Below are 41,657 nucleotides of genomic sequence, written 5' to 3' on the forward strand. Positions count from 1 at the left end.
CGGACGCCCAGCAGGTGTGGGCCGCGAAGAACCCCAACGGCACCTACACCGTCGCCCTGTTCAACCTCGCCGACGCCCCCGCCGCCGTCTCCGCGAACTGGACGACCCTCGGCTTCACCGGCAAGGCCGCCGTCCGTGACCTCTGGAACCACGAGGACCTCGGCACCTACACCAACAAGGTCACCCAGGCCCTGCCCGCCCACGGCTCCCGCCTCTTCACCGTCACCCCGCGCGGCAGCGCCGTCACCACGACCGCCTACGAGGCCGAGGCCACCACCAACACCCTCAGCGGCAACGCCAACATCGCCGACTGCTCGGCCTGCTCCGGCGGCAAGAAGGTGGGCAACCTCTACGTCGGCGGCAAGCTCACCATCAACAACGTCGTCGCCGCCAAGGCCGGCACCTACCAGGTGAAGATCGCCTACGTCAGCGGCGACTCCCGCTCGGCGAGCGTCTCCTCGAACGGCAACGGCGCCACCAGCCACAAGTTCCCGTCCACCGGCGACTGGGGGACCGTCGGGACGGTCAGCGTGCCGGTGACCCTGAAGGCGGGCGCCAACACGATCACCTTCGACAGCGGTTCGGGCTACGCGCCGGACATCGACCGGATCGACGTGCCCAACTCCTCCTCCTGAGTCGACCTTTTCGGAGACCGCCATGTCCAGTGCACTGCCCGACCTGCCCAGACGCAATCTGCTCGCCCTCGCCGCGGCCACCGGCGCCCTCGCCGGCCTGCCCGCCTTCACCGCCTCGGCCGCACCCCAGCGACCCGCCAACACCTCGTACGACAGCGGTACTTCACTCAACACCCTGTGGTGGCAGGCCCCGGCCGGCGACACCTCGATGATCGAACAGGGCCTTCCCGTCGGCAACGGCCGGCTCGGCGCCCTCGCGAGCAACGACCCGGGCCACGAGGTCCTCCTGATCACCGACGCCACGATCTGGACCGGCGGCCTCAACGGCACCCTCGACTCCGACGGCCAATTCCCCTACGGCCGCGCGGACTTCGGGTCCCTGACCCTGCTCGCCCGGCTCACCGTCGACATCCCCGACCACGACCTGGGCGCCGTCTCCGGCTACCGCCGCACCCTGGACCTCGACCGGGGAGTGGTGGGTGCCTCCTACGTCCGCTCGGGGGTGACGTACCGGCGGGAGGTCTTCTCCAGCAGCCCCGACGACGCGATCGTTCTCCACTTCTCGCAGAGCGGCGGCGGACGCTACACCGGCACCGTCACGCTGGAGGGAACGCACGGCGAGGCCGCCGCGCTCTCCTTCGGCGCCCAGTTCGCCAACGGCCTGAAGTACGGGGCCGCCGTCACCGCGTACGGCACCGGCGGCAAGGTCACCGTGAACGGCGCGCACATCGAGTTCTCCGGGTGCAAGGACCTCACCGTCGTGGTGAGCGGCGGCAGCAACTACGCGCCGGACGCCGCCCGCGGCTTCCGCGACCCCAAGCTCGACCCGCTGAAGCTCGCCCGCACCAAGGTCCGCGCCGCCGCCCAGCACTCGGCCGCGACCTTGCTGAGCACCCATGTCGCCGACTACCGGGCCCTGTTCGGCACGTTCGAGCTCTCGCTCGGCACGTCGTCCGACGACCAGCGTGCGCTGGACACCTGGGAGCGGATCCAGGCACGTCACACCAGCGGCGACCCGGACCCCGAACTCGAGGCCGCCTACGTCCAGTTCGGCCGCTACCTCATGGTCTCCGGCTCGCGCGGCAGTCTGCCGATGGGCCTCCAGGGCCTGTGGCTGGACGGCAACGACCCGGACTGGATGGGCGATTACCACACCGACATCAACATCCAGATGAACTACTGGATGGCCGACCGGGTGGGTCTGTCCTCGTCCTTCGACGCCTTCACCGACTACTGCGTCGACCAGCTGTCGTCCTGGACCGACCTCACCCACCGGCTGTTCCAGGACTCCCGCAACCGTTTCCGCAACACCAGCGGAAAGGTCGCCGGCTGGACCGTCGCCTTCTCCACCAACCCCTATGGCGGACTGGGCTGGTGGTGGCACCCGGCGGGCAACGCATGGCTGAGCAACAGCCTCTGGGAGCACTACGAGTTCACGCACTCCCGCACCCACCTGGAGAAGATCTACCCCCTCCTCAAGGGCGCCTGCGAGTTCTGGGAGGCGCGGCTGATCACCACCACCCTCGACAACGGGAAGGAGGTACTGGTCGCGGACCACGACTGGTCGCCGGAGCACGGTCCGCAGGACGGCAGGGGCAACACCTACGCCCAGGAAGTGGTGTGGACCCTCTTCGGCAACTACGCGGCGGCTTCAGCGGAGTTGAAGCGGGACAGCGGGTTCGCGAACACGATCTCGGGACTGCGCAGGCGGCTGTATCTGCCCGAAGTGAGCCCTACGTCCGGCTGGCTGGAGGAGTGGATGTCGCCCGACAACCTCGGCGAGACCACCCACCGCCACCTGTCCCCGCTGATCAACCTGTTCCCCGGCGACCGCATCCGCCCCGACGGCTCCACCCCGAAGGACATCGTCGACGGCGCCACCGCCCTGCTCACCGCGCGCGGCATGAACAGCTTCGGCTGGGCCAACGCCTGGCGCAGCCTGTGCTGGGCCCGCCTCAAGGACGCCGACAAGGCCTACCAGCTGATCGTCAACAACCTCCGTCCGTCCGAGAACGGCACCAACGGCACCGCCTTCAACCTCTTCGACATCTACGAGGTGGAACAGGGCCGCGGCATCTTCCAGATCGAGGCCAACTTCGGCACCCCGGCGGCCGTGACCGAGATGCTCCTGTACTCCCGCCCCGGCCATGTGGAGCTGCTGCCCGCCCTCCCGGACGCCTGGGCCGAGTCCGGCTCGATCACCGGGGCCGGTGTCCGCGGCGGCTTCGTCGTCGACCTGCGCTGGAAGAACGGCAAGCCCACCGAGGCGAAGATCCGCAGCGTCGGCGGCCGCACCACGACCGTCGCCCACGGTGGGAAGACCCGCACCGTGACCGTCAAGCCCGGCGGATCCGTCACGTTGAAGGACTTCGCCCGGTGACCGCCGGACGGGCACGACTGCGCCGTACCGTCGCACTCCTCCTGCTCGCCGCCGCCATCCAGGCCGGACCCGCGCACGCACAGCCCCAAGCACAACCGCAAGCACAGGTGGAGGCCTCGAACTCCCCGAAACCCGTCATCACCTGGGGAGCGAGCGCCGATCACCTGGGCGACGGCGTCGCCGACCGCAGCTACCGCCTGATCGTGCACACCAGTGTCGCCGGCAGCGATCTGCGGATCCGGCTCTCCAACGCCTTCGGTGACCGGCCGCTGACCTTCGACAACGTCTACGCCGGTGTGCAGCGGGCGGGCGCCGCGCTGGTGCCCGGCTCCAACCGGCCGCTCACCTTCGGCGGCGAGCGGTCGGTCACGATCCCCGCGGGCGCGGTCGCCTACAGCGACCCGCTGTCCGGCCGGCTGCCCGCCGCGACCAACCTGGTGGTCAGCATCCACTCCCCGGACGCGGCGGGCCCGGCGACCGGCCACGGCATGGCCATGCAGACGTCGTACGCCACCCAGGGCGACCACACCGGCGAGGAGGGCGCCGCGGCCTGGACGGACAGCATCGGCTCCTGGTACTACCTCGACGCCGTCGACGTACGGCCGAGCGCCGGCATCGGTGCCGTGGTCACGCTCGGCGACTCCATCACCGACGGCTGGGCGTCCACCACGGACCTCAACCGGCGCTGGCCCGACTACCTGGCCCGGCGGCTCCAGAAGTCCGACACGACCGTCAAGGGCGTGGCCAACGAAGGGATCTCCGGCAACAAGGTCCTCGCCGACGGCGCCGGGCAGAGCGCCCTCAACCGGCTCCAGCGCGATGTGCTGTCCCAGCCCGGCGTCCGCACGGTGTTCCTCTTCGAGGGCGTCAACGACCTCAAGGCCCACTCCGGCGTCACCGCCCAGGACCTGATCGCCGGCTACCGCGAGATCATCGACCGGGCGCACGCGGCCGGGAAGTGTGTCGTCGGGTCCACGGTCGGCCCGTTCAAGGGCTGGCCCGAATGGGACCCGGCGGCCGAGGCGGTACGCCAGGAGGTCAACCAATTCATCAGGAGCAGCGGGGAGTTGGACGCCGTCACCGACTTCGACCGCATCCTCCGCAGCCCCTACGACCAGGAGAGGATGCTCCCCTTCCTCGACGGCGGTGACCACATCCACCCCAACGACAAGGGGATGGCGGCCATGGCCGACGCCGTCGACCTCAAGAGCCTCGACTGCGCGAAGTGAACCTCAGCCGGACGCCGTCGCCTCCGGGGTGATCAGCCCCTGGCGATAGGCGATCGCCACCGCTTCCGTACGGCTCGCGGCGCCCAGCTTCGCGAGGATGTTGGAGACGTGGACGCTCGCCGTCTTGCCGGTGATGAACAGCTCCTCGCCGATCTGACGGTTGCTGCGGCCCAGCGCGAGCAGCCGCAGCACCTCCCGCTCGCGGGCCGTCAGCGGCGAGGGGCGGTCCCCGGCGTCCGGCGCCGGGTCGCCCAGGCGGCCACGGCGGATCAGCGTGTCCAGCCGCGCGAGCAGGGGCGCGGCACCGAGCCGGGCGGCCGTCTCCCGTGCCGCACCGGCCTGGGCGGCCGCCTCCGCACGGCGGTCGGCCGCCAACAGGGCCTCCGCGAACCGGAACTGGCACCGCGCCCGTTCATAGACATCGCCGTAGTCGAACGCGGCCACCGCCTTCTCCCAGGCCGCCACGTCCGGTCCGGTGGCCGCCCGCACCCACTCCGCTTCGGCGCGGGCCAGCCACGCCTGTCCTTCCGGCCCCTGGGGTCGGGCGGCGCCACCCGCGCCGGCCACGGACCGGGCGAGCTCGACGAGTTCCGTCGCGGTGTCCGTCCAGCGGCGCACTCCCGCCTCGTCGCCGGTCAGCCGTAGCGCGGCGGCCCGGTCGGCGACCGCGGCCAGGGCGAGGGCGGCGAGCCGGACCGTGAGGGCGGGCCGGCACCCTGAGTCGTCGGTGAGCGCGGCGACCGCGGTGCGCACCTGCTTCACGGCCGCCTCCGGGTCGCCCTGGAAGGCGCCCGCGTCGATCAGCGCGATGCTCGACACCATCACGGCCATCCAGTCGAACGGCCCGTCCAGCAGAGCCCGGGCCCGCTCCGCCGCCCCCAAGTCACCGCGCGCCAGCGCCACATACAGCGCGGGCCCCATCGTGAACCTGCCCGCGTGCGGCAGCACTTCCGCGTCATTCGCGGCCATCTTCACGCACTCGTCCCAGCGGCCCAGCGTGTACAGCACCAGGAGCTGGAGATAGCGCATCTCCAGCGGATACGGCGAGGAGAGCAGCCCGGCGCGACGGGCCCGGTCCAGCCCCTCGGCGAGCCAGGGCAGTGACTCCTCCAGGTCCCCGGACTCGAAGCTGCCGATGGCGAGGTGGAACAGGGCGCGCATCTCCACGGGCGCGTGCCCCGCCTGCCGGGCCAGCTCGCGTGCCTGCGCGAGGCGCTCCCGGCCCTCCCGGGTGCGCCGGCCGCCCTTCTCGAGCGTCGCCAGCGAGATCAGCAAGTCGGCCCGGGCGTCGGTCAGTCGGAGTTCCTCGGCGGTGCGCAGGGCCTGGCGGGCGACCCGCAGGGCGGTCTCGTCGTCGCCGACCTGACGCGCCGCCAGCACATGCGTGGCCGCCGCCCACACCCAGGTCGGCGAGGGCGGTTCGGCGGGGATCATCGCCAACGCCTCGCTGCTGTACGCGAACGCGGCCGTGAGGCTGTCGACGTCCATGAGATTCCCGGCCAGCGTGTAGCGGACCCGGGCGGCCAGCTCGGAGTCCGTGTCCTGGCCGATCCCGGCGAGCGCGGACCGGGTGAGGGCGACCGCGCGATGCGAGTCCCCGGCGTGGGCGGCCGCGGCCGAGGCGCGCAGGGTGAGGGTCACACTGCCGACGCCCTCGCCCGACGGCCGGGCCCCCGGGTCGACCGACGACCACAGATCGAGAACGGTTTCGAGATGCCGTAGCTCCTCGGCGGGCGCGCCCACCCGCTGGGCGTGGTCGGCGGCCTCCAGGGAGGCGGCCAGTGCCTCGGCCAGGTCGTGGCTCTCGCGGTAGTGGTGGGCGCGCTCCGCCGCGCTCTCGGCCGGGTGCCCGCGGCCGGCGAGGAGGCGGGCGAACGCGCCGTGCTGCCGGGAGCGCTCGCCGGGGAGCAGGTCGGCGTACACCGCCTCGCGGGCGAGGGCGTGCCGGAAGGAGTACGTGTCGCTGTGCCCGGGGACCAGGAGCTGTCGCTCGACGGCCTCGCGCAGCGCCGACTCCAGCTCGTCCTCGGGGAGTCGGACCGCGTCCCGCAGCAGGTCGTACTCGACGCGGCGCCCGGCGACGGCGGCGGTGCGCAGCACCTGCTGGGCGGTGTCGGAGAGCTGCTCGAAACGGATCAGCAGGACGTCGGCCAGACCGCTCGGCACCCCGCCCGCCTCCATGTCGCTCGCCGCGAGCAACTCCTCGGCGTAGAAGGCGTTTCCCTCGGCGCGCTCGACGATCCGGCGGACCGTGCCGTCCGGCACCGGACCCGTGCGCAGCGCGCGCACCAGCCGGGCGACCTCCGCGTCCCCCATGGGCCGCAGCTCCAGGCGCTCCACGGCGGGCAGCCGCACCAGCTCGGCCAGCAGGGGCCGTAGGGGATGGCGGCGGTGGAGGTCGTCCGCGCGGTACGACGCGAACACCGCGAGGCGGTGGGTGGGCGCGCCGCCCGCCGGGCGCTGGAGGATGCCGCGGCTGAGCAGGAAGCGGAGCAGGTCACGGGAGGACTGGTCGGCCCAGTGCAGGTCCTCCAGGACCAGGAGCAGGGGAGCGATGTCGGAGAGATCCGCCAGCAGTCCGGCGATGCCCTCGAAGAGCCGCAGCCGGCCGCCCGCGTCCCGCGCCGCGTCCGAACCGGCGCCCAGCAGCCGGTCGACCGCCGGATGCGAGGCCAGCGCGGCGGCGAAGCGCTCGTCGTCGGCGAGCACCCCGAGGATCTCGGTGAAGGGGAGATACGGCAGACCTACGTCACCGAGGTCGACACAGTGCCCGGTCAGGACGGTCATCCCTGCGCCCGCCGCCCGCGCGGCAACCTCGTCGAGCACCCGTGTCTTGCCGACGCCCGCGTCCCCGGCGATCAGCACGGCCCCCGCCGTACCCGCGCGGGCGCGCTCCAGCACACCGGCGAGGCGGGCGAGTTCCTCGTCCCGGCCGATGAGCGGCGCTGCTGCTACGGATTGCGACACGTCCCCATCCTGGCACGCGCCTCTGACAACGCACCTGGCCACCGGGCGGGAGACGGCCCCCGCCCGGCGGCGGGGCCGGGGTTCAGCGCAGGGTCTCGGCCCAGTTCGCCGGAACGCGGCCCGCGGGACCCGGCACAGGCTGGTCCTTCGGGTGGCTCACCGGGGCGGTGAGCTCGGGACCGGAGTCGTAGAGCTCGGAGGTGGTGAAGTTCCAGAACCAGTCCTCGCCCGGCTCGTAGCTCTGGATGAACGGGTGCCCCGTGGACTGGTGGTGGGCAGTGGCGTGCTTGGCGGGGGAGTCGTCGCAACAGCCGACGTGGCCGCACTGCGCGCACCGCCGGAGATGGAACCACCAGCCGTCCGCCGCGTCGCACTCCACGCAACCGGCGCCGCTCGGCGGGACGTTGGGGTCGATTCCGGCGATGTCGCTCATGCGGGCTCCTCGGGCGTCTCGTTGTCGGCGGCGGTGAGGGGGAGCAGGACCTGGAAACGGGTGTCGCCCGGCACCGACTCCACCTGGAGGGTGCCGTGGTGCTTGTTGACGACGATCCGCCAGGAGATGTCCAGCCCGAGCCCCGTGCCCTCGCCCACCGGCTTGGTGGTGAAGAACGGATCGAAGATACGGCCGCGGATCTCCTGCGGAACACCGGGCCCCGTGTCACGGAACTCCACCATGAGCTGATCGCGCACCAAAGCCGTCCGCACCGTCAACGTGCCTTCCCCGCCTGTGCTGTTGATGGCGGAGACCGCGTTGTCGATCAGGTTCGTCCACACCTGGTTGAGCTCGGCCGGGTAGGCCGGGATCTTCGGGAGCGTCCGGTCGTAGTCCTGGACGACCTTGATCCGGGCGCCGGTCTTTGCGCCGAGCATCAGCAGGGTGCTGTCGAGGAGTTCGTGCACATCGGCGACCTGGTAGGGCGCGCGGTCCAGCTGCGAGTACTGCTTCGCGGCGCCGACCAGGTTCGAGATCCGGGTCGTGGAGTCCTCGATCTCCGTCATCAGCAGCTCGGTCTCGACCGTGTAGCTGAGCCAGCCGACCGCCGCCTGGAGGACGTCCTCGTCGACGGCCGCCGCGACCTGGTCCAGCCAGTCGATGTCGAGACCGGCCTGCACGAACGTGGGCGCGATCTGCCAGGCCTGCATGATGCCGTGGTCGTCGAGCCAGTCGGTGAGCGCGTCCTCGCGGTCCGAGGCCTCCAGGGGGCTCAACGTCGGTGCCTTGGCGACCCGTTCGGCCGTGCGCTCCTGGATGTCGATGAGGTTCGCGAGGGCCTCGCGCGAGTACGGTCCGGAGGAGATGACGCGCAGCTTGTGCCGCATCTTCGCCACCCGCTCGCGCAGCGTCGAGGTGGCCCGGACGGCAGCGGCGGCGGGGTTGTTGAGCTCGTGCGTCAGCCCGGCGGACAACGAGCCGAGCGCCAGTAGCCGTTCACGCTGGCTGATCGCCAACTGGCTGCTCTTCTGGCCGAAGAAGAGCCCCTCCAGCAGATGGACCGCCATCGGGAACCACTCGCTCATGATGGCCGCGAAGGTCTCGGCGGGCAGCACGAAGAACCGCGTCTGCTCCGTCACCCGCATCGAGTTCAGGTACACCTGCTGCACCCGGTCCCCGATGTAGGCCTGCATCGCGCCCGTGTACACGCCGCGTTGCGAGGTCCGGGCGACCTCCACGTCGTCGCCGCCGACCCGCCGCGACAGCACGACGGTGCCCTCGATCATGACGTAGAAGCAGGTCGCGGGGTCACCCTCGGTGTAGACGGGACCGGCCTCGAACTGCTCCACCTGCCCGTCGCAGCACAGCCGGCCGAGCTGCTCCGGCGTCAGCTTCTCGAACAGGAACAGTGTGCCGATCTCCTGTGGGCTGCACGGCAGCACCTGCCCGCTCATGACTGCTCCAGGTAGCGGTGGACGAGCATCACGGCCATGGCTCCCTCTCCGACGGCGGACGCGACGCGTTTCGCGGACTCGGCGCGGGCGTCGCCCGCCACGAACACGCCGGGGATGTTGGTCTCCAGGTGGTACGGCGCCCGGTCCAACTCCCAGCTCGCGGGCGGCTTTCCGTCCGCGCTGAGGTCCGGCCCGGACAGGATGAACCCGCGCTCGTCCCGCAGCACCGACCCGTCCAGCCAGTCGGTCAGCGGGGCCGCGCCGATGAACACGAACATCCACTGCGCGTCGACGAGTTCGGTGCTCCCGCTCTCGGTGTCGCGCAGGGTGAGCTGCTCCAGATGGTCGCTGCCGTGCGCGGCGTCGACCACCGTGCCGGTGCGCACCGAGATGTTCTCGGCCTCGTTGATCTGCTGGATCAGGTAGTACGACATCGACGCGGCCAGCGAGCCCCCGCGCACCAGCAGCGTCACCGACTTGGCGCCCCGGGCCAGGTACATCGCCGCCTGGCCCGCCGAGTTGGCGCCGCCGACGATGTACACGTCGTGCCCCTGGCAGGAGGCCGCCTCGGTCAGCGCCGAGCCGTAGTAGACCCCGCAGCCGGTCAGATCCGGCGTGCCGGGAGCCTCCAACTGCCGGTACGACACACCGGTCGCCAGGATCACGGCGTGCGCGGCGACCGCCGAGCCGTCCGCGAACCGTACGACGCGTGCGGAGCCGCTGACCTCAAGTCCCGTGACCTCGCGGGCGGTCAGGATCTCGGCGCCGAATTTTCCGGCCTGCCGCCGCGCCCTGTCGGTGAGTTGAGCCCCGGACACCCCGTCGGGGAACCCTAGATAGTTCTCGATCCGCGAACTCTGCCCGGCCTGCCCACCGGTCGCCGACCGCTCGACGAGAACCGTCCGCAGCCCCTCCGAGGCCCCGTAGACGGCCGCGCCGAGTCCGGCCGGGCCGCCGCCGATGACGACGAGGTCGTAGAAGTCGGCCGTCGGTGTGGTCGCGAGCCCGACCTCGGTGGCCAGTTCGGTCGCCTCCGGCTCGACCAGGACGTTCCCCTCGGCCGTGATGACGAGCGGCAGCCGCTGCCCGTCCTGCCCGGCGGCGGACAGCAGCCGCAGGCCCTCCGGGCTGTCGGCCGAGAACCAGCGGTACGGCACCTGGTTGCGGGCCAGGAACTCCCGCACGTCCGAGGAGCGCGCCGACCAGCGGTGACCGACCACCTTCGTGGCGGGCACGGGCCGGTAGTCACTGTTCCGCCAGGCCTCCAGGAGGTCGTCCAGGACCGGGTAGAGCTTCTCCTCCGGCGGGTCCCAGGGCTTCAGCAGATAGTGGTCGAGGTCCACGACGTTGATCGCGTCGATCGCCGCGTCCGTGTCCGCGTACGCGGTCAGCAGCACCCGGCGCGCGCCCGGATAGACATCCAGGGCCTGCTCCAGGAACTCGATGCCGTTCATCTGCGGCATGCGGTAGTCGGCCAGGATCACGGCCACGAGATCCCCGCGCAGCTTCAGCTCACGCAACGCGTCCAGCGCGGACTCGCCGGACTCCGCGCGGACGATCCGGTACGACTCGCCGTAGCGCCGCCGCAGGTCACGGGCGACGGCGCGGGATACTCCCGGATCGTCGTCCACGGTCATGATGACGGTCCGCGCGGCTTCGGCGGCCTGTGCCATACGTCTCCCACCCCGAGTGGTCGGCTTCACGGCACGGCGGCGCCGTTGTCACCGCGCCGGCTCCCCACCATCGTATGGTCGATCGCCGTGTCGCGCTCCGCTACACCCGAGACGGGGGCCTCAGGGGCGCCGGGAGCGCAACACGCAGAACTCGTTCCCCTCCGGGTCCGTCAGCACCACCCACGACTGCTCGCCCTGCCCGACGTCCGCGGTCCGCGCCCCCAGCGCGAGCAGCCGGATCACCTCGGCCTCCTGGTCGTCGGGCCGGAAGTCCAGATGCAGCCGGTTCTTGACCGTCCTGCCCTCGGGCACCGGCACGAACAGCAGCCCCGGGAGCCGTTCCGGCTCCGGCCGGATCTCGAACTCGTCCGGCGCCTCGCCCACCACCACCCACCCGAGGGCCTCGGCCCACCAGCGTCCCAGCGCGACGGGATCGGCCGAGTCCACCACTACCTGCTCCCACTCCAAGGTCATGCGGGCACCGTAGTGAAGACTGGGCCCGACGCACGTGACCGCACCACCGGGAGGCCACCGCATGACACGACCGATCACCGCAGGGGTCGACGGATCGGCGGAGAGCCTCGCCGCACTCGCCTGGGCGGGCCGGGAGGCCGTACGGCGGGGGCTGGCGCTGAGCGTCGTGCATGTCTGGCGGTACGAGGAGCACCAGGCCCTCGACGCGGGGGACCGGGACACCCAGGACCGCTGGGTGCGGGACGCGGCCGACGAGGCCGCCCGGGAGGTCGCCGAACGCCACCCCGGTCTGGACGTCACCACCGACGTCCTGGAGGGCGACCCCGTCGACACGCTGACCGCCGCCGCGGCCGGCGCCGAACTCCTGGTCCTCGGCTCACGCGGCCACGGGCCCGTCGTCGGCTTCCTGCTCGGTTCCGTCGGCCAGCAGGTGATCGCCGATTCCGTACGACCCGTCGTGCTGGTGCGTGCCGGGGACGAAGCCGCCGGGGAGGCCGCCGGGCGCGAGATCGTCGTGGGGCAGCACGGCGACCCCGAGGACAGCGCCGCCGCGCTGGGCTTCGCCTTCGAGACAGCGGCGGCGCGGGGCGCGACGGTCCGTGCCGTACGGGCGTGGACCCTGCCGCCGGTGTTCGCCTACAGCCCGGCCTCCATGAAGCTCCTCGACGACGCCGGGGGCCTGGAGCCGTACGAGAAGAAGGGCCTCGCCGAGGCGCTGGAGCCGTGGCGGGAGCGCTTCCCCGACGTGCCGGTGGTCGAGCACGTGGAGATCGGCAGCGCGGGGCAGGTGCTGCTGTCGGTCGCGGCACGGGCCCAGTTGATGGTCGTCGGGCGACGCGCCCACCGTACGGCGGTGGGCGCGCGGATCGGCTCGGTCGCACACGGGGTGCTGCACCACGCGGAGTGCCCGGTGGCCGTGGTGCCGTCGCCGGAGGCTTCCTGAGGGTCAGGCACCTCAGGCCGGGGTGAACGCGGTGCGGAAGCGGTCCAGGGCGCGTTCGCTGTCGCCGTCCGAGGCCCAGGCCTCCATCGAGACCGTGCCGTCGTAGCCGATGTCGGCGAGGGCGCGGGCGATCGCCGGGTAGTTGATCTCGCCGGTGCCGGGCTCCTGGCGGCCGGGTACGTCCGCCACCTGGATCTCGCCGATCAGGTCCAACTCGTGGGCCTTGCGGACGAGTTCGATGAGGTTTCCCTCGCCGATCTGCGCGTGGTAGAGGTCCAGGTTCATGCGCAGGCCCGGCCGGTCCACCGCCTCGACCAGGGCCAGGGTGTCGGCGGCCGTCGCGAACGGTACGCCCGGGTGGTCGACCGCGGCGTTGAGGTTCTCCAGCGTGAAGGTGACCCCGGCGCTCTCGCCCAGCTCGGCGAGGCGGGTCAGGGTGCGGTGGGCGGCCATCCACATCGCGCCCGTGGGCTCACCGGTCACCGGAACCACCGGCAGGCCCTCGGAGTCCAGGCCCGTGCCGTGCAAGTTGAGCCGGGGGCAGCCCAGTTGATCGGCGGCCTTCACCGACTCCTCGGCGGTGCGCAGGAGTTCGGCGGCGCCCGCCTCGTCGGTGAGGCTGCCCCGGATGTAGCCCGTCATCGACGAGAACTCGGCCGGGGTCCGGGTCAGCGCGTCCAGATCGTGCCGGGTCCAGTCCCAGATCTCGACCTGGAAACCGGCTTCGTGGATGACCCGCGCCCGCTCGTGGATCGGCAGGTCCCGGAAGACCATCTCGGCACAGACCGCCAACGTGTACATGACTGCTCGCCCTCTTCTAGAACGTTCTAGATGGCAGTAGTACGCCATTGCCGGATTCCCGTGTCAAGCCTTCGCCAGGCATGTTTCTAGAACGTTGCAGTACCTTCGGAGCAGCACTTTTGGAGGGCTACCATCCCGGAACGGAACGACACCTCGACCGGAAGGACAACCGTGCCGACCACTCCCGCGGTCCCCGACGGCAGGCGGCCCACCCTGGCCCATGTCGCGGCCCGGGCGGGCGTGTCCGTCGCGCTGGTCTCCATCGTGATGCGCGGGGCCTACGGCGCGAGCGCGACCACCCGCGAGCGGGTGCTCAAGGCCGCCGAGGAGATCGGTTACCGGCCCGACACCCGGGCCAGGGTGCTGCGCAGCAACCGCTCACGCCTGCTCGGCGTGCAGTTCGGGCTGCGCCATCCTTTCCACACCGACCTGGTGGAGGGCATCTACGCCGCCGCCGAGCCCGCCGGCTACCAGGTCGCCCTGAGCGCGGTCGCGCCGTCGCGCGGTGAGCGGCAGGCCGTGGAGGCGCTGCTCGCCGACCGGTGCGAGGCCCTGGTCCTGCTCGGTCCGGAGGTCCCGGCCGCCCGCCTCGCGCAGCTCGCGACCCAGGTCCCGGTGGTCTCGGTGGCCCGGCGGCTACGCCCCTCCCCGCCTGCCGTGGACGTCGTCCGCACCGCCGACGACGAGGGCGCCCGGCAGGCCGTGGACCACCTGGTCGCGCTCGGGCACCGGGCCGTCGCCCACATCGACGGCGGCCGCGCGCCCGGCGCCGCAGACCGCCGCCGCGGCTACCGCACGGCGATGCACCGCCACGGCCTCGACGACCACGTCCGTGTGCTGCCGGGTGGGCTCACCGAGGACGACGGCGCGCGGGCCGCCCGCACCCTGCTCGCCGAAGCCCCGGCCGCCCGGCCGAGCGCGGTCCTCGCCTTCAACGACCGCTGCGCCACGGGCGTCCTCGACACCTTCCTGCGAGCCGGTGTGTCCGTCCCCGGCGAGATCTCCGTGGTCGGCTTCGACGACACCAGCCTGTCCCGGCTCGCCCACATCGACCTCACCACCGTCGCGCAGGACGTCCCGCGCCTCGCGGAACTCGCCGTCGGCCGTGCCATCGCCCGCCTGGACGGCGAGGCCGTACCGGACGGAGAGCAGGTCGTCCCGCCGCACCTCGTCGTCCGCGGCACCACGGCCCCGCCCGCCACGGACTGAGCACGGACTGAGGCGGGTCACTCCGGTGTGGTCGGCTCCAGGGTCTCGCGGGCCTTCGGCAGGATGTTCCTGAGGTAGTCCTCGACCGCCGTGTCCAGGCCGATGTCGTGCTGGGCGTGCTCGGACATGTACCAGCGGTGTTCGAGCAGTTCGTGGTAGATCTCGGCCGGGTCCATCGAGCCGCGCAGTTCGAGCGGTACGGCGCGCACGGTCGGCCGGAACACGTCCCGCACCCACCGGTGCGCGAGCACCTCGGGCCGGGCGGCGAGGGGATCGCCCGGGGCGTAGTCGTCCTGGGTGGCCATCCAGGACTCCAGGTCGTTGAGCAGCCGCCGTGCCTGGTTCTCCTCGGCGTCCAGGCCGGTCAGGCGCAGCAGTTGACGCTGGTGGTGCCCGGCGTCGACGACCTTCGGCACGAAGGTGACCGTGTCGCCGTTGGAGGAGTGCTCGATCTGCATCTCGGCGACGTCGAAGCCGAGTTCGTTCAGGCGCCGGATCCGGCGTTCGATGAAGTGGTACTTGCCCGCCGGGTACACCGAGACGCGGGTCAGCTCCTCCCACAGGCTCTGATAGCGGGCGCAGATCTCCATGCCGAACTCGATCGGGTCGACGGAGGGGTGCAGCGCCCCGGACGCCTCCAGGTCGAGCAGTTCCCCGCTGATGTTCACGCGGGCGAGGTCGAGGTCGTAGTCCCGCTGTCCGTTGCTCAGCGTCGGGTGCAGATCGCCGGTCTCCGCGTCGACCAGATACGCGGCGTACGCGCCCGCGTCCCGCCGGAACAGCGTGTTGGACAGCGAGCAGTCGCCCCACGCGAACCCGGCCAGGTGCAGCCGCACCAGCAGCACCGCCAGCGCGTCCATCAAACGGTGCATGGTCGCGGGCCGCAGTGTCGTCTCGAACATCGAGCGGTACGGCATCGAGCCGCCCAGGTGCCGGGTGATCAGCACCGGTTCCAGCGGCTCGCCGTCGGCGTCGGCGCGTCCGGTGACCACGGCGAGCGGGTCGACCGCGGGGATGCCGAGCCGGTCCAGGTCGCGCAGCAGCTCGTACTCGCGCAGCGCGGGTCGTTCCGCCAGTTCCTTGACGGCTATGACCTCGCTGCCGGCGCGGGCGTAGCGCACGACGTGACGGGAGATGCCGCGCGGCAGCGGCACCAGGTACTCCTCGGGCCACTCCTCCAGCGGAACGTCCCAGGGCAGCTCCAGCAGGAGGACCGGGTGCTCCGGGTTGGTCGCGTTGATCTGCAGTGCCATGGGGTGACCTTAGATCGCGTGTTCGCGGGCGCGCTGTGCCGCCTCACGGACCGGACCGGTGTGTAGGGGGCCGTGGCCGGGCAGCAGGGTCTCGGCGTCCAGCGCTTCGAGGATGTCCAGCGAGGCGACGGCACGGTCGCGCTCGTGATGGAACATGTCGGGCAGCAGCTGCGGCCCCTTGATCCGCGAGGTCCGGTGGCCGCTCACCAGGGCGTCCCCGGAGATCACGATCCCGCTGTCCGGGAGATGGAAGACGCAGTGTCCGCTGGTGTGGCCGGGGGCGTGCACGGGGACGGGCCGGCCGGGCAGGTCGAGCGGGCCGCCCGCACCCGGGAACGCCTCGGCGGCGACGGGATGCTGTTCGGTACCGCCGACGCGGATCGTGTGCACGAGCCACGGCAGGACTCCCGGACGCCAGATGTTCTTCAGGACGTCCCCGACGGTCACCTGCTGGAGGAACTCCCGCCGCGCGTGCGGCACTTCGGCCTCGTGCAGTAGGACGGGCGTGCCGTAGGCGCTGTGCAGGTACTCCGCTGAACCGAGGTGGTCGTTGTGCGCGTGAGTGATCAGTACCGCCGTGACCGCCTTCGGTGAACTCCCCACCTGCTCAAGGGAGTCGAGCACCAGCGGGCGGTCCCCGGGGTACCCGGTGTCCACGAGTGTGACCGCGTCGCCGTCCGTGAGGATCACCCAGTTGGTGTTGCTGCCGTGCACCAGGTAGGTGCCGTCGGCGACTTGGCGTACATCTGCCCGCATGATCGTCCCTCGTGAGGTGGTGCCCCGTACGGGGACAGCCAACCAGACGCGAACGGCCTCGGCCCGCGCGGGGGAAGCCGCCTCCGGCGCCGTCCGCCGGGGGCGGCCCCCGCGTGCATCCGAAGCGGCCGCCTCTCCGCCTCAGTGCACGCCGTGCGGGCGGAACTGCACGCTGATGCGTGGTCCCGCGGCCCGGGTGGTCTTGGGGACGCAGTGCTCCCAGGTCCGCTGACAGGAGCCGCCCATCACGATCAGATCGCCGTGCCCGAGCGGGCGCCGCACCGACTCGCCGCCGTGCACGGGACGCAGCAGCAGGTCGCGGGGCGCGCCCACGGAGAGGATCGCCACCATCGTGTCCTCACGGGCACCCCGCCCGATCCGGTCGCCGTGCCAGGCGACACTGTCCCGGCCGTCGCGGTAGTAGCAGAGCCCGGACGTGGTGAAGGGCTCGCCCAACTCCCGTGCGTAGTACGCCGACAGGGCGTCCCGGGCCTCGGCCAGCACCGGGTGGGGGAGCGCGTCGCCCGCGCCGTAGTAGGCGAGCAGTCGCGGTACGGCCACGACCTGGTCGTACATCTGACGGCGCTCGGCGCGCCACGGCACCCCGGCGGCCAGCTCCTCGAACAGGGCGTCGGCGCCGCCGAGCCACCCGGGCAGCACGTCGATCCAGGCGCCGAGCCCCAGTGTCGTACGGCGAATCCCCTGGAGGGAACCGAGGCGGAGCTGGTCGGTCTGGTCGAAGAGGGAACCCTGGAGGTGGTGCGCGGTCATGGGACCAGCGTACTCCTTATTCGAATATCTGTTCCTATCTGAACTCCGCTCTTTCGATACATCGGTGTATCGGATACATTCGCGTATCGACTGGAGGTCCGGGCATGGTGACTGAGGCGACGCCCAAGCGTGTGACCAGGCGCCGTGTCCGCACACGGGCGAACCTCCTGGCCGCCGCGTTCGCGGTGTTCGCCGCCAAGGGATACGGCCGGGTCTCCATCGAGGAGGTCTGTGACGCCGCCGGCTACAGCCGGGGCGCCTTCTACTCGAACTTCGGCAGCCTGGACGAGCTGTTCTTCGCGCTCTACCGGGACCGGGCCGAGCTGATCGCCGACCAGGTGGCCGGTGCGTTCGCGCTCGACGGGCCCGACCTCGACGTGCCGGCCGCCGTGGACCGCGTCACCGACGTGCTGCTCCTCGACCTGGACTGGCTGCTGGTCAAGACCGACTTCCTGGTGCACGCGGCCCGGGACCCGGCCGTCGCCCAGACACTGCTGGACCACCGGGCACGGCTGCGCGGCGCGATCGCCGAACGGCTCAGCCGCGCGCGGGGACACACCCAACTCCCGCCCGTACTGGGGGACATCGACGGCGCCGCCCACGCGGTGATCGCCGCGTACGACGGAGTCACCACCCAACTGCTGCTCGACAAGGACGCCGAGCGGGCACGCTCCTGGCTCAAGCAGCTGCTCACCGCGCTGCTGACCGACGGCAGCAACACCCCTGAATGACAACCCACTTGAGAAGGGCAACGTCGCCATGGATGCGGACGTCATCGTCGTCGGAGCCGGGCTGGCCGGTCTGGTCGCGGCCCATGAACTGACCAGCCGGGGACGCCGGGTCGCGCTCGTCGACCAGGAGAACGCGGCCAACCTCGGCGGCCAGGCGTTCTGGTCCTTCGGCGGACTGTTCCTCGTCGACTCGCCGGAACAACGCCGCCTCGGCATCAAGGACTCCTTCGACCTCGCCTGGAACGACTGGCAGGGCAGCGCCGGCTTCGACCGCGTCGACGACGAGGACTCGTGGGCGGTGCGCTGGGCGCGCGCCTACGTCGAGTTCGCGGCCGGCGAGAAGCGGACCTGGCTCGACGGACACGGCATCAAGCTGCTGCCCACGGTCGGCTGGGCGGAACGTGGCGACCTGCGCGCCCACGGACACGGCAACTCCGTCCCGCGCTTCCACGTCACCTGGGGCACCGGCACCGGAGTCGTCGAACCCTTCGTTGACTACGCCAGGCAGGCCGCCCGCGACGGACTGCTCACCTTCTACCACCGCCACCAGGTCGACGAGTTGGTGGTGGAGGAGGGCGAGGCGCGCGGCGTCCGCGGCACGGTCCTCGCCGAGGACACCTCGGCCCGGGGCATCTCCTCCAGCCGCGAGGCGATCGGCGCGTTCGAACTCACCGCCCAGGCCGTGATCGTCACCACCGGCGGCATCGGCGCCAACCACGACATCGTCCGCCAGTACTGGCCCGAGCGCCTGGGCACCCCGCCCGCCGAGATGGTCACCGGCGTACCGGCCTACGTCGACGGCCGGATGCTCGACATCAGCGCCGAGGCGGGCGTACGGCTCGTCAACCGCGACCGTATGTGGCACTACACCGAGGGCCTCCAGAACTGGAACCCGGTCTGGCCCGGCCACGGCATCCGTATCCTGCCCGGCCCGTCGTCCCTCTGGTTCGACGCCCTCGGCCGCCGCCTGCCCGACCCGTGCCTGCCGGGCTACGACACCCTCAACACCCTCAAGTACCTGCGCACCACCGAGGACTTGGCGGACCACGACCACTCCTGGTTCATCCTCACCCAGAAGATCATCGAGAAGGAGTTCGCGCTGTCGGGCTCCGAGCAGAACCCCGACATCACCGCCAAGGACAAGAAGGCGGTCCTGCGCGACCGGCTGCTCGGCAAGGGCGCCCCGGGCCCGGTGGACGCCTTCCTGCGCAAGGGCGCGGACTTCGTGACCGCCGGGAACCTGGAGCAACTGGTCGAGAAGATGAACCAGTTGACGGACAAGCCGCTCCTGGACGCGGCCGTGGTGCGCCGCCAGATCGAGGCCCGCGACCTCCAGATGGCCAACCCCTACAGCAAGGACTCCCAGATCCAGGGCATCCGCAACGCCCGCCGCTACATCGGTGACCGCCTGGGCCGCGTCGCCACCCCGCACCGCATCCTCGACCCGGCGGCCGGCCCCCTGATCGGCGTCAAGCTGCACGTCCTCACCCGTAAGACCCTCGGCGGCATCCAGACGGACCTCGACTCACGGGCGCTGGCCGCCGACGGAAAGCCGATCGGCGGACTGTACGCGGCGGGCGAGGTGGCCGGGTTCGGCGGCGGGGGAGTGCACGGCTACAACGCCCTCGAAGGCACGTTCCTCGGCGGCTGCCTCTTCTCGGGCCGCGCGGCGGGCCGTGCGGCGGCGAAGCAGACGGCCTGACCGAGCGGCGCTTCTCGTGGGCGCCGCGGCCCGTCTCCTCACCCCTCTCATCCCTCCAGGAGGCGGGCCAGCACCGAGGCGTGACTCTGCTCCGGTGACCTGACCGCCGTCACCAGGGTCACCGGTCCCATCCGGACCAAGTTCCGCAAGGTGTGCAGGAGTTGAGCCGCCTCGGGTTCGGTGAGCTCGGCCTCGTAACGGTGGCTGAACTCGTCGAAGGAACCCTCGCCCGCGTGGTACCAGCGGCGCAGTTCGGTCGACGGGGTGAGTTCCTTGGGCCACTCGTCCACCCGGGCCGCGTCCTTGGACAGGCCGCGCGGCCACAGCCGGTCGACCATGACGCGCACGCCGTCCTCCGGCTCGGGCGGTTCGTAGACACGGCGCACACGAACGGTCACGGGCGGGGCTCCCTCGGGTGGGGTCGGTGCGGTGAGCCTACGTCCGGGCGGGGAGTCAGGCGCGCTCACCGCTGGATCGTCCGGCGGAACCGCCATGTCGACGACCGGCGCTCACGCGCCGTCGTCGACATGGCGGACGTTCCCTTGTACGGCGGCACCGGCCGCCCGGTTCAGAAGGCGTGCGCCATCAGTTCCGCGAACAGCGCGTGCTCGTCGACGTCGAGGCCCCGTGAGCGGAACCAGCCGCAGATGTTGGCGCAGTCCCGCTCCAGGAAACTCATCCCGTTGAGGTTGCCGACCAGGTCGACGATCTGTGGCAGGTCGATGATGACCAGCCGCTCGCCCGCCGCCAGGATGTTGTACGCCGAGAGGTCACCGTGCACGAGGCCGTTCTGCACCAGCGTCGCGAGTGCGTCGGTGAGTTGCTCGAAGTACGCCGCCAGCAGCTCGGGTGAGGGCCGGGTCTGGGCGAGCCGGGGCGCGGTCTGTACGGTGCCGTCCTCGTCGACGACGGTGATCCACTCCATCAGGATCTCCGTGCCGTCGATCTGGACCGGGTAGGGAACCGGCAGTCCGAGGTTCCAGAGCCGCACCAGCGCGGCCCATTCGGACACCGCCCACTCGCCGGCCGCGACCTGTCGGCCGAAGGTGCTCTTCCGTTTGAGGGCGCGTTCGTCGCGTGAGCGCTTCATCGAGCGGCCCTCGGTGTAGGACGCGGCGCGGTGGAAGGTCCGGTGCTCGGAGGAGCGGTACCGCTTGGCCGCCATGACCACGCCTGCGGCGGGGTCGAGCGGGTCGGCGCGCTCGACGAGGTGGACGTCGGCCTCCTTGCCGGTCTTGAGGACACCGAGTTCGGTGTCGATCGCGCCCTGCGAGGTCACCACCCAGTCCGGGAGCGGCTCGGGGCCCCGGCTGAGGGGTTCGACGCTGAGCCAGGTCGACCAGCGCTGGCCGTCCTCGAGGTCGCCGTAGGCCTGGAAGTCGAAGACGAAACGGTCGTCGATGTCGCCCGGTACCGCGTCACCCGGCGGCGGGACGGAGTGGAAGGGGTCGGTGCTGAACGCGTCAGGAAATGCCGGGTGTTGAGAGTGCTGAGGTTGTTGCGGGAGATCGTCGCGAGACATCGCTGGGGGTGCTCCATGAGGTGAGAGGGAGGCGGTCGGCGGGCAGGCCGATGACAGTCGTGTTCACGGTCGCGCCTCCTCTCGTGGAGCACCGGGCAGCTCCCGGTCGCCCGCCCATGGTGAGGGGCGGGCACGGGGAGCGGCAACCGAATTAACTCGGCCCGCGTCGAGCGGCCTCAGCGGTTTTGCAGGTTTCCGGCGTGACCCTCTGTCCAAGGTCTCCGGCACGCTCCTCACGAGCCCGGACCGGAGGACCTGACGGAGTCCCGCTAGCGGCCCTTCCGCACGAGGTCGGTGATGCGCTCGCCCTCGCCGATCGTGAGCGGGCCGGTCCCCTCCGCGATGTCGCCGACGCCCAGCGCGACCGCCAGCGTCCGGCCGTGCAGATCGAGGGTGGCCTCGGTGAGGGTGGTGAAATCGGCTACGGCGGAGCGGGCGCGGGCCCACCCGGTCAGGCCGATGCCCGCGGCGACCAGCACGGCCGGCCACCACACCACGGTGAGCAGGAGGTAGGGCAGGGCCCAGGTTCCGGTGGCGACCGCGGCGGCGAACGCCGAGTGCCCGGCAGTGAGTTCGCTACGTGCGGGGTCGGGGAGGACCAGCCAGAGCCGGGACCAGCCGTAGGTCAGGTCGAGTCCGTAGCGGTGGTACGCGATCGACTCCACGGCGTGGATCCGGTCGCCCATCCAGGTGGGCCTGCCGGGTTCGGCCATGGCCAGCCGGGTGACGCGGTCGGCCGCGCTGTCGATCCGGTCCTGCTGCTCGCGGGTGCGTGTGACCGGGCTCGCGGCTTCGAGCGCCCGGCGTTCCTCCACGAGCAGGTGCCACCGCGCACGCCGACGCGCCGTCCGCGCCGCCGCGACAGCGGTGAACGGGCGGGGCCACTGCCCCAGCCAGACGCGCCGGGTGACTCCGGCGAGCGCCTGCACGACGAAACCCACACCGGAGGCGGCCGCCAGTACGGCGACGACGAGCAGTGCCTGCGCCCCGCTCGGCAGGTCCCTGACCGTGTCGGCGGTGTGCTCGACCCGCCGGTTCAACAACGCGACGTTCCACGCGTCGGCATGGCCGAGGGTGACGGACAGCCACACCGCGCCGAGGAAGAACGCACCGGGCAGTACGAGCAGACTGATCCACCGGTCGGCGAGCGTCTTGGCCAACTGCTGGAAGAAACCGCCCACTTGGGCTACCCCCGTTCCAGGGGCCGACCCATGACGGCGCACCGCGGGATCGCGCCCGCCGGGGGCGGCACCGCTGTCCGGTCGCAGGCGCCGTCCGGACAGCGGAAGGTCTCCTGACGGGCGATGCCCGGCCCGGCTCCCGGGAGCCCCGACGCGAGCGTGCGCAGGGTGGCCTCACGGTCGGTGTGCAGCAACTGGCCGAGCAGGGCGAGCACTGGACGCCGGGCCCGCGCCTCGGCCACGATCCGTTCCAGCAGTTCCTGACGTTCCGTGGAGTGGAGCCTGGTCTCGCCGATCAGCGCCTCGAACTCCTGGCACAGCGTGGTCAGTGCCGATCGTTCGGCGTCCACCAGGGCTCCTCCTTCCGCCAGTTGGCCGATAGTCTCATGGGTGATGTCCTCCTACCACCAGCCCGATCCGGAGCAGCTGAACCAGCAGGCGGTCGACCTGCTGAACCAGGCCACCAGGGCCGGTGACACGGCACAACTGGGCACCTGCGTCTCGTTGTTCGAGAGCATCGTCGCCCTGACACCGCACCACCATCCACGCCGTGCCACCCGCCTGTACAACCTCGCCGAATCCCATCGGGCGCTGTACGCGCTGACGGGGCAGGAATACGAAGCCGACCAGTCGATCGGCATCGGGCACCAGGCCGTGGCCGCCCTCCACTACGGCGACCCCAACTCCGCGCTGATCCTTGGCAACCTCAGCTGCACCCATCTCCTGCGGTTCCAGCGGGTCGGGCGGCCGGACGACCTGGACGGGGCCGTCGAGTTCGGGGAACGGGCCGTTGCCGTGACCGGCGCCAACCCGATCATCGCGTTTCACCTGACCACCCTCGGCACGGGCTATCTGCTGCGCTTCCAGAGAGCAGGGCATCTTTCGGATCTGGACCGTTCCATCTACAACGGTGAGCGGGTGATGGCTGTCGCCTCCGCCGATTCGCCTCACCGGACGGCAGCCTTGTCCGATCTCACTACGGGCTATCTGCTGCGCTTCCAGAGGACAGGGCATCTTTCGGATCTGGACCGTTCCATCTACAACGGTGAGCGGGTGGTGGCTGTCGCCTCGGCTGATTCGCCTCACCGGACGGCAGCCTTGTCCGATCTCGCCATGGGCTACCTGCTGCGCTTCAAGCGGACCGGGCAACCCTCGGATCTGGACCGTTCCATGGACAACGGGGAGCGGTTGATCGTTGTCGCCCCGGCCGATTTTCCCCACCGGTCGACGGCCTTGGCCAATCTCGCCACGGGCTACTTGCTGCGGTTCGAGCGGACCGGGCACATCTCGGACCTGGACCGTTCCAGCGGCAACGGTGAGCGGGCGATGGCCGTCACTCCCGCTGACTCCCCTCTCCGGCCGGCGATCCTGGCCGACCTCGCCATGGGATGCCTGCGGCGGTTCCAGGGAACCGGGCACGTCCTGGATCTGGACCGTGCCATCGACTTCGGTGAGCGGGCGATGGCTGTCATCGCCGTCGACTTCCCTCACCGGCTGGCCACCCTGACCAACCTCGCCACGTCCTACTGGGCACGGTTCGAGCGGACCGGGCACCTCTCGGACCTGGAGCGCGCCATCGGCTTCGGGGAACAGGCCATCGTCGACACCGGCAACCCGCACCGGACGACCGCCCTGTCCAACCTCGCCGCCGCCTACACCGACCGCTTCGCGCGGACGGGGAGCCTGGCCGACCTGGACCGGGCGATCGGCCACTACGAACAGGCGGTGGCCGCCGCCCTGGACAACGCTCCCGACAGTGCCACCTACATGTCCAACCTCGGCATGGCGTATCACGCGCGGTTCGAACGGCTGGGGGAGCAGGCCGACCTGGACCGGGCGATCGGCCACCTCGATCGTGCCGCTGCCGCGGTGCCCCGGGGGCACCGCGAGTTCGCGACGATCCTGTCCAACCTCGGCACCGTGTACCACACGCGGTTCGAACGGCTGGGGGACCAGGCCGACTTGGACCGGTCCGTCGTACATCACGAACAGGCTGTGGCCGCCACGCCCGACGACCACCCGGGTCTTGCCCATCGTCTGTCGAACCTGGGCACGGCGTACGGCGCGCGGTCCGACCGGAAAGGGGATCCCGTCGATCTGCACCGGGCCGTCGAGAGCCTGGAGCGCGCCGTCGCCGCCACACCGGCCGATCACCCCTTCCGCTCGATGGCCCTGTCCAACCTGGCGGGGACCGTGCGCGGGCGGTTCGACCGGCTGGGGGACGTGGCCGACCTGGACCGTGCCATCGCGTTGCACGGAGAGGCCGTGGCGGCCACGCCCGACGACCACCCGAACCTGGCGATGCGCCTGTCCAACCTCAGCGTCGCCCACTGGTCCCGGCTCTCGCGTACCGGAGACGTGTCCGACCTGGACGCGGCCATCGACGCCGCGAGACGCGCGGTGGCCGCCATGCCGGACGACCACCCGGACCGTGCGATGCTCCTGAACAATCTCGGCAACGCCCTCAAGCAACGGTTCGAGCACAGCGGCGGCCTTCAGGACCTGGAGCGTGCCGTCGCGCATCACGAAGAGGCCGTGGCCGCCACGCCCGACGACCATCCGAGCCGGGCCACATGGCTGTCCAACCTCGGAACCGCCTACCAGGCGCGGTTCCTCCGGAGAGGCGGCGCCGACGGCGACAACGCCATCGACCGCACGCTCCAGGCGCTCGCGGCCACACCCGCCGACCACCCCGACCGACCGCTGCGCCTCTACAACCTCGGACGGTCCTATCAGGCGCGGTACGAGCGCTCGGGTGATCCGGCCGACCTGGACCGCGCGGTCGACCTGGCGCGGGAGACAGCCGACGCCGTCCCCGTGGGCGATCCGCTCCGCGCGCAGCATCTGTTCAACCTCGGCAACACCCACCGGCTGCGGTTCCAGCGGACCGGCGACCCGAACGACCTCGACCGTGCCGTCGACGCCGCGGAAATGACCGTCGCGGCCACCCCCGCCGACCATCCCAGGCGAGCCACACGCATCTACTTCCTCGCGATCTGTCACACGAGGAGGTGGGACAGCGGCAGTAGCGTCGACCGGCCGCGGATCAGCCGGCTCGCGGAGGAGGCGCTCGCGGCCACGACGTCGCCCCCGTTCGACCGGCTCCGTGCCTGCTGGGCGGTCGGCCGGCTCGCCTACGTACTGGACGAACCGGACACCGCCCGGCTGCTGTTCGACACGGCGGTGGAGCTGCTGCCGCTGGTCGCGGCACGGGAGACCTCGGCGGCTGACCACGAGTACCGTCTCGGCGCGAACAGCGGACTGGTCGGCGAGACGATCGCCGTGCACTGTGCCCTCGACGATCCGGGCGGCGCGGTCCAGGCCGCCGAGCTGGGACGGTCGATCCTGCTGACGTCCCGGCTGGCGCTGCGGACGCCCCTCGGCGACCTCGAAGCCGAGCACCCGGTACTGGCCGGCCGGCTGAGCCGGGTCCGCGATGCCCTCAACACGCCGGACCCCCCGGCCATGGCCACGCCCGACGGTCAGGACGTCGACCATGTCGACCGGCGGAAACGGCTGTGGGCCGAGCACGACGCCGTACTGGCGGAGATCCGCCGACTGCCGGGCCTGGACCGGTTCCTGCTCCCGCTGAGGTGGACCCGGCTGCGGCCGACCGCCGCCGGTGAGGCGGTCGTGCTGCTCAACGCCGGCCGGCAGCGGTGCGACGCCATCGTCGTCACCGCCGACGGGCCCCTGCTGCCGGTGCCGCTGCCCGAACTGCGGCTGTCCGACGTCGAGGCGTGGGCCGCCGAGCTGACGGAAGCGACGCACGACGCCGGCTCGTTCACCGGCGAGCTGCGCTGCCAACGGGTGCTGACGGACCTGCTCGGCCGGCTGTGGGACACGACGGTCGCGCCGGTCCTCGACGCGATCGAGGACCGGCTCCGCCTGGCCGACGGAGTACTGCCCCGCGTGTGGTGGATGCCGACCGGACCGCTCGCGCTGCTGCCGCTGCACGCGGCCGGACATCCCGGTGGCGCCGGGGCGCTCGACCGGGTGATCTCGTCGTACACGCCCACCATGCGCACCCTGGCCCGTGCCCACGGGCGCCCGGCCGCGACGGCCCTGCGCCGGCTCACCGTCACCCTCGACCGGACCCCGGGTCTGCCGGACCTGCCGGCCACCGCCGCCGAGGCGGCGATCCTGCACGCCGCCCATCCCGACATGCCGCTGCTCACCAACGAGCAGGCCACCGCCCCCCAGGTGACCGGGGCGCTCCCCAGGGCGAGTTGGGCCCACTTCGCCTGCCACGCGGGCACCGACCCCGACACGCCGTCCGAGGGCGGGCTGCACCTCCACGACGGCGTGCTGTCCATCGCGGAGATCGGTCGCCTCGACCTTCACGAGGCCGAACTGGCATACCTGTCCGCGTGTTCCACCGGACACGTCGGCAGGCGGCACGCGGACGAGTCCATCCACCTCGCCTCCGCGTTCCAACTGGCGGGCTTCCGGCACGTCGTAGCGAGTCTCTGGCCACTGGACGACCACGTCGCGGCCGCCGCGGCCGACCACTTCTACCGGCTGATGCCGGACACACCGTCCGCGGACGACGCGGCGATCGTGCTCCACCGCGTCATCCGGCAGCTGCGCACCGAGCACTCCGACCGACCGCATCTGTGGGCTTCCCTGATCCACAGCGGGCCGTAGCCCGAACCGCCCCGAACTCAGCGCCCGCTACGAGGGATCCACCACAGCGCCGGTGAACACCGGGTCGCACGGCGGCCCGTCGGTGACCGGCGGCACGTCGAACCGGGCGGCAGGTACGCGTCCTAGCCCTGCAGCGGCGCCAGGGTGCGCACGACGTCGAACTCGTTGCCCTCCGGGTCGGCCATGACCACCCAGTTCCGGTCCGGGCCCTGGCCCACGTCCGTCGTGGTGGCGCCGAGGCCGAGCAGTCTGGTCACCTCGTCCTCGGTGCTGCCGTCGATCGGGCTGACGTCGAGGTGGAGCCGGTTCTTGACGGTCTTGTCCTCGGGCACCTGGATGAACTGCAGGGTGGGCGGCATCTGGCGGGCCCGGATGTCCTCGACGGTCGGTACCCAGGAGCCGATCTCGACCCTGCCCTCGCTCCGGTCGATCACCTTGAAGTCCAGAACCTCGCACCAGAAGGCCGCGAGCCTCTCCGGATCACGGCAGTCGACGACCAACTCGGTGAACCTGCTTGTCATGACTCTCCTGAACCTAGGTCGGGCGACGGGCTTTACGAGGGATTCCCCATGCCGGTGAAGAGGGCCTGGAGGACACGGTCCACGTATTCGTGGGTCAAGGGTTCCTGGGTGATCAGGAACTGGAAGTAGAGCGGGCCGGAGAGGATCGCCATGGCCAGGTTCAGGTCGAAGGCGGGGGACAACTGGCCCTGATCCTGGGCCTTCTTCAGCCGGGCGACGGTCATGGCGGTCTGCGGGGCGATGAAGCGCTCGTTGAGGGCGGCGGCGACCCGGGGGTCGTACTGGGCCTCGCCGACCAGGGCCTGGTACAGCGGGCCGAAGGGCGGGCCGGCCAGCAGGTCGACGGCCGCGTGGATCTGCGTGCGCAGATCGGCGACGATGTCGCCCGTGTCGGGGTAGTCCAGGTCCGACTTGTGCAGCGAGAGGAGGGAGTCCAGGAACAGGGCGCCCTTGGACGGCCACCTGCGGTAGATGGTGTGCTTGCCCGCGCCGGCCCGGGCGGCGATCGCTTCGATGCTGAGCTTGGCGTAGCCGATCTCCTGGCCCAGCTCCAGGGTGGTCCGCATGATGGCATCGGTCCGGCCGGCGCCTCGAAGGGGGTCCGTCATGCCGCCATCTTAACGGCACGGCACGTGCCGTTCTTGACGAAGTGCCGGTTCATGCACTCTCCTTTACGGCGCGGCATGGCACGTGCCGTGCCGACGGGGGAGGTTGCATGGATGTCGACGTGATCGTCGTGGGAGCCGGTCCGACCGGTCTGATGCTGGCGTGCGAGCTGCGCCTGGCCGGGGTGCGCCCGCTGGTGCTGGAGCGCCAGGCGCAACGCCGGGACACCCCGAAGGCGGGCGGCCTCGGCGGACGGATCCTGGAACTGCTGCGCCACCGCGGCCTGTTGGAGCGATGTGAGGCGGCTTGCACCGGTCCCGTGCCGGCGCCCCGGTTCCCGTTCGGCGGCGTCCACCTCGATCAGACCCGGCTCGCCGATCCTCCGCTGCACGCCCTGCCGCTGCCGCAACAGCGGCTCGAGGAAGTGCTCGCCGAACGCGCCGGTGAACTCGGTGCCGAGATCCGCCGCGGGCACCAGGTGGCCGGGGTCGTCCAGGACGAGGCAGCGGTGACCGCGGAGGTGCTCGGCCCGGACGGACCGTACCGGGTGACCGCCAGGTACCTGGCGGGCTGCGACGGCGCCCGCAGCCGGGTCCGCGACGCGGCGGGCATCGCCTTCCCCGGCACCACGTATCCGGAGGTCAACCGGCTGGCCCAGGTCACCTTTCCCGACACGGTGACCGTGCTGGGCAACGGGGATCTCGACGTCACAGGCTTTGGCACGGTCCCCGGAGGCTTCACACGAACCGGCCGCGGTCTCCTCGGAGTTGGCGCATCGCCCGACTCGCCCGTGGTCTCCCTCTACACCACCGAGGACGAGGCCGCCGAGTACGACGACGACACCCCGATGTCCCTGACCGAATTCCAGGACAGCCTCCGTCGCGTCCTGGGCGCGGAACTCCCCGTACGCGAGGCGATCCGGCTGTCGCGGTTCACCTTCAAGGCCCGGCAGGCCGAGCACTACCGAAAAGGGCGGATCCTGCTGGCCGGTGACGCCGCGCATCTGTTCCCTGCGACCGGCGTGGCGATCAACGCCGGCATGCTCGACGCGGTCAACCTGGCCTGGAAGCTGGCCGCCGACATCCACGGCCGGGCCCCCGACGGTCTGCTGGACACCTACCACGACGAACGGCACCTCGCCGGTGCGCGCACCATGCTGCACACCCGGGCCCAGGTGGCGCTGCGGCGCGGCACCGACCCGGCCGCCGAGGCACTCCGCGAGGTCTTCCAGGAACTGCTCGCCGACGAGCAGCCGCAGCGCCGCTTGGGAGCGCTCATCGCCGGCACCGACATCCGCTACCCGATGCCCGGATCATCCCGTCACCACCCGCTGTCCGGAGCGTTCGTCCCCGACCTCACCCTGCACGGCGACCAGGGAACGACCGGCGTCAGCGAGCTCCTGCACACCGCGCGGCCCATCCTCCTCGACCTGGCCGACCGCGAGGATCTCCGCCGGGCGGCCGGAGACTGGCGCTCCCGCGTCGACGTCCGCACCGCCAAGACCGACGACCGCCCCGCCGACGCCCTCCTGATTCGCCCCGACGCGCACATCGCCTGGGCCGCGGCCGCCGACGAGTCCCCCGCCGACGCCGTGCCGGCACTGCGCGAGGCGCTCACCCGCTGGTTCGGCGCCCCCGAGAACCACGCCTGACGTCCCCGCCCTCAGGAAGGAAGCGATCACAGATGCCGCCGGTGCCCGCCGACCCGACCCTGCTGCACCCGATGCCGGACCAGCCTCGGGTCGTACTCCTCAGACCACTGGTGACCTCACCGCTGATCGAGGTCGGGGAGTTCACCTACTACGACGACCCCGACGACCCGACGGCCTTCGAGACCCGCAACGTCCTCTACCACTACGGCCCCGAGAAGCTCGTCATCGGGAAGTTCTGCGCGCTGGGCGAGGGCGTGCGGTTCATCATGAACGGCGCCAACCACCGGATGGACGGCCCCTCGACGTTCCCCTTCCCGATCATGGGCGGTTCCTGGGCCGAGCACTTCGACCTCATCACCGGCCTGCCCGGACGGGGCGACACCACGGTGGGCAACGACGTCTGGTTCGGCTACGGGACCACGGTGATGCCCGGCGTCCGCATCGGCCACGGAGCGATCATCGCCTCCGGCTCCGTCGTCGTCGACGACGTCCCCGACTACGGCATCGTCGGCGGCAACCCCGCGCGGCTGCTCCGTCGCCGCTACGACGACGCCGACGTCGAGAGCCTCCTCGCGCTGGCCTGGTGGGACTGGCCGCTGCCGCACCTGACCGAACATCTCCGCACGGTCATGTCCGGCACCGTCGACGACCTGGAGGCCGTAGCGCCCGGCCCCTCCCCGCACTGAGAATCGAGCCGTCCGCATGCTCCGTTCGTCCCCCGGGACCCCGTTCACCGACTGGCTTCGCGAACACGCCGTCCCGCTCACCCACCTCGACCCCGAGGAGCTCCTCGACGACCTGACACCGCTGAGCGGCCTCATCGCAGGCGCGCGCGTCGTCGCGATCGGCGAACACTCCCACTTCATCGACGAGTTCGCGCTGCTGCGCCGCCGCGTCCTGCGGTTCCTCGTCGAACGCTGCGGCTTCACCGTCCTGGCCTTCGAGTACGGCTTCAGCGAAGGCTTTCCTCTGGACGCCTGGGCCCGGGGGGAGGGGACCGAGGAGGACCTGGCGGCGCACCTCGCCACGGCGATACCGGTGGGTCTCACCGAGCCTCTGCAATGGGTCCGCCGACACAACCGCACCGCCGCCGCAGCACCGGTGCGCTTCGCCGGGGTCGACATCCCGGCGGCGGGCGGTTCCCTGCTGCCCGCCCTCGCTCCGGTCGCCGACTACCTGCGGAGCGTCGACCCCGAGGCCGTGCCGATGGCCGAGACGGCGATGCGGATCGGCGCATCGTTCGCCGGGGGCTCCGCGGCGGTGGCCGCCCCCGCCTGGGCACGGCTGCCCGCCGCCGAACAGGACGCCCTCACCGCGATCCTCGCGCGCCTGCTCATCCGGTTCCGTGCGCTCGAACCGCTCTACGCCACCCGCGGCGACCGGCACGACTACGACCTCGCCCTGCACCGCCTCGAAGGCGCCTGCCATGCCGATCACACCTTCCGCGCCATGGCCGGACTGTTCGCGGGGGACGGCCTCACCGCCGACACCTCGGCCCGCGACGCCTACATGGCCCGATCGGTCCGCCGGCACCTGGAACGCCTCGGTCCCGGCACCCGTATCGTCCTGGTCGCCCACAACGCCCACATCCAGACGACGCCCATCTCCTTCGACGGGCACCTCACGGGACTCCCCATGGGACAGCAACTGCGACGCGCGCTCGGCGACGACTACTTCGCCCTCGGCCTGACCAGCATCGCCGGACACACCGCGGACATGCGGCGCGACGAGACGGCACCCTTCGGTTTCACCCTCGCCGACACGCCGCTGGACCCGCCCGAACCCGGGAGCATCGAAGCAGCCTTCGCCGACGCCGGCCTCGGACTCGGCATCGCCGATCTCCGCGGGGCCCGCACGGAGGCTTCCGAGGGCCCCGACCGCATCCGGCTCCAGGGCACGTACGTGCACACGCCTGTCGTCGACGCTTTCGACGCCGTCCTGACGACCCCTGCGTCCACCGTCACCAAGGACCTCCGGATCTGATGACCGGACGTGCAGGGCGGTGGACACCGCGCCCGTCCCCGGCCTCGCTCACCCTCGGCGAGAACTGAGCGTCACGCCGACGGCCGGGTGAGTTTGGCGGCGACGGCGTCGAGGACCCAGTCCAGGCCGGTCGCGAAGGAGGTCTCGGCGTCCACGTCCGTGCCGTCGTGCACGGCCCTGGCCAGCGCAGGGAAGCGGCCCGTGGCCAACATCCTTGTCACGTGCGGGCCGTGGGCGCGCTGCCAGTCGCGCTTGGACAGGCCCGTGGCGCGCTCGGCCCGCAGGTTCGCGATCTCGCGCCTGATCGCGCCGGTGGAGTAGGCGCTGACGGTCTCCACGGCGCGCATGACGGTGTCGATGTCGGTGTGGCCGTCGAGGGCGGCCAGCGTGCTCTCGGTCACGGCGAGGCCGTTCGGTCCCAGGGCCGGGCGGCCGCCGAGCAGGTCGGCCAGCCATTCGTGGCGGAGAACGGCCTGCCTGGTGCGGTGGGCGAGGCCACACAGCGCCTCCCGCCAGTCACCGGCCGGTTCCTCGGGGAGGATCTCGGCCTGGACCTCGTCCACCATGAGGTCGAACAGCTCCTCCTTGGTGGCGATGTATCCGTACAGCCGCATCGGGCCGGCGTTCAGCCGGGCGGCGACCTTGCGCAACGACACCGCCGCCAGCCCGCCCTCGTCGGCCAGCGTGACGGCAGCGGCGACGATCCGCTCCCGGTCGAGCGGAACGGGGCGATTCGGCGGCTCAGGCCGGTCCCACACAGTCATGATCACACCGTACCGTTGCGATACAACGTAGTGGACCAATACAGTGTATCGACATGAGACATCGCATCGCTGTGATCGGGGGCGGCCCGGGAGGCCTTACCTTCGCCCATGTCCTGCACCGCCATGGCCACCCCGTCGCCGTCCTCGAACGCGATCCCGGCCCCGAGGCCCGCCCGCCGGGCGGCACGCTGGACCTGCACGAAGGGCTCGGCCAACTCGCGCTGGACAAGGCGGGGCTGCTGGCGGAGTTCCGGGCGCTGTCCCGTCCCGAGGGGCAGGCCATGCGCATCCTGGACACGGACGGGACCGTCCTGCGCGACTGGCGACCACATCCGGACGAGCGGGCCAATCCCGAGATCGACCGCGGGCAACTCCGTGACCTGCTGCTCGGCCCTCTCGACGTCCAGTGGGGGCGGGGCGTGACGCAGGTGGTGCCGGGGACCCGGGACGGCGCACGGGTCCATTTCGCGGACGGGCGACAGGAGACGTTCGACCTCGTCGTCGGCGCGGACGGCGCCTGGTCCCGGGTCCGCCCCGCGGTCTCGCCGGTGACACCGCACTACACCGGCGTCACCTCGGTCGAGACCTCCCTCGACGACGTCGACACCCGCCACCCCGACCTTGCCCGGCTGATCGGCGACGGTTCCGTGGCGGCGTACGGCGTGAACCGCTCCCTCGTCGCCCAGCGCAACAGCGGCGGCCACGTCAAGGTGTACGCCAAGTTCCGCGCGCCGCTGGACTGGCACACGAACCTGGACCGTGCCGACGACGAGGCCGTGCGATCGAGCCTGCTGGCCCTGTTCGACGGCTGGGCCGCTCCCGTCCTCGACCTCCTCCGCCACGGCACCGCGTTCGTCCACCGTCCCCTCTACGTCCTGCCCGTGTCCCACACCTGGGCCCACGTCCCCGGGGTGACGCTGCTGGGCGACGCCGCCCATCTGATGCCTCCCTTGGGGGCGGGCGCGAACCTCGCGATGCTGGAGGGCGCCGAACTCGCCGAGTCCATCGCCACCGGCCCTGAAGATCTGGACGAGGCGGTCCGCGCCTTCGAGGTGGAGATGTGGGCACGGGCCGGCAAGTGGGCGCAGATCACGACGGCCGGTCTGGAACGCCTCGTGAGCACGGACCCCGCCGAAGCCGTCGCCCTCTTCGACGAAGTCCAGCCGCTGGGGAAGTAGAGCCCCGCACGGTTCGCTACCGGCCCGCCCCCGTACGGTCGTTGGAGAGGTGCGCCCGTCGCTGCGTGGACGCCGCCGGCCGCTGTTGCTGAACCCGGGTTCTCGGCGGTTCCATGCCTGTCGCCGCATCCTTGGTCTCATCCGTGGACACGAAGGGCTCCCGCGCGGTGGAATCAAGCGGCTGTGACGCACGGCACGCAGGGTGAGAACACCGTGGGCATCGGCGAGTTGGCCGCGCGCACCGGGCTGCCGGTGAAGACCATCCGCTACTACTCCGGCATCGGGCCGCTGCCCGAGAGTGGACGCAGCCGAGGCGGCCACCGCGGATACGCCGCGGACGCGCTGCCCCGAGCCGGAACGGCTTCGCCGCCTCGCACTGCTCGCCGAGGTGGGCAAGCTCGACGAAGCCCACGACCGTCTGGTCCGGTAACACGAAAGGGTGCCGGGCTGGGAGAAAACCCGCCGCGCACCCTTCCGCGATCACCGTCCGGTGTTCCGGATCACCGGGCGGACCATCGGGCGAGGCGCCTACCGCCTCATCGTGACGTCAGGCCGGCGATCCGCCACAGGCCGTCGCCGCCGCTGCCGGTGGTGTACGCGTCGCCGGACGCCGCCAGCGAGAAGCTGAAGGCGTTGATGCCGAGGAGGTTGGTGACGTGGGACTGCACCCCGGTGGCGGCGTTCACCCGCTTCACCTCGTCGCCGACCATGAAGTAGACCAGGCCGTCGCCGCCGACCGAGATCGACGTGGGTTCGTAGGCCTCACTGGCCAGCACACGCGTCGTACCCGTGGCCACGTTCGTCTGCAGAATGCGGCCTTGGCCCATGTCCGCGGTGTAGGCGAGTCCCGCCTTGTCGAACGCGAGGCCGTAGGAGAAGCCGAGCCCCGTGGCCACCACGTGCGCTGTCCCGCCGTCCGGGACGGCGACGATCTCTCCGTTGCCGTCGGTGACGTAGGTGGTGGTGCCGAAGCGGGCCACGCCGAAGAGCGAGGGCAGTCCGGCGGCCAGGGTACGGCGGCTGCCCGTGGCGAGGTTGACCTGCTGAAGGGTGCCGCCGAAGTTGGTGATGTACGCGTTGCCGTCGGCGACGGCCACGCCCCGGAGGTTGCCCAGCCCGGTGGTGACCGTGTCGAGCGCTCCGGTGGCCAGGTCGAGCTTGAGCAGATCGCCTCCCGAGTACGCCAGATACACCGCGCCGGCGTTGTCGGGGGCGATGGCGACCGGGGAGCCGGCCGCCGGCGCGATCCGCACGCAGTCCGTGGACGGGCACTTGACGTCACCCGTCGCGGCAACTGCCGGAGCGGCGAGGGTCATTGTCGCGCCCGACGCCAGCAACGCGCCGAGGGCCAGCGTCACGCCCAGCGCGCGCCCGCGTCGGGCGAGCGAGCGGGCGGGGCGGTCGAGGGGGAGTCGCGTCGCGGTTCCAGATCTCATCATTGAGTCCATCCGTTCCTGTCCGTCGACGATGGGTGCGCCCACGGGATCGCCGCGGGCGCCGCACTGGCTACGTACGGGGATGCGGAGAGGTTCACCGAGGAGGGCCCGGACTTCCAGGGCGGGCGGTGCCTCGCCCCGGGAGTACTGCTGGCGTGCGGCGAACTGCCGGGTGGCGCCCCCTCGTTCAGGTCCGCGAGACGACGACGGCGACGGCGACGGACTGTCCGTCTGTCCGTCCGGTGACGAGGAGGCGACCAGTCCAACTGCCCCATCGGGGAACCGCGCACCGGAACGTCGAAGTGCGAGCCGGCACGCGTCAGTTGGCCCCGCGCCCTTGAGCAGCGGGACGCCCGCCGCGCCCAACAGCGTTCCCACTCGGGTTCGGTTCGGTAACCCCCTCCGCAGCTCGCTGTACGGGTGTCCGGGAGGGCCCGCAGCGTGTCGCCGGGAGTTCAGAAGACGTACGGAATGTCGTGGACCACGTCTTGGTGCCGGATGCGCCACACGCCGTCGGTCCGGCGGAAGGTGAAGCGGTAGTACCCGGACTCGATCGGCTTGATGGTGCCCTGGGCGCCGAACGTGCCGGCGGGCCAGCCGCCCTCGGGCTTCCTGGTTCCGATGACGTCGAAGGTGATGAACTGGGTGTCGATGCCGGCCTCGTCGCCGTCGACGGAGACCACGTGGTCGTAGGTCGTGTGGTGGCTCCAGCCGAGGGGCGGGTGCGGTGCCATGGCCGTGGACATGGCCGCCGCGATCTGCGCTCCTCCGGAGAGCTTGCCCAGCAACTCCGTTCCCTCGGGCCCGCGGTGGTAGTGGATCTCGACGACCGCGTCGGCCTCGTAGAGCTGTGCCAGTTCCTCGCCGTCGCGCCTGTCCGCGGCCCGGGTGTACCGGGAGACGATCTGCCTGATCTCGGTCTCGGTGCTCATGGCGTTCTCCGGTTCTCGCTGTGGTGCCCGTCGATGTCCGGGCTCGTGCGGCAGACGGGCGACTTGGCCGGCCACAATCTGCATGTGTGAAAAGTACATATGCGTCGACGGAAGTGCAACTGTAAGAGTTGCTAATATGGCGTCGTCGGGAGACAGCCGGACCGAGCGGCCTACGAAAGGGGTACGACCATGCTGGACGTGCGGTTCTCCAGTGCGCTGAAGGCCATGCTCCTGCTGGGTCATGCCGAGGAGGAGGGCAGTCCCGTGCTCAGCTCCACCCAGCTCGCCAGGAGTCTGGACACGAACCCGAGCCTGGTGCGCAAGCTGATGGTCCCGCTGGTGCAGGACGGTCTCGTCACGTCCATCAAGGGCCGCAGCGGAGGCGTCCGCCTCGGCCGGCCCGCGGAGCAGATCACGCTGGAGCAGATCTACCGCTCGTCCCTCGGCGACAAGCCGTTGTGGGCCCCCCGGCCGGAGGGACCCCGTGAGTGCCTGGTCACCAACCACTCCGCCGAGTACTTCCGCAGGCTCACCGACGAGACCGAGGCGGCCGTCCTGCACGCACTGGCGGACCGCACCCTCGCCGACAGCCTCGACGAACTGCGCGCCATCGACCGGGCCGGTGGTACACCCGCTCCGGAACGACCGCTCCTCGCGCCCAGCCACTAGCTGTTCAACAAGTTTCACGTTGCCGGCCACTGGCCGCTCAACAAGTTTGCTTTAACAAGAGGGAGTCCGAGGGAGACGTCGGCCTAGTCTCTGAGGCGGATGATCAACCCCCCTCACCCGTAGGAGCGCATGTGACGCCACCCCGGCAGCAGTCCACAAGACGCACCGCTGTCCTCCGCCGCAGCGCAGTCGTGGCCACCGTCCCCGTCGCCCTCGCGGCCCTGCTGGCGGCCGCCGCACCCGCAGGCGCCACGACGACCGGGTCGGCCGGCGCGGGAGACCCGTACTTCCCGCTCTCCGGCAACGGCGGCTACCACGTCGCCCACTACGACCTGACGCTCCGCTACGACCCGACGAGTCGCCGGCTCGACGGCAAGGCGGTCCTCACCGCCCGCGCCACCGAGAAGCTCACCCGCTTCGACCTCGACCTCAAGGGCCTCAAGGTCACCGGCCTCACCGTCGACCACGCCAAGGCGGACTTCCGCCGCGACGGGCAGGAACTCGTCGTCACCCCGCGCCGGGCCGTGCGCAAGGGGCAGCGGTTCCAGGTCACCGTCACCTACGACGGCATCCCCCAGCAGGTCACCGACCCGGACGGCTCGGCCGACGGCTGGATCGCCACCGACGACGGCGCTTTCGTGGCGGGCGAACCGCAGGGCGCGATGACATGGTTCCCGGCGAACAGCCACCCCAAGGACAAGTCGTCGTACGACTTCACGATCACGGTCCCGCAGGGGCGCACCGCGGTCGCCAACGGCGTTCTCCTCGGGCAGAAGACCACGCACGGGAAGACCACGTTCCGCTGGCACGCGCCGGAGCCGATGGCCGCCTATCTCGCCACGGCGACGGTCGGGAAGTTCAAGGTCGAGCAGTACACCACCCGCGACGGCGTCAAGGTGTACAACGCCGTCGACCCGCGTGAAGCCACCGCCGCCGCGCCCGTGTTGAAGCAACTGCCCTCCGTCCTGGAGTGGGAGAGCAAGCTGTTCGGCCCGTACCCGTTCCGCTCGGCCGGGTCGATCGTCGACCACGCCCCGGACGTCGGGTACGCGCTGGAGACGCAGGGCCGGCCGCTCTACGACTCGGCGCCCGACCTCAGCACCCTCGTGCACGAGAACGCCCACCAGTGGTTCGGGGACTCCGTGTCGCTGACCTCCTGGAAGGACATCTGGCTCAACGAGGGTTTCGCGACCTACGCGGAGTGGCTCTACAGCGAGCAGCACGGCGGCAAGACCGCCCAGCAGAACTTCGACGCCCTGTACGCCCGCAAGGCGACCGACGGCCTGTGGGAGTTCCCGCCCGGCGACCCGGGCAGCGGCGCCAACATCTTCGGCACGCCGGTCTACGCCCGCGGAACCATGGCCCTGCACGAACTGCGCCTGGCCGTCGGCGACAAGACCTTCTTCACGATCCTGCGCGCCTGGGCGAGCGGACACCGCTACGGGCACGGAACCACCGCACAGTTCATCAGCCTGGCGGAGCAGAAATCGGGCACAAGCCTGGATGCCCTCTTCCACACCTGGCTCTACACGAAAGGCAAGCCGACCCAGCCGTAGGAACTGACGAGTTCCTCACATGTGTCGGTCATCGTCGACTCATGATCACTCGTATTCCCTCGGTCGCACTGGTCGCCGCATCCGTTCTCCTCACGGGATGCGGCGGCGGTGCGCTGGCGGCGACGGACCACACGTCCGCCCCCACTGCCGCCTCCTCGTCCGCGCCGTCGCCCTCGCCCTCGTCGGAGATATCCGCCGAGGCGGCACCCCGCCAACTCCCGGGCGTGGGGCCCAAGATGCTGGCCCGAATACCGGCGACCACCGAACAGGTCGTCCTGGTGACCGGCCGGGCCGCGAACTCGCCCCTCTCCACCCTGGCCCTGTACGAGCGCACCGACGACGGCTGGGAGCAGACCGCCAGCTGGGCCGCGCACAACGCGCTCAAGGGCTGGTCCAGCCACCACATGGCCGGTGACCTGCACTCACCGATCGGTGTCTATTCGCTCACCGACGCGGGCGGACTGCTCAAGGACCCCGGCACCAAGCTGTCGTACGACCGGGGGACGGGCTTCGTCTCGCCCGGCACCGGCTTCGAGGGCGAACCCCTCGCAGGGTCCTTCGACTACGTGATCGCCATCAACTACAACCGGCAGCCCGGCACTTCGCCCCTCGACTGGACCCGCCCCCTCGGCTCCTCGCGCGGCGGCGGCATCTGGATCCACGTCGACCACGGCGGCCCCACCCACGGCTGCGTCAGCATCGCCGAGGACCACATGAAGGAACTCCTGCGCACCCTGGACCCGGCCCGGCACCCCGTCGTCGTCATGGGCGACGCAGCCGCCCTCGACCACTGACCGCCTAGGATCCGCCAGGTGTGCGCACATGTGCTGGTCGCCGAGGACGACGAGATGCAGGCCGAGCTGATACGACGCTCCCTGCTGACGGAAGGGCACACCGCGACCGTGGTCCACGACGGGGCCGCCGCCATCGCGGCGGCCCGGGAACTGAGACCCGACCTCGTGGTGCTCGACCTCATGCTGCCCGTGATCGACGGCTTCGGGGTGTGCCGGGTCCTGCGCGGCGATGACGACATCCCCGTCCTGATGCTCACCGCCCGCTCCACCGAGGACGACGTCCTGCTCGGCCTGGAACTCGGCGCCGACGACTACATGACCAAGCCGTACAGTCCGCGTGAGCTGATGGCCCGCATCCGCACGGTCCTGCGGCGCAGCGGCCGGACCACCGACGACCGGCAGGAGGACACCGTCGTACGGGCGGCGGGGCTGTCCGTCGACGCGGTACGGCACGAGGTGCGCTGCGACGGGGTGCCCGTCGACTGCACACCGGCCGAGTTCGAGATCCTCCTCGCCATGACCGCCGAACCCGAACGGGTCTTCTCCCGGCGGCAGTTGCTCCAGTACACCCGGGGCCTCGACCGGGCGTCCACGGAACGCGCCGTCGACGTCCACATCATGAACCTGCGCAGGAAGATCGAGGCCGACCCGCGCCGGCCGGTCCGGCTGCTGACCGTGTTCGGCGTCGGCTACAAGCTGCGCGGCGGGCGCGCGTGAGGCCCCGGATACCGCTGCGCAAACGGCTGTTGGTCCGGCTGCTCGTCGCCACCGTGCTGATCGCGCTCTGCTCGGTCGGCGCGACGGCCTGGCTGGCGGTGCAGACCACCACCCGGGCCATCCGGGAGGAACAGGGACAGGACCTCGCGGACGACATGCGCATCCTCGCGCAGCTCAGCGGATACGCCGCGACGCACCCCGAGTGGAAGGGCGTCGAACCCTCCCTCCGCGCCCTGTCGAAGAAGATGGGCCGCCGCATCGCCCTCACGACCACCGACCGCGTCCTCATCGCCGACTCCGCACCGCACGGCACCTCCCTGCCGCCCCGCGCCGCCGCGAACGTCGACCCCCTGCACACCGACACGTACACGGAACCCGGCGCCCAGCTCAGCGGCCTCGACCCCCGGGTCGTCGGACCGTACCGGGTGACCGCGAAGGAGCGGGTCCGGCTGGCGGGGCTGGCGAAGGACCGCCAGGCGTGCTTCAAACAGAACGGCATCGACACGACCATCACGATGACGCCGAGCGGGCGTCCCGTGCTCACCGACGCGGACGGCAACGACGCCAACGGCTACGTGCCCGAGCAGTGCGCCGACGGGAAGCTCAACACCCCGACCGCCACCGAGGGCAAGGCGTTGAAGAGCCTGATCGTCAGCGCCCAGCCCTGCCTGTCGCGGGAGGGCGTGAGCTTCAAGGTCCCCTACTTCGGCGTCGACGTCTTCGACAAGAACCTCGGCTCCCGCTACGTCACGGGCGCGTACAACAAGCTGGGCGACGCGGCCGACATACGCAAGGCGGAGGCCTGCACCGACAGCGCCCGCCGCGCCCAACTCGCCCCCTACGTCGCGCCGGTGGCCGAACTCTTCCTGGGCGGCGGCGACACCACCGCCCCCCGCTTCGACGTCTCCCCGGCGAACAAGGCCAAGGTCGTCGGCGCGGCGGCGGCCGTCCTGGCGCTCACGGTCCTGGTGACGGCGGTCGTCGCCACGCGGCTCGTACGACCCCTGCGCGCGCTGACCGAGGCGGCCCGGCAGCCGCCGGAGCTGCACGTCCGGGTGCCGGTGCGGACCCGGGACGAGACCGGCCTCCTGGCCGAGGCGTTCAACGACCTCACCGAACGCCGGGAACGCATGGAGGCCCAGCGCAAGGCGATGGTCAGCGACATCGCCCATGAACTGCGCAGCCCCCTCACCAACATCCGCGGCTGGCTGGAGGTCACCCGGGACGGCTTCGTCGAACCCGACCCGGCCCTGCTCGGCTCCCTGCACGAGGAGGCGATGGTCCTCCAGCGGGTCATCGACGACCTCCAGGACCTCGCCGCCGCCGACGCCGGCACCCTGCGCCTGCACCGCGAACCCGTGCGCGTCGAGGACCTCGTCGACCAGGTCGTCGCCGCGTACCGCGTCTCCGCCGACACGGCCGGGGTCGCCCTGACCGGCAAGACGGACAACTCCCTCTGGCTGGAGGCGGATCCGGTCCGCATGCGCCAGGTGCTCGGCAACCTCGTGTCCAACGCCCTGCGGCACACGCCCACCGACGGCACCGTCACCGTGACCGCGTGGCGCGACGGCGACGACATCGTCCTGACGGTCACCGACACCGGCGCCGGCATCGCGCCCGAGAACCTCGCGCACGTCTTCGAACGCTTCTGGCGCGCCGACCAGTCCCGTAGCCGCCGCACCGGTGGCAGCGGCCTGGGCCTGTCCATCGTCCGCGACCTGGTCGCCGCCCACGACGGCACGGTCGAGGCGGCGAGCGAACCCGGCGCCGGTTCCGTGTTCACGCTACGGCTGCCCAACTCCGCGGCACCGGAAGGGGATTAGCGGCTGCTCGACCCACGTCCACCGGGCGGGAGTCGGCGGCTGCTCGACTCGCGTCAGCTGGGCGGGAATTGGCGGCCGCCCATCTCGCGGCCGTGGGACGGGGATGGGTGGCCGATCAACTCTCGTCCACCGGACGGGGATTGGTGCCCGTCCAACTCCCCGCCACTGGGCGGGGATCGGCGACGCCTCGCCTCCAGGCCGCCGCCCGACGGCGGCTGATGCCCCCTCAATTCCCCACCGCCCCCGGCGATCGAGCGCGATCACTG

General features: G+C 71.3%; 35 protein-coding genes and 1 pseudogene. 18 read left to right on the plus strand and 18 right to left on the minus strand.

Annotation, left to right across the window (positions count from 1 at the left end; translation table 11 throughout):
* From ACNFOC_RS13300 to ACNFOC_RS13310, 3 genes are all read left to right on the plus strand, one after another.
* Positions 1–635, plus strand: a 635-nt coding sequence (locus tag ACNFOC_RS13300) for a CBM35 domain-containing protein (protein WP_416959318.1), incomplete at its 5' end; no start/stop codon positions are given.
* Between the two features lie 22 nt (positions 636–657).
* On the plus strand, positions 658–3,015 hold the full coding sequence (locus ACNFOC_RS13305) for a glycosyl hydrolase family 95 catalytic domain-containing protein (protein ID WP_416959319.1): 2,358 nt from the start codon (positions 658–660) through the stop codon (positions 3,013–3,015).
* Positions 3,012–4,244 carry an SGNH/GDSL hydrolase family protein gene (locus ACNFOC_RS13310; RefSeq protein ID WP_416959320.1) on the plus strand — a complete coding sequence of 411 codons (1,233 nt, stop codon included), beginning with the start codon at positions 3,012–3,014 and terminating at the stop codon, positions 4,242–4,244. Before ACNFOC_RS13305 ends, ACNFOC_RS13310 begins: the two co-directional genes overlap by 4 nt.
* A gap of 3 nt (positions 4,245–4,247) precedes the next feature.
* Here ACNFOC_RS13310 and ACNFOC_RS13315 read toward each other — a convergent pair whose 3' ends face one another.
* The 5 genes from ACNFOC_RS13315 to ACNFOC_RS13335 form a co-directional block, all read right to left on the minus strand.
* Positions 4,248–7,211 (minus strand): helix-turn-helix transcriptional regulator, encoded by a 2,964-nt coding sequence (locus tag ACNFOC_RS13315; protein WP_416959321.1) that lies wholly within the window; start codon positions 7,209–7,211, stop codon positions 4,248–4,250.
* A gap of 82 nt (positions 7,212–7,293) precedes the next feature.
* Positions 7,294–7,644 (minus strand): UBP-type zinc finger domain-containing protein, encoded by a 351-nt coding sequence (locus tag ACNFOC_RS13320; protein ID WP_366094737.1) that lies wholly within the window; start codon positions 7,642–7,644, stop codon positions 7,294–7,296.
* Positions 7,641–9,098 (minus strand): ATP-binding protein, encoded by a 1,458-nt coding sequence (locus tag ACNFOC_RS13325; RefSeq protein ID WP_416959322.1) that lies wholly within the window; start codon positions 9,096–9,098, stop codon positions 7,641–7,643. The genes ACNFOC_RS13320 and ACNFOC_RS13325 overlap by 4 nt, the downstream gene beginning before the upstream one ends.
* Positions 9,095–10,771, minus strand: a complete 1,677-nt coding sequence (locus tag ACNFOC_RS13330) for an NAD(P)/FAD-dependent oxidoreductase (RefSeq protein WP_416959323.1) — start codon at positions 10,769–10,771, stop codon at positions 9,095–9,097. Before ACNFOC_RS13330 ends, ACNFOC_RS13325 begins: the two co-directional genes overlap by 4 nt.
* Positions 10,772–10,891: 120 nt before the next feature.
* Positions 10,892–11,245 carry a VOC family protein gene (locus ACNFOC_RS13335; RefSeq protein WP_416959324.1) on the minus strand — a complete coding sequence of 118 codons (354 nt, stop codon included), beginning with the start codon at positions 11,243–11,245 and terminating at the stop codon, positions 10,892–10,894.
* A 61-nt stretch (positions 11,246–11,306) separates the two neighbouring features.
* Here ACNFOC_RS13335 and ACNFOC_RS13340 point away from each other — a divergent pair, with 61 nt between their 5' ends.
* A complete protein-coding gene (locus ACNFOC_RS13340) occupies positions 11,307–12,188 on the plus strand; it encodes a universal stress protein (RefSeq protein ID WP_416959325.1) in 882 nt (293 codons plus the stop codon).
* Positions 12,189–12,200: 12 nt separating this feature from the next.
* On the opposite strand, the gene ACNFOC_RS13345 is transcribed toward ACNFOC_RS13340, so the two are convergent.
* The gene (locus ACNFOC_RS13345; RefSeq protein ID WP_416959326.1) at positions 12,201–12,989 is read right to left on the minus strand and encodes a TIM barrel protein; all 789 of its coding nucleotides are present in this window, start codon (positions 12,987–12,989) and stop codon (positions 12,201–12,203) included.
* Between the two features lie 171 nt (positions 12,990–13,160).
* Here ACNFOC_RS13345 and ACNFOC_RS13350 point away from each other — a divergent pair, with 171 nt between their 5' ends.
* On the plus strand, positions 13,161–14,198 hold the full coding sequence (locus ACNFOC_RS13350; RefSeq protein ID WP_416959327.1) for a LacI family DNA-binding transcriptional regulator: 1,038 nt from the start codon (positions 13,161–13,163) through the stop codon (positions 14,196–14,198).
* A 17-nt stretch (positions 14,199–14,215) separates the two neighbouring features.
* Here the strand turns inward: ACNFOC_RS13350 and ACNFOC_RS13355 are convergent, their stop codons facing one another.
* The 3 genes from ACNFOC_RS13355 to ACNFOC_RS13365 all read right to left on the minus strand — a co-directional run bounded on the left by ACNFOC_RS13355 (position 14,216) and on the right by ACNFOC_RS13365 (position 16,978).
* Entirely contained in the window at positions 14,216–15,451 is a 1,236-nt protein-coding gene (locus ACNFOC_RS13355) for a DUF4032 domain-containing protein (RefSeq protein ID WP_416959328.1), read from the minus strand.
* A 9-nt stretch (positions 15,452–15,460) separates the two neighbouring features.
* Positions 15,461–16,207 carry an MBL fold metallo-hydrolase gene (locus ACNFOC_RS13360; RefSeq protein ID WP_416959329.1) on the minus strand — a complete coding sequence of 249 codons (747 nt, stop codon included), beginning with the start codon at positions 16,205–16,207 and terminating at the stop codon, positions 15,461–15,463.
* Between the two features lie 141 nt (positions 16,208–16,348).
* Positions 16,349–16,978 (minus strand): alpha-ketoglutarate-dependent dioxygenase AlkB, encoded by a 630-nt coding sequence (locus ACNFOC_RS13365; RefSeq protein ID WP_416959330.1) that lies wholly within the window; start codon positions 16,976–16,978, stop codon positions 16,349–16,351.
* 104 nt (positions 16,979–17,082) lie between these two features.
* Between ACNFOC_RS13365 and ACNFOC_RS13370 the strand changes: the two genes are divergently transcribed.
* A complete protein-coding gene (locus ACNFOC_RS13370; RefSeq protein WP_416959331.1) occupies positions 17,083–17,709 on the plus strand; it encodes a TetR/AcrR family transcriptional regulator in 627 nt (208 codons plus the stop codon).
* Positions 17,710–17,737: 28 nt separating this feature from the next.
* The gene (locus tag ACNFOC_RS13375; RefSeq protein WP_416959332.1) at positions 17,738–19,411 is read left to right on the plus strand and encodes an FAD-binding dehydrogenase; all 1,674 of its coding nucleotides are present in this window, start codon (positions 17,738–17,740) and stop codon (positions 19,409–19,411) included.
* Positions 19,412–19,458: 47 nt separating this feature from the next.
* Here the strand turns inward: ACNFOC_RS13375 and ACNFOC_RS13380 are convergent, their stop codons facing one another.
* The 4 genes from ACNFOC_RS13380 to ACNFOC_RS13395 form a co-directional block, all read right to left on the minus strand.
* Positions 19,459–19,809 (minus strand): DUF488 domain-containing protein, encoded by a 351-nt coding sequence (locus tag ACNFOC_RS13380; RefSeq protein WP_416959333.1) that lies wholly within the window; start codon positions 19,807–19,809, stop codon positions 19,459–19,461.
* 170 nt (positions 19,810–19,979) lie between these two features.
* Entirely contained in the window at positions 19,980–20,933 is a 954-nt protein-coding gene (locus tag ACNFOC_RS13385) for a serine protein kinase RIO (RefSeq protein WP_416959334.1), read from the minus strand.
* A 269-nt stretch (positions 20,934–21,202) separates the two neighbouring features.
* On the minus strand, positions 21,203–22,114 hold the full coding sequence (locus ACNFOC_RS13390; RefSeq protein ID WP_416959335.1) for a hypothetical protein: 912 nt from the start codon (positions 22,112–22,114) through the stop codon (positions 21,203–21,205).
* 5 nt (positions 22,115–22,119) lie between these two features.
* Positions 22,120–22,464 (minus strand): hypothetical protein, encoded by a 345-nt coding sequence (locus ACNFOC_RS13395; RefSeq protein WP_416959336.1) that lies wholly within the window; start codon positions 22,462–22,464, stop codon positions 22,120–22,122.
* A gap of 43 nt (positions 22,465–22,507) precedes the next feature.
* Between ACNFOC_RS13395 and ACNFOC_RS13400 the strand changes: the two genes are divergently transcribed.
* Positions 22,508–26,761, plus strand: a complete 4,254-nt coding sequence (locus ACNFOC_RS13400) for a CHAT domain-containing tetratricopeptide repeat protein (RefSeq protein ID WP_416959337.1) — start codon at positions 22,508–22,510, stop codon at positions 26,759–26,761.
* A gap of 122 nt (positions 26,762–26,883) precedes the next feature.
* On the opposite strand, the gene ACNFOC_RS13405 is transcribed toward ACNFOC_RS13400, so the two are convergent.
* Both ACNFOC_RS13405 and ACNFOC_RS13410 read right to left on the minus strand, forming a co-directional pair.
* Entirely contained in the window at positions 26,884–27,282 is a 399-nt protein-coding gene (locus ACNFOC_RS13405) for a VOC family protein (protein WP_416959338.1), read from the minus strand.
* 32 nt (positions 27,283–27,314) lie between these two features.
* Positions 27,315–27,890, minus strand: a complete 576-nt coding sequence (locus tag ACNFOC_RS13410) for a TetR/AcrR family transcriptional regulator (protein ID WP_416959339.1) — start codon at positions 27,888–27,890, stop codon at positions 27,315–27,317.
* 107 nt (positions 27,891–27,997) lie between these two features.
* On the opposite strand from ACNFOC_RS13410, the gene ACNFOC_RS13415 reads away from it, so the two are divergent.
* The 3 genes from ACNFOC_RS13415 to ACNFOC_RS13425 are packed head-to-tail and all read left to right on the plus strand — an operon-like array spanning position 27,998 to position 31,522.
* Positions 27,998–29,539 (plus strand): FAD-dependent monooxygenase, encoded by a 1,542-nt coding sequence (locus ACNFOC_RS13415; RefSeq protein WP_416959340.1) that lies wholly within the window; start codon positions 27,998–28,000, stop codon positions 29,537–29,539.
* Between the two features lie 32 nt (positions 29,540–29,571).
* Positions 29,572–30,225 carry a CatB-related O-acetyltransferase gene (locus ACNFOC_RS13420; RefSeq protein WP_416959341.1) on the plus strand — a complete coding sequence of 218 codons (654 nt, stop codon included), beginning with the start codon at positions 29,572–29,574 and terminating at the stop codon, positions 30,223–30,225.
* Positions 30,226–30,241: 16 nt separating this feature from the next.
* Complete coding sequence (locus ACNFOC_RS13425) at positions 30,242–31,522, plus strand: erythromycin esterase family protein (RefSeq protein ID WP_416959342.1); 1,281 nt, start codon at positions 30,242–30,244, stop codon at positions 31,520–31,522.
* A gap of 71 nt (positions 31,523–31,593) precedes the next feature.
* Here ACNFOC_RS13425 and ACNFOC_RS13430 read toward each other — a convergent pair whose 3' ends face one another.
* The gene (locus ACNFOC_RS13430) at positions 31,594–32,286 is read right to left on the minus strand and encodes a TetR/AcrR family transcriptional regulator (protein ID WP_416959343.1); all 693 of its coding nucleotides are present in this window, start codon (positions 32,284–32,286) and stop codon (positions 31,594–31,596) included.
* Positions 32,287–32,339: 53 nt separating this feature from the next.
* Here ACNFOC_RS13430 and ACNFOC_RS13435 point away from each other — a divergent pair, with 53 nt between their 5' ends.
* Both ACNFOC_RS13435 and ACNFOC_RS13440 read left to right on the plus strand, forming a co-directional pair.
* A complete protein-coding gene (locus ACNFOC_RS13435) occupies positions 32,340–33,464 on the plus strand; it encodes an FAD-dependent oxidoreductase (protein ID WP_416959344.1) in 1,125 nt (374 codons plus the stop codon).
* Positions 33,465–33,677: 213 nt separating this feature from the next.
* Positions 33,678–33,797 (plus strand): annotated as a pseudogene (locus ACNFOC_RS13440) (MerR family DNA-binding transcriptional regulator); the annotation flags it as partial.
* 203 nt (positions 33,798–34,000) lie between these two features.
* On the opposite strand, the gene ACNFOC_RS13445 reads toward ACNFOC_RS13440, so the two are convergent.
* Both ACNFOC_RS13445 and ACNFOC_RS13450 read right to left on the minus strand, forming a co-directional pair.
* Positions 34,001–34,900 (minus strand): NHL repeat-containing protein, encoded by a 900-nt coding sequence (locus tag ACNFOC_RS13445; RefSeq protein ID WP_416959345.1) that lies wholly within the window; start codon positions 34,898–34,900, stop codon positions 34,001–34,003.
* 455 nt (positions 34,901–35,355) lie between these two features.
* Positions 35,356–35,832 carry a nuclear transport factor 2 family protein gene (locus ACNFOC_RS13450; RefSeq protein WP_416959346.1) on the minus strand — a complete coding sequence of 159 codons (477 nt, stop codon included), beginning with the start codon at positions 35,830–35,832 and terminating at the stop codon, positions 35,356–35,358.
* A gap of 189 nt (positions 35,833–36,021) precedes the next feature.
* On the opposite strand from ACNFOC_RS13450, the gene ACNFOC_RS13455 reads away from it, so the two are divergent.
* From ACNFOC_RS13455 to ACNFOC_RS13475, 5 genes are all read left to right on the plus strand, one after another.
* Complete coding sequence (locus ACNFOC_RS13455) at positions 36,022–36,501, plus strand: RrF2 family transcriptional regulator (protein WP_416959347.1); 480 nt, start codon at positions 36,022–36,024, stop codon at positions 36,499–36,501.
* A gap of 131 nt (positions 36,502–36,632) precedes the next feature.
* Positions 36,633–38,057, plus strand: a complete 1,425-nt coding sequence (locus ACNFOC_RS13460) for a M1 family metallopeptidase (protein WP_416959348.1) — start codon at positions 36,633–36,635, stop codon at positions 38,055–38,057.
* A gap of 41 nt (positions 38,058–38,098) precedes the next feature.
* Positions 38,099–38,851 carry a L,D-transpeptidase family protein gene (locus tag ACNFOC_RS13465; protein WP_416959349.1) on the plus strand — a complete coding sequence of 251 codons (753 nt, stop codon included), beginning with the start codon at positions 38,099–38,101 and terminating at the stop codon, positions 38,849–38,851.
* Between the two features lie 18 nt (positions 38,852–38,869).
* The gene (locus ACNFOC_RS13470) at positions 38,870–39,568 is read left to right on the plus strand and encodes a response regulator (protein ID WP_416959350.1); all 699 of its coding nucleotides are present in this window, start codon (positions 38,870–38,872) and stop codon (positions 39,566–39,568) included.
* A complete protein-coding gene (locus ACNFOC_RS13475) occupies positions 39,565–41,391 on the plus strand; it encodes a sensor histidine kinase (RefSeq protein ID WP_416959351.1) in 1,827 nt (608 codons plus the stop codon). Before ACNFOC_RS13470 ends, ACNFOC_RS13475 begins: the two co-directional genes overlap by 4 nt.
* Positions 41,392–41,657: the final 266 nt, after the last annotated feature.

The organism is Streptomyces colwelliae (genome assembly GCF_048158785.1).
In the GTDB taxonomy this organism is placed as follows: Bacteria; Actinomycetota; Actinomycetes; order Streptomycetales; family Streptomycetaceae; genus Streptomyces.

Excerpts from the sequence above, each read along its gene's own strand:
- ACNFOC_RS13305 (WP_416959319.1), top strand. The coding sequence starts at position 658 with ATGTCCAGTGCACTGCCCGACCTGCCCAGACGCAATCTGCTCGCCCTC.
- ACNFOC_RS13320 (WP_366094737.1), bottom strand. The coding sequence starts at position 7,644 with ATGAGCGACATCGCCGGAATCGACCCCAACGTCCCGCCGAGCGGCGCC.
- ACNFOC_RS13325 (WP_416959322.1), bottom strand. The coding sequence starts at position 9,098 with ATGAGCGGGCAGGTGCTGCCGTGCAGCCCACAGGAGATCGGCACACTG.
- ACNFOC_RS13330 (WP_416959323.1), bottom strand. The coding sequence starts at position 10,771 with ATGGCACAGGCCGCCGAAGCCGCGCGGACCGTCATCATGACCGTGGAC.
- ACNFOC_RS13335 (WP_416959324.1), bottom strand. The coding sequence starts at position 11,245 with ATGACCTTGGAGTGGGAGCAGGTAGTGGTGGACTCGGCCGATCCCGTC.
- ACNFOC_RS13340 (WP_416959325.1), top strand. The coding sequence starts at position 11,307 with ATGACACGACCGATCACCGCAGGGGTCGACGGATCGGCGGAGAGCCTC.
- ACNFOC_RS13345 (WP_416959326.1), bottom strand. The coding sequence starts at position 12,989 with ATGTACACGTTGGCGGTCTGTGCCGAGATGGTCTTCCGGGACCTGCCG.
- ACNFOC_RS13355 (WP_416959328.1), bottom strand. The coding sequence starts at position 15,451 with ATGGCACTGCAGATCAACGCGACCAACCCGGAGCACCCGGTCCTCCTG.
- ACNFOC_RS13360 (WP_416959329.1), bottom strand. The coding sequence starts at position 16,207 with ATGCGGGCAGATGTACGCCAAGTCGCCGACGGCACCTACCTGGTGCAC.
- ACNFOC_RS13365 (WP_416959330.1), bottom strand. The coding sequence starts at position 16,978 with ATGACCGCGCACCACCTCCAGGGTTCCCTCTTCGACCAGACCGACCAG.
- ACNFOC_RS13370 (WP_416959331.1), top strand. The coding sequence starts at position 17,083 with ATGGTGACTGAGGCGACGCCCAAGCGTGTGACCAGGCGCCGTGTCCGC.
- ACNFOC_RS13375 (WP_416959332.1), top strand. The coding sequence starts at position 17,738 with ATGGATGCGGACGTCATCGTCGTCGGAGCCGGGCTGGCCGGTCTGGTC.
- ACNFOC_RS13385 (WP_416959334.1), bottom strand. The coding sequence starts at position 20,933 with ATGTCTCGCGACGATCTCCCGCAACAACCTCAGCACTCTCAACACCCG.
- ACNFOC_RS13400 (WP_416959337.1), top strand. The coding sequence starts at position 22,508 with ATGTCCTCCTACCACCAGCCCGATCCGGAGCAGCTGAACCAGCAGGCG.
- ACNFOC_RS13405 (WP_416959338.1), bottom strand. The coding sequence starts at position 27,282 with ATGACAAGCAGGTTCACCGAGTTGGTCGTCGACTGCCGTGATCCGGAG.
- ACNFOC_RS13410 (WP_416959339.1), bottom strand. The coding sequence starts at position 27,890 with ATGACGGACCCCCTTCGAGGCGCCGGCCGGACCGATGCCATCATGCGG.
- ACNFOC_RS13415 (WP_416959340.1), top strand. The coding sequence starts at position 27,998 with ATGGATGTCGACGTGATCGTCGTGGGAGCCGGTCCGACCGGTCTGATG.
- ACNFOC_RS13420 (WP_416959341.1), top strand. The coding sequence starts at position 29,572 with ATGCCGCCGGTGCCCGCCGACCCGACCCTGCTGCACCCGATGCCGGAC.
- ACNFOC_RS13425 (WP_416959342.1), top strand. The coding sequence starts at position 30,242 with ATGCTCCGTTCGTCCCCCGGGACCCCGTTCACCGACTGGCTTCGCGAA.
- ACNFOC_RS13430 (WP_416959343.1), bottom strand. The coding sequence starts at position 32,286 with ATGACTGTGTGGGACCGGCCTGAGCCGCCGAATCGCCCCGTTCCGCTC.
- ACNFOC_RS13435 (WP_416959344.1), top strand. The coding sequence starts at position 32,340 with ATGAGACATCGCATCGCTGTGATCGGGGGCGGCCCGGGAGGCCTTACC.
- ACNFOC_RS13445 (WP_416959345.1), bottom strand. The coding sequence starts at position 34,900 with ATGAGATCTGGAACCGCGACGCGACTCCCCCTCGACCGCCCCGCCCGC.
- ACNFOC_RS13450 (WP_416959346.1), bottom strand. The coding sequence starts at position 35,832 with ATGAGCACCGAGACCGAGATCAGGCAGATCGTCTCCCGGTACACCCGG.
- ACNFOC_RS13455 (WP_416959347.1), top strand. The coding sequence starts at position 36,022 with ATGCTGGACGTGCGGTTCTCCAGTGCGCTGAAGGCCATGCTCCTGCTG.
- ACNFOC_RS13465 (WP_416959349.1), top strand. The coding sequence starts at position 38,099 with ATGATCACTCGTATTCCCTCGGTCGCACTGGTCGCCGCATCCGTTCTC.